50 protein-coding genes and 1 pseudogene (2 of these 51 cut by a window edge) are annotated in these 57,671 nt (G+C 59.2%); 27 read left to right on the forward strand and 24 right to left on the reverse strand.

Annotated elements, in window-relative coordinates:
* Window positions 1–458: the 3' end of an alpha/beta hydrolase gene (locus QA642_RS37615; RefSeq protein WP_283081414.1), read on the forward strand. 661 nt of this gene lie to the left of the window's left edge; only the last 458 of its 1,119 coding nucleotides appear in the window; the start codon falls outside the window, past its left edge; the stop codon is at window positions 456–458.
* A 55-nt stretch (window positions 459–513) separates the two neighbouring features.
* Entirely contained in the window at window positions 514–1,323 is an 810-nt protein-coding gene (locus QA642_RS37620; protein WP_283081415.1) for a transglycosylase SLT domain-containing protein, read from the forward strand.
* Window positions 1,324–1,443: 120 nt separating this feature from the next.
* On the opposite strand, the gene QA642_RS37625 is transcribed toward QA642_RS37620, so the two are convergent.
* Entirely contained in the window at window positions 1,444–2,259 is an 816-nt protein-coding gene (locus tag QA642_RS37625; protein ID WP_283081416.1) for a response regulator transcription factor, read from the reverse strand.
* A 293-nt stretch (window positions 2,260–2,552) separates the two neighbouring features.
* Here QA642_RS37625 and QA642_RS37630 point away from each other — a divergent pair, with 293 nt between their 5' ends.
* Window positions 2,553–3,713, forward strand: coding sequence for an acyltransferase (locus tag QA642_RS37630; protein ID WP_283081417.1), 1,161 nt, complete (start codon window positions 2,553–2,555; stop codon window positions 3,711–3,713).
* A gap of 88 nt (window positions 3,714–3,801) precedes the next feature.
* Window positions 3,802–4,650 carry an MBL fold metallo-hydrolase gene (locus tag QA642_RS37635; RefSeq protein WP_283081418.1) on the forward strand — a complete coding sequence of 283 codons (849 nt, stop codon included), beginning with the start codon at window positions 3,802–3,804 and terminating at the stop codon, window positions 4,648–4,650.
* Window positions 4,651–4,662: 12 nt separating this feature from the next.
* Here QA642_RS37635 and QA642_RS37640 read toward each other — a convergent pair.
* Window positions 4,663–5,546, reverse strand: a pseudogene (locus QA642_RS37640) (aldose 1-epimerase family protein).
* Between the two features lie 1,873 nt (window positions 5,547–7,419).
* Between QA642_RS37640 and QA642_RS37645 the strand changes: the two are divergent.
* Entirely contained in the window at window positions 7,420–7,803 is a 384-nt protein-coding gene (locus tag QA642_RS37645; protein ID WP_283081419.1) for a transglutaminase-like cysteine peptidase, read from the forward strand.
* Between the two features lie 535 nt (window positions 7,804–8,338).
* Window positions 8,339–8,533, forward strand: coding sequence for a hypothetical protein (locus QA642_RS37650; RefSeq protein ID WP_283081420.1), 195 nt, complete (start codon window positions 8,339–8,341; stop codon window positions 8,531–8,533).
* 267 nt (window positions 8,534–8,800) lie between these two features.
* Here QA642_RS37650 and QA642_RS37655 read toward each other — a convergent pair whose 3' ends face one another.
* Together QA642_RS37655 and QA642_RS37660 are read right to left on the reverse strand one after the other, a co-directional pair.
* Complete coding sequence (locus QA642_RS37655; RefSeq protein WP_283081421.1) at window positions 8,801–9,145, reverse strand: hypothetical protein; 345 nt, start codon at window positions 9,143–9,145, stop codon at window positions 8,801–8,803.
* A gap of 61 nt (window positions 9,146–9,206) precedes the next feature.
* Window positions 9,207–10,529: a UDP-glucose/GDP-mannose dehydrogenase family protein gene (locus QA642_RS37660; RefSeq protein WP_283081422.1), complete on the reverse strand. Its 1,323-nt coding sequence runs from the start codon at window positions 10,527–10,529 to the stop codon at window positions 9,207–9,209.
* 256 nt (window positions 10,530–10,785) lie between these two features.
* Here QA642_RS37660 and QA642_RS37665 point away from each other — a divergent pair, with 256 nt between their 5' ends.
* Window positions 10,786–11,451, forward strand: coding sequence for a hypothetical protein (locus QA642_RS37665; protein WP_283081423.1), 666 nt, complete (start codon window positions 10,786–10,788; stop codon window positions 11,449–11,451).
* Between the two features lie 16 nt (window positions 11,452–11,467).
* On the opposite strand, the gene QA642_RS37670 is transcribed toward QA642_RS37665, so the two are convergent.
* The gene (locus tag QA642_RS37670; protein WP_283081424.1) at window positions 11,468–11,911 is read right to left on the reverse strand and encodes a GDSL-type esterase/lipase family protein; all 444 of its coding nucleotides are present in this window, start codon (window positions 11,909–11,911) and stop codon (window positions 11,468–11,470) included.
* Between the two features lie 679 nt (window positions 11,912–12,590).
* Window positions 12,591–12,998 carry an Ig-like domain-containing protein gene (locus tag QA642_RS37675; RefSeq protein ID WP_283081425.1) on the reverse strand — a complete coding sequence of 136 codons (408 nt, stop codon included), beginning with the start codon at window positions 12,996–12,998 and terminating at the stop codon, window positions 12,591–12,593.
* Between the two features lie 208 nt (window positions 12,999–13,206).
* Here QA642_RS37675 and QA642_RS37680 point away from each other — a divergent pair, with 208 nt between their 5' ends.
* The gene (locus QA642_RS37680; RefSeq protein ID WP_283081426.1) at window positions 13,207–13,452 is read left to right on the forward strand and encodes a hypothetical protein; all 246 of its coding nucleotides are present in this window, start codon (window positions 13,207–13,209) and stop codon (window positions 13,450–13,452) included.
* 41 nt (window positions 13,453–13,493) lie between these two features.
* Here QA642_RS37680 and QA642_RS37685 read toward each other — a convergent pair whose 3' ends face one another.
* The gene (locus QA642_RS37685; protein WP_283081427.1) at window positions 13,494–13,754 is read right to left on the reverse strand and encodes a hypothetical protein; all 261 of its coding nucleotides are present in this window, start codon (window positions 13,752–13,754) and stop codon (window positions 13,494–13,496) included.
* A 166-nt stretch (window positions 13,755–13,920) separates the two neighbouring features.
* Here QA642_RS37685 and QA642_RS37690 point away from each other — a divergent pair, with 166 nt between their 5' ends.
* Together QA642_RS37690 and QA642_RS37695 are read left to right on the forward strand one after the other, a co-directional pair.
* Complete coding sequence (locus tag QA642_RS37690; protein WP_283081428.1) at window positions 13,921–15,075, forward strand: hypothetical protein; 1,155 nt, start codon at window positions 13,921–13,923, stop codon at window positions 15,073–15,075.
* A gap of 76 nt (window positions 15,076–15,151) precedes the next feature.
* Window positions 15,152–15,394, forward strand: a complete 243-nt coding sequence (locus QA642_RS37695) for a hypothetical protein (RefSeq protein ID WP_283081429.1) — start codon at window positions 15,152–15,154, stop codon at window positions 15,392–15,394.
* Between the two features lie 81 nt (window positions 15,395–15,475).
* Here QA642_RS37695 and QA642_RS37700 read toward each other — a convergent pair whose 3' ends face one another.
* Window positions 15,476–15,943 carry a hypothetical protein gene (locus QA642_RS37700; RefSeq protein WP_283081430.1) on the reverse strand — a complete coding sequence of 156 codons (468 nt, stop codon included), beginning with the start codon at window positions 15,941–15,943 and terminating at the stop codon, window positions 15,476–15,478.
* A gap of 187 nt (window positions 15,944–16,130) precedes the next feature.
* On the opposite strand from QA642_RS37700, the gene QA642_RS37705 reads away from it, so the two are divergent.
* The 8 genes from QA642_RS37705 to QA642_RS37740 all read left to right on the forward strand — a co-directional run bounded on the left by QA642_RS37705 (window position 16,131) and on the right by QA642_RS37740 (window position 25,423).
* On the forward strand, window positions 16,131–17,210 hold the full coding sequence (locus QA642_RS37705; RefSeq protein ID WP_283081431.1) for an acyltransferase: 1,080 nt from the start codon (window positions 16,131–16,133) through the stop codon (window positions 17,208–17,210).
* Between the two features lie 193 nt (window positions 17,211–17,403).
* Window positions 17,404–18,822: a DUF2264 domain-containing protein gene (locus QA642_RS37710; RefSeq protein ID WP_283081432.1), complete on the forward strand. Its 1,419-nt coding sequence runs from the start codon at window positions 17,404–17,406 to the stop codon at window positions 18,820–18,822.
* Between the two features lie 923 nt (window positions 18,823–19,745).
* Window positions 19,746–20,852: a dTDP-glucose 4,6-dehydratase gene (gene rfbB / locus QA642_RS37715; protein WP_283081433.1), complete on the forward strand. Its 1,107-nt coding sequence runs from the start codon at window positions 19,746–19,748 to the stop codon at window positions 20,850–20,852.
* A 24-nt stretch (window positions 20,853–20,876) separates the two neighbouring features.
* Window positions 20,877–21,434, forward strand: a complete 558-nt coding sequence (gene rfbC, locus QA642_RS37720) for a dTDP-4-dehydrorhamnose 3,5-epimerase (protein ID WP_283081434.1) — start codon at window positions 20,877–20,879, stop codon at window positions 21,432–21,434.
* Window positions 21,435–21,467: 33 nt separating this feature from the next.
* On the forward strand, window positions 21,468–22,310 hold the full coding sequence (locus QA642_RS37725; protein ID WP_283081435.1) for an NAD(P)-dependent oxidoreductase: 843 nt from the start codon (window positions 21,468–21,470) through the stop codon (window positions 22,308–22,310).
* A 36-nt stretch (window positions 22,311–22,346) separates the two neighbouring features.
* On the forward strand, window positions 22,347–23,246 hold the full coding sequence (gene rfbA, locus QA642_RS37730) for a glucose-1-phosphate thymidylyltransferase RfbA (protein WP_283081436.1): 900 nt from the start codon (window positions 22,347–22,349) through the stop codon (window positions 23,244–23,246).
* Window positions 23,243–24,304, forward strand: a complete 1,062-nt coding sequence (locus tag QA642_RS37735) for a glycosyltransferase family 4 protein (RefSeq protein WP_283081437.1) — start codon at window positions 23,243–23,245, stop codon at window positions 24,302–24,304. Before rfbA ends, QA642_RS37735 begins: the two co-directional genes overlap by 4 nt.
* Before the next feature lie 36 nt (window positions 24,305–24,340).
* Window positions 24,341–25,423, forward strand: a complete 1,083-nt coding sequence (locus QA642_RS37740; protein WP_283081438.1) for an acyltransferase — start codon at window positions 24,341–24,343, stop codon at window positions 25,421–25,423.
* 147 nt (window positions 25,424–25,570) lie between these two features.
* Here QA642_RS37740 and QA642_RS37745 read toward each other — a convergent pair whose 3' ends face one another.
* The 3 genes from QA642_RS37745 to QA642_RS37755 all read right to left on the reverse strand — a co-directional run bounded on the left by QA642_RS37745 (window position 25,571) and on the right by QA642_RS37755 (window position 29,125).
* Window positions 25,571–26,833 (reverse strand): oligosaccharide flippase family protein, encoded by a 1,263-nt coding sequence (locus QA642_RS37745; RefSeq protein ID WP_283081439.1) that lies wholly within the window; start codon window positions 26,831–26,833, stop codon window positions 25,571–25,573.
* A 272-nt stretch (window positions 26,834–27,105) separates the two neighbouring features.
* Window positions 27,106–28,740 carry an acyltransferase family protein gene (locus QA642_RS37750; protein ID WP_283087063.1) on the reverse strand — a complete coding sequence of 545 codons (1,635 nt, stop codon included), beginning with the start codon at window positions 28,738–28,740 and terminating at the stop codon, window positions 27,106–27,108.
* Window positions 28,741–28,771: 31 nt separating this feature from the next.
* Complete coding sequence (locus QA642_RS37755; protein WP_283081440.1) at window positions 28,772–29,125, reverse strand: acyltransferase; 354 nt, start codon at window positions 29,123–29,125, stop codon at window positions 28,772–28,774.
* Window positions 29,126–29,215: 90 nt separating this feature from the next.
* Here QA642_RS37755 and QA642_RS37760 point away from each other — a divergent pair, with 90 nt between their 5' ends.
* Window positions 29,216–30,496, forward strand: a complete 1,281-nt coding sequence (locus QA642_RS37760; protein WP_283081441.1) for an O-antigen ligase family protein — start codon at window positions 29,216–29,218, stop codon at window positions 30,494–30,496.
* Window positions 30,497–30,555: 59 nt separating this feature from the next.
* Window positions 30,556–31,551, forward strand: coding sequence for a hypothetical protein (locus QA642_RS37765; protein WP_283081442.1), 996 nt, complete (start codon window positions 30,556–30,558; stop codon window positions 31,549–31,551).
* On the opposite strand, the gene QA642_RS37770 is transcribed toward QA642_RS37765, so the two are convergent.
* From QA642_RS37770 to QA642_RS37815, 10 genes are all read right to left on the reverse strand, one after another.
* The gene (locus QA642_RS37770; RefSeq protein WP_283081443.1) at window positions 31,548–32,696 is read right to left on the reverse strand and encodes an acyltransferase; all 1,149 of its coding nucleotides are present in this window, start codon (window positions 32,694–32,696) and stop codon (window positions 31,548–31,550) included. The genes QA642_RS37765 and QA642_RS37770 overlap by 4 nt on opposite strands.
* A 346-nt stretch (window positions 32,697–33,042) precedes the next feature.
* A complete protein-coding gene (locus QA642_RS37775; RefSeq protein ID WP_283081444.1) occupies window positions 33,043–33,693 on the reverse strand; it encodes a hypothetical protein in 651 nt (216 codons plus the stop codon).
* 93 nt (window positions 33,694–33,786) lie between these two features.
* Window positions 33,787–35,223 carry an O-antigen ligase family protein gene (locus QA642_RS37780; RefSeq protein WP_283081445.1) on the reverse strand — a complete coding sequence of 479 codons (1,437 nt, stop codon included), beginning with the start codon at window positions 35,221–35,223 and terminating at the stop codon, window positions 33,787–33,789.
* 2 nt (window positions 35,224–35,225) lie between these two features.
* A complete protein-coding gene (locus QA642_RS37785) occupies window positions 35,226–36,242 on the reverse strand; it encodes an ABC transporter substrate-binding protein (RefSeq protein WP_283087064.1) in 1,017 nt (338 codons plus the stop codon).
* Window positions 36,243–36,339: 97 nt separating this feature from the next.
* Entirely contained in the window at window positions 36,340–36,852 is a 513-nt protein-coding gene (locus tag QA642_RS37790) for a hypothetical protein (RefSeq protein ID WP_283081446.1), read from the reverse strand.
* A gap of 20 nt (window positions 36,853–36,872) precedes the next feature.
* Window positions 36,873–37,556 (reverse strand): hypothetical protein, encoded by a 684-nt coding sequence (locus tag QA642_RS37795; protein WP_283081447.1) that lies wholly within the window; start codon window positions 37,554–37,556, stop codon window positions 36,873–36,875.
* 74 nt (window positions 37,557–37,630) lie between these two features.
* On the reverse strand, window positions 37,631–40,057 hold the full coding sequence (locus QA642_RS37800) for a polysaccharide biosynthesis tyrosine autokinase (RefSeq protein WP_283081448.1): 2,427 nt from the start codon (window positions 40,055–40,057) through the stop codon (window positions 37,631–37,633).
* 109 nt (window positions 40,058–40,166) lie between these two features.
* On the reverse strand, window positions 40,167–41,330 hold the full coding sequence (locus QA642_RS37805; RefSeq protein WP_283081449.1) for a WecB/TagA/CpsF family glycosyltransferase: 1,164 nt from the start codon (window positions 41,328–41,330) through the stop codon (window positions 40,167–40,169).
* A complete protein-coding gene (locus tag QA642_RS37810; protein WP_283081450.1) occupies window positions 41,317–42,501 on the reverse strand; it encodes a glycosyltransferase family 2 protein in 1,185 nt (394 codons plus the stop codon). The genes QA642_RS37805 and QA642_RS37810 overlap by 14 nt, the downstream gene beginning before the upstream one ends.
* Window positions 42,501–43,733 carry a glycosyltransferase family 4 protein gene (locus QA642_RS37815; protein WP_283081451.1) on the reverse strand — a complete coding sequence of 411 codons (1,233 nt, stop codon included), beginning with the start codon at window positions 43,731–43,733 and terminating at the stop codon, window positions 42,501–42,503. The genes QA642_RS37810 and QA642_RS37815 overlap by 1 nt, the downstream gene beginning before the upstream one ends.
* Window positions 43,734–43,870: 137 nt before the next feature.
* Here QA642_RS37815 and QA642_RS37820 point away from each other — a divergent pair, with 137 nt between their 5' ends.
* Complete coding sequence (locus QA642_RS37820) at window positions 43,871–44,761, forward strand: glycosyltransferase (RefSeq protein ID WP_283081452.1); 891 nt, start codon at window positions 43,871–43,873, stop codon at window positions 44,759–44,761.
* 221 nt (window positions 44,762–44,982) lie between these two features.
* Window positions 44,983–45,861 carry a hypothetical protein gene (locus tag QA642_RS37825; RefSeq protein WP_283081453.1) on the forward strand — a complete coding sequence of 293 codons (879 nt, stop codon included), beginning with the start codon at window positions 44,983–44,985 and terminating at the stop codon, window positions 45,859–45,861.
* Between the two features lie 143 nt (window positions 45,862–46,004).
* Here QA642_RS37825 and QA642_RS37830 read toward each other — a convergent pair whose 3' ends face one another.
* Together QA642_RS37830 and QA642_RS37835 are read right to left on the reverse strand one after the other, a co-directional pair.
* The gene (locus QA642_RS37830; protein WP_283081454.1) at window positions 46,005–47,339 is read right to left on the reverse strand and encodes a polysaccharide biosynthesis/export family protein; all 1,335 of its coding nucleotides are present in this window, start codon (window positions 47,337–47,339) and stop codon (window positions 46,005–46,007) included.
* A 40-nt stretch (window positions 47,340–47,379) separates the two neighbouring features.
* Complete coding sequence (locus QA642_RS37835; protein ID WP_283081455.1) at window positions 47,380–48,828, reverse strand: undecaprenyl-phosphate glucose phosphotransferase; 1,449 nt, start codon at window positions 48,826–48,828, stop codon at window positions 47,380–47,382.
* 271 nt (window positions 48,829–49,099) lie between these two features.
* On the opposite strand from QA642_RS37835, the gene QA642_RS37840 reads away from it, so the two are divergent.
* The 3 genes from QA642_RS37840 (at window position 49,100) to QA642_RS37850 (ending at window position 51,645) form a co-directional block, all read left to right on the forward strand.
* Entirely contained in the window at window positions 49,100–49,708 is a 609-nt protein-coding gene (locus QA642_RS37840) for a hypothetical protein (protein ID WP_283081456.1), read from the forward strand.
* Between the two features lie 68 nt (window positions 49,709–49,776).
* Complete coding sequence (locus tag QA642_RS37845) at window positions 49,777–50,079, forward strand: hypothetical protein (protein WP_283081457.1); 303 nt, start codon at window positions 49,777–49,779, stop codon at window positions 50,077–50,079.
* 264 nt (window positions 50,080–50,343) lie between these two features.
* On the forward strand, window positions 50,344–51,645 hold the full coding sequence (locus tag QA642_RS37850) for a hypothetical protein (protein WP_283081458.1): 1,302 nt from the start codon (window positions 50,344–50,346) through the stop codon (window positions 51,643–51,645).
* Window positions 51,646–51,647: 2 nt separating this feature from the next.
* Here QA642_RS37850 and QA642_RS37855 read toward each other — a convergent pair whose 3' ends face one another.
* Entirely contained in the window at window positions 51,648–52,232 is a 585-nt protein-coding gene (locus QA642_RS37855; protein WP_283081459.1) for a transglutaminase-like cysteine peptidase, read from the reverse strand.
* Between the two features lie 632 nt (window positions 52,233–52,864).
* On the opposite strand from QA642_RS37855, the gene QA642_RS37860 reads away from it, so the two are divergent.
* Both QA642_RS37860 and QA642_RS37865 read left to right on the forward strand, forming a co-directional pair.
* Complete coding sequence (locus tag QA642_RS37860) at window positions 52,865–57,004, forward strand: hypothetical protein (protein ID WP_283081460.1); 4,140 nt, start codon at window positions 52,865–52,867, stop codon at window positions 57,002–57,004.
* A gap of 354 nt (window positions 57,005–57,358) precedes the next feature.
* Window positions 57,359–57,671: the 5' end (the start) of a metallophosphoesterase family protein gene (locus QA642_RS37865; RefSeq protein ID WP_283081461.1), read on the forward strand. Its footprint extends 398 nt past the window's final position; only the first 313 of its 711 coding nucleotides appear in the window; it begins with the start codon at window positions 57,359–57,361; its stop codon lies off the right edge, out of view.

Below are 57,671 nucleotides of genomic sequence, written 5' to 3' on the forward strand. Positions count from 1 at the left end.
CCTTCTTCGGTCCCGATCTCGCGCGCCGCTTCCATGACGGGTTTCGCGCTGGTGGCGGCAACGCGAAGTTCATCGTGGCGCCGCCTTATGGGGACGACGGCCATTATCTCTATTCGGTCGTGGGCCGCCCGCAATGGACGCGGTATCTCGACGCCTTCCTGCGCGAGCACGGGCTCGGCCATGACATCCTGAGCCTGCCCGATCCGCTGCCGCCGCCGAGCCGGCTCAACGAGGCCGCGCTCGCCGAGTTCGCGCGCTATCTCGCCTCTACGATGCCGCACAAGGCTTTCGCGGTGTCGCCGAATGGCGGTTACGGCTGGCGGGCGGGACGCGCGACCGTCGACGACGCCCAGCGCGACTCCCTCGCCGCCTGCATGAAATGGTCGCCCACCTGCACGCTCTATGCGGTCGATGACCGCCTCGCTCCGGTCACCGATCAGAGCGCCCGCGCGCGATAAGGGACCTTCCCGCCCGAAGCCCGTTTGTTAACTTCGAAGCCCTATGACAGGCCCCATGATGAGGGATCGGGTGCGCTTCAATCTCGCCGCGACGTGGAGACACGCTGCCGTCGCCCTCCTTTTGTCGGTTCCGATCTGCGCGCATGCCAAGGACGGCACGCCGGACGAGCCGCGTACTGTGCCGGCGGCGTCGGAGAGCATGACGGAGCTTGGCGCCGGCGAAACGCCGTCGTCACGGGTCGAAATCCGCAAGATCATCGAGCGGGAAACCGCGAAGACCGGCCTGCCCGCCGATATCGCAGAGGCCGTCGTGTTCGTCGAAAGCGGATACAATTCGGCCGTCATCGGCAGCGTCGGCGAAATCGGCCTCATGCAGGTGCGGCCCGAGACCGCTGCGATGCTCGGGTTCCGCGGCAACACGACGGAGCTCGCAGAGCCTGATATCAACATCCATTACGGCGTGCTTTATCTCGCCCGCGCATGGCGCCTGGCGGGCGGCGATCTCTGCCGCGCCCTGATGAAATATCGGGCAGGTCATGGCGAGGAGACGATGACGGCGCGCTCGCAGGTCTATTGCAACCGCGCCCGCAACCGTCTCGTCGCGATGAACTCGGCGGCTCTGGAAGCCGGCGCTGTGGCTCTCGATCCGGCGCCGGTCGCGGTTGTGCCGGATCCGGCTCCGGCAGCAAAGGCAACAAAGATAGCGCAAGCGCCGAAGGTGCCGACGCGTCCCAAGGACGTCTATGCGCGTTACCGTCAGGGCACGGCCGCTGCCAGCCGCGCCTATTGGGCCGCACATGAAGCGAGGGTCGGCCTCATCAAGGCGCGGATCGAGGCAAAGTGGAGACGGGTCGCATCGCGCTGACCGCGACGCCTGCCGTGCCCTACAGCGCGATGAGATTAGGATGAATCGTCATCGCGCTTTAGGTTGTTGTTTGAGCATGATCTTTTCGGAAAACCGCTGCGCACTTTTCCGGATCATGCTTTAGAGCCGCTCGCTGAGCGCGAGCTTGTAGCCGACGCCGGTGACGGTGGCGATCACGGGCGTGCCGCTGCCAACCAGCTTGCGGCGCAGCCGCGCCACCAGCGCATCGACGGTGCGGATGTCGACCTCGGCCTGGCGGTTGCTGACGACCTCGATCAGATAGTCGCGGCTGAGCGGCCTGCCGTCGGCGCCGACCAGCGCGGCGAGCAGGTCGAATTCGGCGCGCGTCAGCGCCACCGGCTTGCCGTCGCTGCCGAGCAGTTCGCGCCGCGTCAGGTCGATGATCCAGTCGCCGAAGGCGATCGAGTTGTGGTTGCGCGCTGCCTTGCGATCGATCGAGCGCCGCCGCAACACGCTGCGCGCGCGCGCGAGCAGGTCGCGCAGATTGATCGGCTTGGTGACATAATGATCGCCGGCGATCTCGAGGCCGAGGATGCGATCGACGTCGGTGTCGCGACGGGTGACGAAGATGATGCCCGCGTTGCTGGTCGCCTGGATCTCCTTGGCGAGCTCGAAGCCGTCCCCGTCGGGCAGTTGCACGTCGAGGAAGACGAGATCGGTGCGCGCGCGCAGCGCCTGGCGGCACTCCGCGCAGGAGCCGGCCCCGACCACGTCGAAATTGTTCTCGCTGAAATAACCGACCAGCATCGTCCGCGTCACCGGATCGTCTTCGACGACGATCAGCCGCTCGCGGCCAGCCGGACGCAATTCCTGAAGTGCGGAATCAGTCACGATCTTGGATGTCCTGTGTGCTTGCGGCCCGGCCTGAAAATTCAAGTCGTCGCGCAGCGCGCCGTCCTGTGAACGTACATTCACAATTGGTTCGAGCCCCCGAATTGCCTGCTGGAATACTAGGCGTGTTGTCGCGCCCAAACAATATTGGTCATGGTCTTGAAGTATTAAGTATGAATTGGCCCACAATTCTCATTCCGCGCACAGTCCCGCTGGCCTGGTTGGCGCGCAGCGGGGTCAGTCAGCTCGAGCGCCGATCGGGTCGTTTCGGCTCCGGATGCAACCCCTGGTTAACGTAAAGACAGCCTTCGGCTTCGGAAAGGCCGGCCGCGCCTCTATTGTCTCCGCTTGCAGGTGCGAAATACGGAGCAGGCGTTATGCAGGGGCAGGCCCGGTTGGCTGCCGGTCGAATCGAACGAGGCGCAACGCCCCTCAATCGTTCTCATACACTCGACTTCCTGCGCGGCCTCGCCATCCTCGGCGTGATCGCGATCCACGTCTCGCAATCATTTCCGTCGAACATCCACGCAATCGACTACGCCTTCATGTGCGGCTGGACCGGCGTCAATGTGTTCTACTTCGTCAGCGCGATGACGATGTGCCTGATGTGGACACAGCGCGCCGGCGAAACGAGCCCGACACGCAAATTCTACATCCGCCGCGCCTTGCGCATCGCGCCGCTGTTCTGGCTCGCGATTCCGGCCTACCTTGCTCTCTACGGCACGGGGCCGCGCGACACCGCGCCCGACGGAATCGGGCCGCTCCAGGTGATCCTGACCGCGACGTTCCTGCACGGCTTCTGGCCCGATAGCGTCAACAGCGTCGTGCCGGGCGACTGGTCGATCGCGGCGGAGATGACGTTCTATCTCGTCTTCCCGCTTCTGATCACCGCGTTCGGATCGCGCCGCCGTCTCTATCTCGCGCTCGCGCTTCTGCTGCACCTCGTCAATGTCTGCCTGTTCAAGCCGTGGGCCCTCGAACTGTTCTCGGCCTATTACGGACCCGGCCACGACTCCTTCGTCTGGGGCACGCTGCACCTCAGCTTCCTGAACCAGTTGCCGGTATTCCTGACCGGCTGTGCGCTGTTCTTCTCGCTGCGCGACGGCTTCACCAGATCCGACGCCGCGATCTTCATCGTCTTCGTCGTGCTGTCCTTCTTCGCCAATGGCGCGACCGGCGCGCACGAATTCAACTACCTGATCATCAACCTCGTGCTCGGCGCGATGGTGGCCGGCTGCATCCGTTTCGCGGTGCACTGGTCACCGATAGAGGCGCTCGGTCGCAACTCCTATTCGATGTATCTGTCGCACTTCGCGGTGATCTACGCTCTACACCGGATTTGGCCGCTCGCGGACGGGCTGGCCTCGCTGCTGATGACTTACGTCGTCACCATCGCGCTCAGCTATCTCCTCGCGCGCGCGACCTGGCATCTGGTCGAGCGGCACACGCAGGACCTGGCGCAGCGTCTGACCTCATCGGCGTCCGCCCGCCCGGCCATCCGCCCTGTCGTCGCCGCCACTGCAACCGGTGTGCGCTGAACGTATTGCTTTCGCGATCTGATGCGGCTTGCCTCGCCGCAGCCTTCCTATCTACTGTGCGCTCCCGGCTTCACATCGGAGTAGGCGCATGGAGGTCATCCTGCTCGGCACCGGCGGCCCGCGCCCGGACCCGCGCCGCATGGCGACGACCACGCTGATCAGGCTCGGCGAGGAGAACATCCTGTTCGACGCCGGCCGCGGCGTGATGGTGCAGCTCAGCAAGGCCGGCGTGCCGCTCGGCGCCATCAACACGGTCTTTCTCACCCATCACCATTTCGACCATATCGGCGATCTCTACGACGTGATGCTCAATTCATGGATGCACGGGCGCAAAGACGAGCTGCGCATCTTCGGGCCGCCGGACACCGAACGGCTCGTCAACACGCTGGTCACGCAGGTCTACGACAAGGACATCGCCTCGCGCGATCAGGGCGAGCCGACCTTCGGCGGCTGGAAACCGGTCGTCGCAACGGACATCGTTCCAGGTCCCGTCCTCGACACCGGCCGCTGGAAGATCAGCGCCGAGCTCGTCTCGCATGGCGATGGCCTCGGCATGTCTCCGGCCTTTCTCGCGCGCTGGATGTGCCTCGGCTACCGCTTCGAGGCGGAGGGCAAGGTGATTGCGATTTCCGGCGACACCGTCCCCTGCCCCGGCCTCGAACGGCTGGCCGAAGGCGCCGACCTGCTCGTCCAGGTCTGCTTTCTCGCGACACCGGAGATCAACAACGAGCACTTCCGGCGGCTTGCGAAATACACGATCGCCTGCGGCGACACCGTCGGCAAGGTCGCGGCCAAGGCCGGCGTCAAGAAGCTCGCGCTGACCCATCACCGGCCGCGCACTGACGATGCCATGCTGAACGCGCTGCTCGCGGATGTGCAAAAGGACTATTCGGGTTCGGTCGTGCTCGGCGAGGACCTGACGCGGATCGAGGTCTGAGAGTCATCGATCTCAGGACGATCCGACCTCGATCCGGTACGACAGGCGCTGTTCCGCTCCAGGTGCGATATGCATCAGGCCGGGCTTGTCGGCGAACTCGCCGTCGAAGCCTTTGGGGCTGGCATAGCCGCGCCAGGGCTCGATGCAGAGGAACGGCGCGCCTGACGGTTTGGACCAGACGCCAAGCTCGCGAAAGCCGCGCCAGGACATCTTCAGCCACGGCCCGGCGCCTGCCCGGCGGCATAGCGGACCGAACTGCTCTCGATCCGGTCGAAGATGATGGCGTCGTCGACGAACAGGGCCTCGGACAAGGGCAGCACCGTGCCGTTGACCGGGCTCGGCTCCGTCGCCGGGCGCAGCAATCCACCATCGAGACGGCGGACGAAAGATGCCTCTGCCGTCGCGAAGGTCAGCGCATAGCTTTCCTTGGGCACGCCCGCCTGGAGCGGCCAGTTGAAGGCGGGATGTCCCCCGAGCGAAGCCGGCAACAGCTCCTTGCCGGTATTGACGATTGTGAGCGCCAGCTCGAGGGCGGCGGCGTCGATCGTGTAGATGGCCGTCAGGCGGAACGCGAAGGGATAAAGCGCGCGCGTCGCCGCGTTGTCTTCGAGCACCAGCGTGCAACTGGTCTCGTCACGCCCGGCCCAGGCAAAGCGGCTGTCGCGCGCAAAGCCGTGCTGGGTCATCCGGTAGGTCTTGCCTTGGTGCCGCAATTCGTCGCCCGCAAGACGCCCGACGATCGGGAACAGCAGCGGCGCATGGCGCGGCCATTCCGGCCTCGCTTGCCAGACGAATTCAGTGCCGCTGCGATCCTGCAGCGACCACAGCTCGGCGCCGTGGGCTTTGATGGTCGCGGTGAGAGAGCCGCTGTGGATCGTGTGCGTGTCGTTGGTCATGTGCAAGCTCCTGCGAGCAAGTCATCTGGCTCGAAACTGTGTCCGCCGCATTCGGGAGTTCGACCGAGCAGTGGAGACTTGCCGATACTGCAAATGGGAATTGGGAACATGAAGGTCGTCCATAATCCAGTTATGTCCACAGCAAGTACAGCTGGATCAAGATCCTTGCCGTTCGTTGCGTGGCCGCAGCTTGCTGACGGAGTGAACCGTCAACCGGTAAGAGCGTTAACCGCACTACATGCCTTACGAAAAACCCCAGCATTCAGCCATTGATTGTGCGACGCAACTCTTGATAAGCCCTGATGGCTGTCATGGGGCTGACACAATGCTTTTCTTACGACGATGGTTCGGGGGCCGAAGTGGCCAGCCGGATGATGAATATCAATGGCGACCGTGCGAACCTCCTATCTTCCCGAGACGAACGGTTGATGGCGGCAAGACGCTGCTTAAATGCCCAACCTGGCGCCGCCGCGGCCAAGACGGGAAATGGCAATACATTCAAAAGCCGCAGGCCTTCGAAGAATGGGAGACGGACCAGTGGTGAGAGAAGAGGGCTGGAAGCTCAACTGGTAAGCGCCCCGAAGTCCTACGTGCCGCCCACCGACTCAACAATCTCGATGTCCAAGGTTACGCTAATCGCCAAACTGCGCCCCTCGTCAGCGCTTTTCAGACAATTGGCAGCGTTCGGCAAAGAGAAATACGCCCTAAGTATATCCGCGCACTGCAGAAGCCAACAAGCGCGCTAAGGTTAAGGGATTCGACGCAGGACGGCTGCTCTACCGGAGTCCGCCGGCGCGGAGCTTGGTTAAGTCAGGTACGCCCCCTCCAAGCGCGACGTTAGAGTGCCGGCAATTTACCATGGGCGACTTGCCAAACTGTATCAGGTTGATTGCGCATCGCCAGTTGCGGTAGGCATTGGCCTTTTAATGGGCTGATTATGCTTTTTAGATGGTTTTGCGATCGGAAGTATCCGGATCATGAATTGGCCTGGCACGAATGCCGCTCGCCTATCGTGCCGCGGCGGACGGTTGATGGCGGTTGGACCTCTACATCCCTCTACCCTGGCAAGGTCTGGCGTCGACGAGGACTCGGCGGAAAGTGGGAATACCGAGAAGATCCGCAGAGCCTAGAAGACTGGACCAAAGAGCAGTGGTGAGCGGCATGACCAAAACGCGACGAGATCGCTTTGGCTCCCGTTTCTGTTCTGATGGCTTGCCCTCATCGTCTTGATCACATCCCATCAAAATCTAACAACAAACGGGACCTCTAACACGCCTGCAGGATTAATCGCCCGTATAGCGGAACTGTGGGTGTTTCTCTCGCTAGTCTTTTCTGAAGCAAAGCAGTTCCTGACCAAGCACGGGTTCTCATACCGGAACGCCACCGAATGGAGAAGCATCTCCGATAGACGTCGCTCCAACATTTGTCCCCGATGGACTAGCCCGTTTTCGATCACGATTCCACGTGACGGACTTAATTAATGCAAAGCTCGGCGATCGACGCTGCACAGAACTGCGCCGAGACACGCCCTCTCGGCTGCTCTAGAGTCGAACTGGCGCCAACAGCTACTGAGGCGAGCGTTCTGAGCGTGACATCGGATTTACACAAGATTGGCGCCGCCCGCGATTAGCGATCCGCATGGCATAATGGCGAAGTCTCAAAAAAGTGCGTGCGAAGCTTGCCTCAATCTCGCCTATGGCGATTTGGAACTCAGTTTCCAACTCCGCGACATCTATTTATTGTCTACGCTTCTATCCCGGCCAGGGCGTCATCGACCCTACGTGAAGGGCGTACGGCACACGGCCCCACGCAGCCAAAGGTCGACTCAACCCGGACCTAGATTTCATTGCTTGCTTCAACGCGAGCATAAAGAATGCAAAAGCTCCTCCTGTATGCATCGCTCTCAGTCATTCTTGTGCAGTTGTGCATCTTGCATGTGCATGCCGAGCCCACCCTGCCGCCAGTTCAATACACGGCCTTCTGCGCCAAGTATCCCTCCGATTGCAAACCTCGACGCGCTCGAAGCGGAGCGGGATTGGAATTTCGTGAAATCCAATTCGCAAACTCGGTCGTGAACGCTCAAATTGCACCAAGCGAGCAGTCGAAGGATGGCTGGGACCTATATCCATCCGAGGGCGACTGCGGCGATTATGCAGTTTCCAAGCGTCATCTGCTCTTGTCTTTGGGCGGCAGCTCCTCGCAAATGCTGCTCGCGGAGGTTCGCATCGAAACACCGGCGAACACCACCTCATTCTGATTGTTCTTTACGAAGGCGGCGTCCTCGCACTGGATAATCTGTACGAATACGTACTGCCCTTTGCAGACGCCGTTCGACAGTACCAGTTGCTCAGAATTGCTTCGCCAGAGACAATCCAAGTATTTGGCGCACATCACTGCCCTGAGAGATTGGACGGAGATTCGATCGCCTGCACTGGCAACGCGAGCGCGTTGTCGGCAGACACCTCCTTGGTGCCGCAGAACGCGCCATGACACGCGGCGCTGTACCGAGCAATTTCTGAAGATGCTTCAGCGGAACTCTGGTGCAGCGGCGGAGTCGCCCGACGGTGAGATTGTCGTCGGAAAGCGGATTCCATCCAGAAAGCGCAAACTTGGCACGACAACTGCACCGAGTAAACCTGCAGGAACGCGCCTCCGCAAGGCAGACGATGGACGACGTGTCAGGCGACTTGTTGCGCGTCTCGCTTTTGCCTCTCTGCCGCCGCGTGCTTTCCACGTTGCTGTCGAGTGGGCGCAATATTCCTGCGAGATACTTCATGCGTCGGAGGTGAGACATGTCGGATGCAGCTAATCGAACAGGTCTGAGCGCGGACCTGACCACCGAAGACTTTGGTGTCAACAAAACCCCGAGCGCCGACCGCGCCTTTGCAGCTGCCTATTTGACCACGGTCGGCGTTGCAATGATCGGCTGGCTATATGTCATCACCCGCGCCGGGCTTGCCGCTATGAGTTGGATGATCTTTGGCTAGAGCGCAGTCATAAACTGCCTGTTCCGTCGCCGCGCCGACGAACACAGCTCAAAGCGCGAAATTGATCTGCAACGCCTCTGCCGTCGTATTGAACGACGCAATATGTTGCCCTTTTGCAACCCTTGATCGAATTCCCTTTCACCTCGAGTTGATTGACGGTCCAACAACTCCGCATGGCCGCGAGCGGGACTAGGGCTGTTCTCCTCTCAACATGCAAGTTCACCTGTCCAATGAACGGGGCGAAGCTCTGTGCGTTGAGCTGCCCATTTATCGACCAGACTTCGGTCGATTCGACGAGAGCCGACCGCAAATGTTACAGTGCATGCCTTTGTAGCGCACAAGGATTTCAGCCATGCGTATCTTGTTGATCTCGGCCGCGGCGTGCATCGCCATTTCATCGAACTCCGCGCAAGCCGGCCCAAACTGCATGCTCATGACATCCGACCAGGCCATGCGGGATTGCTTTGATCGGACATTCTCCACGACGCCGAAACCAGAGCCGACGACAACAACGCAAAATACCAAGGCCGCGCCGAAGCTGGCATCGCCGCCCAAAACGCAAAACGTGTCAGACGCGCCGTCAAGATAGCGTGCGCCGCGCCGGCGCGACACTCTCTTGACGGGCCGGCGACGACCTCCCTCGAAGCCCGGGTTTAGGGACAAATCGAGAGGATCACGCCTCGTTCAGCCGAGCGGAGCGCCCAACGCTGTCGTAGGTGAAGCCGGCGGCTTCCATCTCTTCCGGGCGATAGATGTTGCGGAGGTCGACGATGATCGGCTGGGCCATGGCGCTCTTCAGCCGGTCGAGGTCGAGCGCGCGGAACTGGACCCATTCGGTGACGATGACGACCGCGTCGGCGCCTTGCGCGCACGAATAGGCGTCCTCGCAATAGGTGATGCTGGGCAGCTCACCCTTGGCCTGCTCCATGCCGACCGGGTCGAACGCCTTGACGTTCGCGCCCATGTCGATGAGGCCGGTGACCAGCGGGATCGACGGCGCATCGCGCATGTCGTCGGTGTCGGGCTTGAAGGTGAGGCCGAGCACCGCGATGGTCTTGCCGCGCAAGGAGCCGCCGAGCGCCTGGCTCACTTTGCGCGCCATCGCGCGCTTGCGGTTCTCGTTGACCGCCAGCACGGACTCGACGATGCGCAGCTGCACGTCATGGTCCTGCGCGATCTTGATCAGCGCCTTGGTGTCCTTCGGAAAGCACGAGCCGCCGAAGCCGGGACCGGCATGCAGGAACTTGGTGCCGATGCGGTTGTCCAGGCCAATGCCGCGCGCGACCTCCTGGACGTTGGCGCCGGCCTTTTCGGACAGGTCCGCGATCTCGTTGATGAAGGTGATCTTGGTCGCCAGGAACGCGTTCGCGGCGTATTTGATCATCTCCGCGGTGCGGCGCGCGGTGAACATCAGCGGCGCCTGGTTCAGCGACAGCGGCCGATAGATGTCGCCCATCACCTTACGGCCGCGCTCGTCGCCGGTGCCGACCACGATGCGGTCGGGGAACTTGAAGTCGCGGATCGCCGCGCCCTCGCGCAGGAATTCGGGATTGGAGGCGACGACGACGTCGGCGTTCGGATTGGCCTCGCGGATGATGCGCTCGACCTCGTCGCCGGTGCCGACCGGCACGGTCGACTTGGTCACCACCACGGTGAAGCCGGACAGCGCCTGCGCGATCTCTCTCGCGGCGGCGTAGACGTAGGACAGATCGGCATGGCCGTCGCCGCGGCGCGACGGGGTGCCGACCGCGATGAACACGGCGTCGGCCTCGGCGACCGGCTTCGACAGATCGGTGGTGAAGTCCAGCCGCTTGGCCTTGACGTTATTGGCGACCAGCTCGTCCAGCCCGGGCTCGTAGATCGGGATTTCGCCGCGATGAAGCGCCGCGATCTTCTTCTCGTCCTTGTCGACGCAAGTCACGTCGTGACCGAAATCCGCAACGCAGGCCCCGGACACCAGTCCCACATAACCCGTGCCGATCATCGCGATTCGCATGAAAAGCCTAGCTCCTTTGGGGATAGATGTTCCGCTCAACATCTTAGTACACTTCTTTATCTGCTGGCACGCTCAACATTGGAGCAGGTTCTGGAGTAATCCGAATAAACCTTAACCGCCCGCCATAGGATCATTTGTATCGCGACAGGCCCTGCCTTTTGAAGCAGCAGCGCGCGTCCAAGTTTCGACATAGAGAGTCGCAGAATAACGCATGGGGCTTGATACCGCGGCGTAGGAACTCAAAGGAGTTCGAACGGTGACCTCGATGACCCCATCCCTCGCGCGATCCCGATACTATTTTCATTCCGCAAAGTTTGTCGCGCGAAAGCATTTGCGGGGTTACGTCATAAACTCGGCGCCCACACTCGATCCTGATGGACTCTCCTGCTTTCAAACCGCCATTCAATCCAGTCGCGTATATCTTGAATACGGTTGCGGCGGAACCACCCTCGTGGCCGCGAGACATGTTTCGAAACTGATCAGCGTCGAGACAGATCGAGTCTTTGCCAAGGCCGTCGCGGCTTCCTTGCCGCGCTCTGAGGCCAACATTACGATCTTGACGCCGAACCTTGGCCCGACACGAGAATGGGGATACCCCATCTTTGATCGCCCAACTCCGTCGCATATCGCGAGATGGCAGCGTTTTCCGAAGGCTCCGTGGGCTGTCGTCGAGGAGACTCCTGACCTCGTCTTGATTGACAGCAGGATGCGGGTCGCGTGCGCTCTTGAAAGCCTGCTCCACGTAAGTGTCGATACTCGCATCCTCGTTGACGACTATTCCGGTCGAGATTATTCGCTCATTGAGCGCTTCGCCGACTTGATTGCCATGCACGGACGGATGGCTGAGTTCCGTCCGCGCCGCACCTTTGATCGGGAAGGCTGCCGGCTTGCTCTTCAGGAACGCTACTCCGACCTCAACTGAACAACGCGCCTGAATATCACGCGCCCTCACCGGCATGGGCGCGGAGCAGCTCGTTGAGAGCACGAATGTCATCGAGTATCCCGCCGCACACCGCCCTCGAGCATTCGATCGTGGACTGGATGTAGACATCGATTTTCTGCTCTGTAAGTCGATCGACGATCTTTCCATAGTTCTCGAAAGCGACTGCGACCGGCTGATTGAGCGCGAAGTCGTTGAATCCCACCATGACAAAGGCGCGCCGAGCTCCAACGGCGAGGATGGCGTCCATGCGCTGGAGACTGTCATCCGTGCGATCGCCGCGGATACCGCGGTTCGCAATGCTCTTACCGGGAAGCCTGTCGTGCCATTCCGCCGCCTCGGTGAGGCTGTCGCCAACCATGACAATGTCAGCACGTGTATGGAAGGTCTCAAAGAGCGTGTTGCGCCGCCGCGGAGCGGTTGGAGCAAACCAGCGCCGCAACAACGGTTCGCCGACGATGCCTCTTGCGGCTCGCTCTAATGAGCTAAGCAATGCCGGCGATGCGGCCCTTCTCGTTCAAGGACCAGGACGCTTGGCCTGAGATTGGAGGCGGAGAGAAAGACCGAGCTCACGGGCTTTGCGATGAACTTCACCGGTTGATCGGCCGAGTTCAATTGCGATCTGAGATGCGCGCCGCTTCTGGGCCAGCATCCTCAGCCGCGATATCTCTTCCTCGGTCCAACGGCGCATTTTCGCCACCGCATTGCTATGCAAATTGCACAACTCGGTCGAGACGGACCCGTTCCTTGCGTTTTCGCCTTTGCTGTTGGTCGAATTGTTACAACAATTCTCGACAGCAACGGCCGTGAACCGGCTTCTCGCTCCGAAGAGCAACTTTGCCACGGTGAGATGAAGTTTGTTCGAGTTCCGCAGCCCAAAAAATACGCAGACTGGCAACCTGACTTTTTCTTGCCTCTATCGCCTACACCACGCTGTCGCCGATCAGGCCGAGTCCAACGCTAGCCAGCGTCGAGTTCGGGCACTTCGCTAAGCTTGCTTTGCTCGGAATGGTCTTCATACCCAGCTATCAACGCCGGATCTGCCTCGTATTCGCGCACGTCATCGGAGCGACGGCACTCTCGCTGCTATCGCTAGGGTCGACAGGCAAGCTAGCCTCAGTTCAATAGCCTGTCAGATTGGCGACGAGCCCCTCGTTTGAGGCGCTGACCTGGATGTGAATGACCGATCGTCCCTCGTCGTGGCGGTTCTTTCCCACCACCACCAGCGCAAAACTGTCGCTCCCCTTGAAGTCCGAGTTCGCGAAATAGCGAAATCCGGGACCGACCAATGTGAGCTCGCCGCCCTTCGGCTGCTCCGCGACGGACACGCTGTAGATTTGCATGGTCGACCAGCGAAGGCCCTGAATGCAGTTGGCGCCGGGCTTGATCGTCATCGACCAATCGATACTGTCGCCGGCGAGCTTGTAGGGCTGATGATCTCGCAGGCAATTTGGCGTCGCGTTGGCTTGCCCAATCAGAAGAGCGCCAATCATCGGCATAACGAGAGCGGGAAATGTGAACGGTTTCATTGGCGCCATCCTTTTTGAGGACGATGCGCCAACTCGGGCTAACGTTCGGTAAGTCCCGGCCGCAAATGGCCCGCGTTGGTAAATGTGACGCTAAGAACCCGTTCGCAGGTTTGCGAGACGACGCTGGCAAGACCGAACGCCGAACGGCTATATAGTCGGTTCGGCTGGTTCGTTCTAACCACTTGTCCTCCCACAATGCGAGACGAACTTGAAGATCGCAATCAATCTCGTCATGCTGGCCTGTACGCTCGTTCCGACCGCGGCGGCCGCCGGTCCAAGCGCCGAGGTCGCCCGCAAGTGCATGCATTATTCCTACGTCGCTTATCCGTATCAGCGCCCCGGGTCGGTGCGGATGCGCGGGGATCGCCAAGCCTATTTCAGGAGCTGTATGGAGAAGGAAGGCAACATTCCCGCTCCAGAGACGCCTTCCTCATCGGCACAACGCCAATCCTAGTGTGTCTGCGATGGGCGCCCCCGCAATCACTTGGGCGGCGTTCACTTGGATGACGTTTCAGCGTCGACCTTGCCGTTGTTGGCGACACATTTGTTGAAATAATCATGCTGAGTACGTCCCGACCCTTTTGCACTGCCGGCGGCGGGGTTGCCGGGCTCGCGTGGCGGAAACTGCTTGGCCGTCAATGCACTGCATTTTCGCGCGAGCTCGGCCGTGAGTGCGGATGCGTGCCCTGGAAGGGCACCGGCCGCAAGACACGTCACGGCCAGCAGCATCAAGGGCGATTTCCAGTTTGCGACCATGTGATTTTCCCGCACGACAACTTTTCTCGCGACCGGACCACGTGATCCGCCGCATCCAGCCATTCTAGTCGAGATGCATGGCGCCGATACAGCCGAAAATGCCGTATTCGTCGCAGGCGGATTGGTTTAATGTGACTGTCATGCACTCAAGAATGCCACCCAGGCGATGACCTCGGGCGACCTGATTCCAAACGATCCCGAACGGCCGGACCAGGCTCCTACGGAGATCCAATTCGCGCTCGTCATCGCCCGCATGATCGAGACGGTGGACAACAACCCCGAGCATTTGCGTCAGGCTATCTACGACCTCGCCCGCTACAAACTGCTGGAGCAGTTCACGCACGCGGACGCCAAGGATATCAAGCGCGCGCAGCAGGCGCTCGAGACCGCAATCCGCGGCGTTGAACATTTTTCGCAGCAGCAGCCGCTGATTGCGCCGTCGCCGACCAGAGTACGGCCCGAGGACGCTCCGGTCCGACTGGATCAGCTGCCAGGCGCTGTTGCCGCTCAGGCCGCGGAGGCACAGCCGACGCCGTCGGAGCCAGCCTGGCGCGTCGAACCGAAGCACGTGGCAGGTCGCGGCCGAAGTGCGCAGTTTGCGCTGATGCGACGAACTGCCGCGATGCTTGTCATCCTCGGCGGCGTTTTGCTCGCTGTCCAGCAACGGGAGCGGCTGTGGCACTTCACGCAAAACATCGCCCGGGATATTGCTCCTCAGGAAAGAACAATAGTCTCCTCGCCCCCGGTCCAACCCGCGAGCGCACCTGCGCCGACGCCTCCCCCGGCGAAGCCCGACCCGTTGCGGCCGACGGACTACGGCATTTACGCGGTCACCGACAATCGTCTCGTGGAGCTGCCGCTCCTCCCCGGCAAGCCACCAGATATTCGCGTTGCGGTGTCGGCCGCGCTCAAGGCACCGAGTCCGACCGTGCTGCCGAATGGACACCCGAAATTCGTCGTGTTCCGCCGCGATTCCTCGACCAATGCAGCGGATCGGGCCGAGGTTCGCATCCTGGCCAGAGTCGCCCGGGAATTTTCCGCCGAGGCCGCCGGAAAGAGGCCGGATGACGGCGAGGCGACTTGGGTGATACGGAACGTGTCGTTCCTGTTCCGTTCATCGCCGCTCCCAAATGCGCCCGAGATGTACGAGTTGCATAGTGAGGATCCGGAGCTTGAATTGGCGCCGGGTCGCTACGCCCTGATCCTCAGGGGACAAGCCTACGATTTCACGGTCCCAGGAGAGATCACCGATGCCAGGCATTGTATCGAGCGCGTGGTCCTGACCACCGGGGTTCTCTATACCGATTGCAAGAAGCCCTGACGCCTTCCAATTTGCAACGCGACGCCTAGCTAGGTTGGAGCTGTCGGTTAACCGCGTCGGATCGATGGAGGCAACAATGCGTTCGTCCCTGCTCACGGCTCTCGTCATAGCAATGCTCGGCACCTCTACGGCGGCAGAGGCTCAGGGAACGCAGCAACAGGGGCAGAGGGGCCAGCCACAATCCGCGCGCCGGCCGGTTGCAACCCAGCCGAGCAACAATCCGTTCCAAAATCCCATTGGGCAAGGCGTGCCGCCGGCGGTCTCGGTGAATCCCAATATCAACAACAACAACAGCGGGCTGACCAATCCGCCGCGCTGAGCATTCGGCGGCGGCATCGCACGTCAGTGCAAGCGAAAATCTTCACCGCCGAACACACAGCATCGCAGTACAGCAGCAAGCCTACTCCGCGCTGACTTCGACCTCGATCGACGAATTGCCCGAAATCCGCATCGACGATCCCGTGATGCTCAGCTTGAAGGAGTCGCTTCCGCGAGCGCCCTGATTGGACAAGTAGCGGAACGAAGGTCCCTGGATGATGATCTGCCCTGATTTTGGCATCTCAGTGATGGCGATGTGATCGATCATGATCGTCGACCAGCGCAAGCCCTGGATGCACTGCCCGCCCGAAGCGATTTTGATCGACCAGCGAACCGTGTCGGACTGCAGCTTGAATGGCTCCGGATGCAGGAGACATGTTCCCCCGGCCAGGGCCGCCGTCGGAGACAGCGCCAAGACAAGAACAAAGGTGCGAAGCCCCGCTCTAATCAAGCTCCGCGACAAAGAATGACCTGGCGGTGCGCACTTGACCAACTTCAGCCAAAACCAAGCTGCGAACATTTTGGCGCGCCCGTGACGCTCGCGGAGCATGCGGCGGTTTCCAGATGCGTGCACCGCTGCGACAGCGTGACCTAGTATTGTACGCTCAAGCGTCAACATAACCATCGATATGCCTCGTTCTGGCCGTAAGCAAGTCAGCCAGTAACGTCCGGGCAAACCTCGACGAGATGGCCTCATCCCGTGACGCTCAGGTTTCTGACCAGTTTGAGTCCAAGCAGTGCATCGAATCGTTACGATCCAGTATTTGCGTGCCGTCGCCGCAACCGGCGTGGTGGTGCACCACTTCATAGGTCCCGCCTACTTCGATTCAGGCTTGAAGCAACCGCCCTCAATTGGTGAAGCGGGCGTCGATCTGTTCTTCGTGATCAGCGGGTTCATCATGTGGACCACGACGGGGCGCAGGCAGATCGGACCGCAGGAGTTCATGTGGCATCGCATCCTTCGTATCGTGCCGCTCTATTGGCTCTTCACTCTCGCCTATTTCCTAACCACGCTAGCCAGCAAGCACAGCCCTATCTCCACCCTCGACGTCATCAGGTCCCTATTCTTCGTTCCATGGTTCGACGGCCATTTGAGCCAGCGGATTTCTGCGTTCTATTTTCTTGGATGGACGCTGATGTACGAAATGTTCTTTTATTGTGTATTCGCCGTTACACTCGTCCTGCCGAGGGCATTGCAGCTCAAAGCGATCGTCGGATGCCTTTCTGCACTGATCGTCGTTGGCCTGCTTTTCGATTTTAAGGGAGGAATGTCTTTCGCCTATACGAGCCCGCTCCTCTTAGAATTTATGGCGGGATGCATCATCGGGAGGCTGTACGAGGCCAACTGCACTGCTCCGAAGCCATTGGCACTTGTTCTGATTGGCGGAGGCCTAGTTGTTTTGGTCCTGTCAGCAACGAACATGCCGGACAATTTACTTGAGAGAGCGCTGACCTGGGGTCTGTCATCAGCACTAATCGTTATGGGGATATTGAGCTTCGAGTTTGACGCGGAGAAACGTTTCAGCAATACGGCATTTCTGCTCGGAAACGCGTCCTACTCTATCTACCTCTCACACATCATCATTCTCCTTGTATTCAATTTGGCGATGAAGAGGACAGGGATGATACACGGCTTCGGCATTGATCAGACCTTCAGTTCGGCCGCCGCCTTTTACGGAATTTGCGGTAGCGCGTTGGCGCTTCTGGGCGGCGTGGCCGTCTACCAGCTCATAGAGCGGCCAGTGTCAAAGCTAATTGTGCTCGGCCTCGCGCAAAGAAGACCCGTTGAGGTGCCCGTTGTTCGAGAGAGGCTTTAACCCTTCGATCAACTGCCCTTGTTTTCTGGTTCCGCCGGGCTTTTCAGAAGTTCCCCACGTGGTATTATTACATCAGTACTATTCATTGATTTAGTGGCCGCGCGCCACATTCGCCAAATTCTGGGGCAGCACGTTGCGGATAAAGCTCGTTTTGGGGTGCCTAATACTTGTGCTGGCTTTGCCGATCGCCCTCATGAAGACAGGGCAGCCGATCGACGGCTGGCTGAAATATAGATCGATGCCCCCTTCTAGCCCTCGAGAGCGCGAAATACAGTTGGCGTTTGCCGACGGAAGTCTTTCGCCCCAGCAGCGATTTATTCAGCTGATAAAGTATTTTTCCGATGGCTTCTTTCGGCACGCGACCACGAATTTCGAGCGGGTAAACTATCCGGGCATCGGTGGCGGAGCAGGCTTTTCCGTCAACGGAATCGAGGGATTTGCCAGAACTGCGGTTTTGCTCGCGGCTTGGGTTCACGCTACTCGTTCGGAAGCTGAACCGAGCGAAGAGCGCCAAACAATAATTTCGGCTTTGAAGTCCGGCATATTGACTGGGACCGATCCTCAGTCCCGCTACTTTTGGGGGCAGATTGGTGACGACGATCAACGTGTCGTCGAGGGGGCCGATGTCGCCCGCGTTCTGTATCTCACGCGCGATGAGTTGTGGGAGAAGCTCTCTCCCCTGCAGCAAAATCAGATCGCGAAATGGCTGGAGACAGGGATTTTTGTGGAGACTTTGCACAACAATTGGCTTCTGTTTCCGGTTGCAATCAACCATGTCCTGAAGAGCCTTGGCCGCGGAACTCAGAGGGGTGACGCTGCAGCATTTGCAAAGTACCAGGATTTTAAGTCCAATTATCTTGAGAACGGTTGGTTCTTCGACAAACCGGAAGGCGTCGACTATTACAATGCGTGGGGCATCACCTATGAGCTCTTTTGGCTCAACCGGCTCTCACCAGACTTCGATTCCGATTTCATTAGAAGGGCGCTAACAGAATCCGCGGCGCTCACTTCGCATCTCATTGGGCCATCCGGCATTCCCATCATGGGCCGCAGCGTGTGCTATCGCACAGCGATACCCGTGCCCCTAATTGCAGTTTCGCTTATCGAGGACACTCCTCAGACCAGGGGAATGGCGCTTCGAGCGCTCGACCTGGTCTGGCAACATTTCATATCTCATGACGCTCTCCGTGACGGTGGTCTTACGCAGGGCTATTTCGACAACGATGCCCGGTTTGTTGACGTCTACACGGGGACAGGTAGCTGTCACTGGGGGCTGAGATCACTTACTCTCGCGCTTTTGCATAATGATCCAGACTCATTTTGGAAAAGCCAAGAACAGCCGATGCCCATTGAACTGGGATCCTTTCACATCGAGCTTCCGCGCCTGGGTTGGATCTTGAACGGCAATCACTCAACCGGCGAAATCACCATCGAGATTTTAAGCAACACCAAGGTTAAGCCACCGTGTGCCGACTACGGTTTCTCCCGGCGCTTGGCCGAGTTGGTTTCAAGACGTCCCCGGCGGCCGAATAACCACGCCGCTCAGTACGAAGCTCGGATCTATAGCACAGCTGAGCCTTATCCTCTGCGGGCCTGCAATTCCTGGCTTTGAGTTACTATTTGCAAGCTTCGCGCCCGCCCCCTTCACGACAACAAAAATTGGTCCAACGCCTGGACATACACCTCAGCCACCTGAGAATGCGTCACGAAGCAAGCCGCTGAAAATGACGTACCACAGGCCCAAACACTGGCGGTAGACGCGGATGAGGCCAGGCAAGGCAGGCCAAGCTGCGCAGTCTTGAACTTGATGAGCCATCACAAGTTTGGAGCACGAAAGAAAGAACTAAACACAAGCGGGAGAGCGCCTGCTCCGACAGGCCAATGAAGCCCGCAGCGGCCCTGGCCGAGTCGAAAGACTCTGGACGATCTCGCGACACAAAAGAATTTGCACATCTCCAGATCATCCATTTCCGCAGATTCAATAAGGCGATCGTTCGGCGTTCGCCGTCGGGATAGAACAGATCATCGCAATGCCTTCGCATTGTAGGAAGAAGATATCGATGCCGAGGCACGCTGAAAATAATCGGAATGGAACGGCACACTAGATCTAGCTTCATCAATTTTCTAACGAATGCGGAACGGTAGACAACAATGGTAAACCCGCCATGTATCGCAGGATATATGGCTCGATCGCCTTCTCGACCCTAGCTTTTCTCCGAAGCCGACCGAGGCCTCTTACAGATTGACCTTGCGAGGGAGCCGACGATGTCGTGGCCCTAGCGGCAACTTCCAGCCGACATACATCGAAGCTCGAAATCACGAAGATCGACAGAATTTTGTCATATTAGCTATGCCGGGAAAAATGACTTGCTCGGATTTTACGAGGACAATAAACTTCGCACATAATGAGCTAATCTATCTTCATCTTGGAATTTCAGTCCGAATTTTGAGCACGATGAAGAATTCTTGGGCACTCGCCACAGAGAGGCCCGCAACGACTTTTAGTCATTCACCGGCTATCTGCTGAAACCAAGAATGGAACTGTTCGTGGCTAAGGACTCGACGTTGGCTTCGCAATGCGCTCCGAAGAGGCTTCTCGTAACCGGCGGAGCGGGTTTCATCGGCTCGGCCGTGGTGCGTCGCCTCATCGAGACCACGTCGAGTGACGTCCTCGTCGTCGACAAGCTCACCTACGCGGGCAATCTGGATTCGCTTCGGCCTGTCTCCGCGAATCCGCGGTACCGCTTCGAGCAAGCCGACATCGCCGATGCTGCGGCCATGCGACGAATTGTGACGGCGTTCGCACCGGACGTTGTCATGCATCTTGCGGCCGAAAGTCACGTCGACCGCTCGATCGACGGGCCCGGCGAGTTCATTCAAACCAACGTCGTCGGCACCTTTGCACTGCTTCAGGCGGCCCTGGAGTACTGGCGGAAGCTGCCGTCGCAACGCAAGGACGGCTTTCGTTTCCATCACATCTCGACCGACGAGGTTTTTGGCTCGCTGGGTGCCACCGGCTACTTCAGCGAAGAGACGGCCTATCAGCCCAACTCCCCCTATTCCGCGTCCAAGGCCGCGTCCGATCACCTTGTTCGCGCCTGGCATCACACTTACGGCCTGCCAGTCGTGATCACGAACTGCTCCAACAATTACGGCCCCTACCACTTTCCCGAAAAGCTGATTCCGCTGACGATTATCAATGCACTGGAAGGCAAGCCGCTCCCGGTCTACGGCAAGGGTGAAAACATCCGCGACTGGCTTCATGTGGATGACCACGCGGAGGCACTCCTGCTTGTTGCTCACAAAGGCGCCACGGGACAGTGCTACAACATAGGCGGCCACAATGAGGCCACAAATATCGATGTTGTCAGGGCGATCTGCGCATTGGTCGATGAGCTCGCCCCCAATCCGTCGATCGGCCCGCGCGAACGGCTGATCACCTTTGTGGCGGACCGCCCGGGCCACGATGCACGCTATGCGATCGACGCTGCGAAGATAGCGCGAGAGCTGGGCTGGAAACCAAGGCACAGTTTTGAGAGCGGATTGCGCCAAACCGTGCAATGGTATCTCGACAATAAGACATGGTGGGAACGCGTGAGGACGGGCACCTATCGAGGCGAGCGGCTTGGCCTCGCAGTCTAGGGTCTTCAGCGTCCAGGATTTACCATGCTCAATGTCGTTCCTACCGCCATCGAGGCCGTCAAGGTCATCACGCCCAAATCGTTCGGCGATGTCCGCGGGCACTTCAGCGAGACGTACAACCAGCAGCGGTTTTTCGAGCACGGCATCACGCTGAATTTCATTCAGGACAATCAGGCCTTCTCGAAGGAGGCGGGCACCATCCGCGGCCTCCATTTCCAAACGCCCCCCGCCGCCCAGGACAAGTTGCTGCGCGTGTTGCACGGGAGCGTCGTTGACGTCGCAGTCGACTTGCGGCGCTCGTCGCCCACTTATGGAAAGTGGGTCTCGGAAGTGCTTTCGGCCGAAAACGGCAAACAGCTTCTGATCCCGGCCGGCTTTGCCCACGGCTATTGCACGCTGGAACCCGACACGGTCGTCCTCTACAAAGTAACCGCCTACTGGTCTCCGAAGGACGAGCGTGGCCTTGCCTGGGATGATCCGGATCTCGCGATCGATTGGCAGATGCCGCGAGACAAGTCTCTGCTCGCAGAGAAAGATACCCGCTGGCCACAGCTGAAGGCCCTGCCGACTTATTTCGATTGACTGGCGGCCTGAGTTAAGAGGGACAGATAAGGTATGAAGGTCGCAGTCACCGGCGGTGGTGGATATGTTGGATCGCACGTTGTGCCGGCCTTGCGAAAGGCGGGGCATCAGGTCGTCTCGATAGGACGACATCCATCTGGTGGCGACACTTCCGGACACCTCGCGGCTGACATCTTCGATGGCGACCCCGATCTGTACCGCCGACTCGGCAGCCCGGATGTTTGCATCCATCTCGCCTGGGAATTCGGCTTTGATCACGCCAACCCCGCCCACTTCGCGAATGTCGACAAGCATTACCGGTTCATGGAAACGATGCTGCGCGGCGGCCTGAAGCATCTTGTCACCGCCGGCACGGTGCACGAGATCGGCTTTCACGTCGGGGCGGTCAGCGAGGCGACGCCGGCGTCGCCGCGCCACCCCTATGGCATCGCCAAGAACTATTTGCGCCAACTTCAGGACTGGCTCTGCACGCAGCACGGCGCCGTGAGCCAGTGGTTGCGGTGCTACTACATCACCGGGGACGATCGTCGGAACAATTCCATCTTTGCCAAACTCCTGAAGGCAGCCGAAGAAGGCCAGAAGACGTTCCCGCTCAACAGCGGTGAGCTGCTCTGCGATTTCATCGATGTAGAGGAACTCGCGGGACAGATCGTCAAGGTGTCGTCACAGACGGAGGTCACAGGAGTGATCAACTGCTGCTCGGGCACACCGACATCCCTGCGAACGCGGGTCACGAAGTTCGTTTCCGACAACAACCTCGATATCGAGTTGCAATGGGGCAAGTTTCCGATGCGTCCGTACGATTCGCCGGCAGTCTGGGGCGACGTGACCAAGCTGACGGCGGCCCTCGCTGCGGCATCAGGACAGAAGAATTGAGATCTCGCGATCGACAAGTCCCGAAAGGATCATGAGATGACTGCGATTACCAAAGGCATCGTTCTTGCGGGTGGCAGCGGCACGCGCCTGCACCCGATGACGATCTCGGCGTCGAAGCAGCTACTGCCGATCTACGACAAACCGTTGATCTACTACCCGCTGTCGGTCCTGATGCTGGCCGGAATTCGCGATGTCCTGATCATCTCTACGCCGAGCGACCTGCCGAGATTCCGGCAGCTGCTGGGTGACGGCGAGAAATGGGGAATGTCGTTCAGCTATGCCGAACAGCCGAGCCCGGACGGGCTTGCGCAGGCCTATATCATCGGCGCCGACTTCGTCGCCGGTCAATCGTCCGCACTCGTCCTGGGCGACAATCTCTTCTACGGCCACGATCTGGTTCCGGTGCTGCGGCGGGCCAACCGCCAGGTCGATGGAGCGACGATTTTCGCCTATCACGTCAGCGATCCTCAGGCCTACGGCGTGGTGGAATTCGACCAGCGCAACGTGGCCGTATCGATCGAGGAGAAGCCACGCGAACCACGATCGAACTGGGCGGTGACCGGGCTCTATTTCTACGACCGGGAAGTCGTCGATATCGCCGCGAATCTGAAGCCTTCGAAGCGAGGTGAGCTTGAGATCACCGATGTCAACCGCGCCTACCTCGAACGGAAGCAACTGCGTGTCGAGAGAATGGGGCGTGGCTTTGCCTGGCTCGATACCGGTACGCCCGACAACATGCTCGAAGCGGCAGAGTTCGTCCGCGTGCTCGAAAAACGCCAAGGCTACAAGATCTGCTGTCCCGAGGAGATCGCCTATCGCTCCGGCTGGATCTCGGCCGATCAACTACAGCGCCTGGCGGAGCCGATCGCCAAGAGCGCCTATGGACAGTATTTGTTGCGCGTCTGCGCAATGCCTAAAGAGGATTATCTTTCTTGAGCGATGCTTCAGCCCCCAATCAGCTCCAGCTAAGGCCAGCGATGCACTGGAAGGTATTGACGCCGTTTAGCCCCTCGACGACGACGGGCTGGATACCCTCCTACATCTCCGATCCGAGCCTGACGTTCGAGGTGATCCCGTCCGACTATGATCATGATCGGTCTCGCCGCCTGTCCGGCTTGCGCGAGTGGATCGACTACGCGCGTCATGCCGTTCGGGCGTGGTTCAAGACGCCTTCGAAACCCGACGAGCAATTCGGCTATCTCACGAGCTTTCCTCAACTGCCGATCTGTCTCGCGCTGATCAAGCGCCTCACCTTTTCGAAGGTGCCGATCGTCGCATGGTGCTTCAATCTCGGATCGACCTACGATGGAGCCAAGGGCGTGCTCGCCCGTTTCGCTTCGCGCGCCATCGACATCTTCGTCGTTCATTCGACGGCCGAGATCGATATCTATTCGAAATGGCTGCGGCTGCCCCGGGACAAATTCATCTACGTTCCACTCTCGGTGGAAATGAAGGCATTGCCGCCGGTCGCCGGCGACACGGATCGTTTCGTGTTGGCGCTGGGAACGGCCAACCGCGACTACGACGGCCTGGTGAAGGCCCTCACTCCTCTCGGATACCGGACCATCATCGTCTCCGGCCCCAAGGCCATGGAAAACGTGCAACTGCCCGCCTTCATCGAACACAGGAGCGGCCTGCCGCTCGAGGAATGCCACAAGCTGAGTCGCGCCGCCGATCTCATCGTGATCCCACTCAAGGAGGTCGAGGCCGCCTCCGGCCAGGTCAGCTTCCTCGAGACCATGATGTTCGGACGGCCGGTGGTCGTGACGCGCGCACCGGGTACGGTCGACTATATCGAGGACGGCGAGACCGGGCTCCTGGTCGAGCCCGGCGACATCGAAGGCCTGCGCAGCGCGATTGCAAAACTATGGAACGATGAAGATCTTCGCCTGAGGCTCGGAAGCGCGGCCAGAACAAGCGTCGAGAATTCGTCCACGTTCCGGGCCGTCGCCCCGAAGATGTGCCAGGTACTTCATACGTTTGCAGCCCGATAGAAAGGCCACTTCTTGGCCAGCGCAACGAGCCCCACAATGCATCGAGATAACAATTTCAATTTCATCCGCGCCGTTGCTGCATTTGCGGTGCTGGTCTCGCATGCTTTTCCCATCGCGTGGGGTTCGCGCACCGTGCAGCCATTCGAGGCAGAGCTCCACATGCATGGAGGCTTGGGAACGCTTGCCGTCATTGTCTTCTTTACCGTCTCGGGCTATTTCATCACGCAAAGCGCAGTTCGCAGCAAGAGCACTTTCGATTTCTGGACGGCACGGTTTCTGCGGATTTATCCCGGCCTGTTTATTTCGCTGCTGCTGACAGTCTTGCTCGGTGTCGGCCTCTCCACACTGGATTTCGCGCAGTATTTTTCCACGCGAGGAACCTTCTCCTACGTTCCCTCCGGACTATCGCTCCTTTGGGTGCAATATGAGCTACCCGGCGTATTTGACGGCAACCCGTTCCCACAACTGGTGAATGGTTCGCTCTGGACACTCTTTTATGAAGTCCTCTGCTATGTGATGGTCTCGGTTCTGGCCGTGCTCGGCATTCTCCAGAGCAAGACTGCGCGTGCCGCTTTCTTTGCCACCTACCTGGTCCTGTATGTCGTAGCAAAGCTGATGCTGATGTCAGGTCTCTTTCCCGGTTGGGTCAGCAAAGGCGCCATCAATTTCCTGACCCACCTGTTGGATCTGAGCCCGGCTTTCGTCATCGGAATGCTGTTCTACGCTTACCGTGATCGGCTGCCGCTCAACTTCGCGATCTGCGCAACGCTCCTCGCGTGCACGGCATTGTCGGCCAACACGCCATTCTACCGCGAGATGATCCTGTTCTCCGTCGCCTTCTGCACGTTCTACATAGGTTTTCGGTCACTCAAGGTGCTCTATCCCTTCAATAACCTTGGCGACTATTCCTACGGAATCTACATTTACGCTTTCCCCATCGAGCAACTTGTAGCCTACTTCTTCAACGGCATTTCGCCGCTAGGCATCATTGCGATCGCTACGCCGCTCACGATCGGGATCAGCGCCGCATCGTGGCACACGATCGAGGCTCCCGCTCTGGCGCTTCGCTCCAGGATCGCGCCGCTCATGTCGATGAAACGGGCCAAGGTCTCGACCTAAAGCATGATCCGAAAAGGTGCGCAGCGGCTTTCCGACAAGATCATGCGCAAACAACAAGCTAAAGCGCGATGACGATTCATCCTGATCTCATCCTGCTTTAGAGCCTGACGGCGACGAGCTCAGGCAGGCGCGAAGCCGTCGCGACGCTTAAGTCTGGGTCGACTGTTTTTCCAGCTTGAGCTTGCGATCGAACTTCGTCGCCACGCCGAGGATGTAGCCGAGGAATCCGATGTTGGCCAAGGAGCCGGCCAAGCTGAAGAGCGCAACCGGCACGATCGGGTCGGTCTTGACGAAGAAGTTGATCGAGAGGGCGCCAAGCCTCACGATGATGCTCAGTATCTCATAAACCAGGTACGCGGGCTGGACGCGATAGACCGACGCTGCCGCAAAGGCGGGTCTCGTGATGATCGCGGTCAGAAACACGAAGGACAGGAACTGGCTGTAAGTCCCCGCTTCAGTCCATTTGGCGCCGAAGACCAAGCCGAAGATCTGCGGGCCAAGGAGGATCAGAATCCCGAAAGGCAACGCCGTGATCGCACACAGCGCACCGGTCGCCTTGAGGAGCAATGGACGCGTTTCCTGGCCGTGATTTGCGAGCTCGGCCAGCCGCGGAAAGAAGACGTCGTTGATCGTCTTTGCGAGCAGCCAGGCGGGAGCTCCCAATGCGGAATTGCACAAGGAGAAAAAGCCCGCGGCGACGTGGCCGTGGAAGACCGCCAGCAGCAGAAGCGGACTGCTTTGCGATACCGCGCTGACCAACGTCTGCGGCGCCCTGAACAGCGGGAAGTCGACATATCGGCGGGCCATGAGCCGCGTTCGTTGCACGGAGACCCACGCCGGCCAGCGTTGACGACCGACGTTCAACCAAAGCAGAAATACGATCGAGCTGAACGGGCTCGCGAGCAGCGACACGAGGATCAACGCGAAAGCCGTAGGCCAGAATACGCCGACCAGCACTTTCGAAAGGCTCACGACGATCGCCTGGGCGATGATGACCCTGGCAGATGTGGCGTATCGCTTCTTTCGGAGCATCCATTGCTGGGCCGCCTGTAGCAGGGCTTCAAAGACCACCTGAAGCGGCAGCACAAACAGGAGAAATTGCGTGGTCTCGACGTGACCGAGCCAACCCAGGTAAAGGCCGATGCCCAGCAACAACGCGGCGGCAACGGCAAACGACGACAGCAAGCTCACCCAGACCAGCGCCAGAGCATCGTCGTCATGGGCCGGCAGCACGATGGCGGCGGAGTAAGTCAGCGTCGCGACCGCGTTGACGAGCACGACGATCGCCATGAACGTCCCAAGCGCGCCGAAGGCCGCCGGGTCGAACAACCGACTGAGGATCGGCGACGCCGCGACGGTGATCACCTGAGCCGCGGCCGTGCCCGTCAGCACCACGGCGATGCTACGCACCAGTGGACGGCCCCAGTAACTGCGGATCAAGCTGGTTAACGACATGCAGGGCTTGTTCTAGCGAGAGAGCCTATCGTCACGGATAGACGGCCCAAGGTTAGAGCCTACGAAGCGACGATATTTCAACGCCGCCCCCTCCGTTTCTGGCCCGGTCGAGATGCAGATTGTCGCAAATGGAGCGGTTCGGCGCAGCCCAATGCGATGAAGACGGCGCTCACTAGCACATCGGATTGGAGGCCGAAAGGCGGATATCGCCACCCTCGAGGCGGGTGTCAATGCGCCTCCGAGGTCCTTGCCTCGACACCCGATATCAGCGGAAAGATGGACTTGACCGCCGCCAGGCTACCCTTCTCCGAGAAGTGGCCATAGTCGATATAAAGCAGTCCCGCGCTCGTCTTGAAGGAGCAAAGGGTCTTCTCACACAGGAGATCGAAGGGGGAGATATAGTGGGCTCCCTCCGATTGTAGCCTTATTTTTTGTTCCAGGGCTTCGTCGTAGTTGGCGGCGTACCAGTTCGACCTCTCCTTCAGCCTGACGGCCAGCGCGCGTGTATCGATCCCGAATTCTGGAGACTGGCCAAAAACGAAGACGTCGGCACCGGCGGCCTCGATCTGTCGAACGGTGTCGCGGAGATCGAAACCGCCGCGGGTCGTCAGAAGGCCCCACCGCGCGCTCAGGATGACCTTCTTGATGCCGAGCTGCTTGATGATCTCCAGACCGTGGGCGTTGAAGGCTTGGCAATTCGGCAGCTTGTAGGAGAAATACTTAAGGACGGGGGGACAGCCGGCCGCAGTATACTGATAGATGTTCGCATTCACCTGCGTGCCGTACGCGATGATGCCAGGCACGTAGTGCGCGGCGAACGAGTCACCCCAAAGCAGCACGTTCTCGCTATATCCGTGCGTCAGCGCGCACTTCTTTGCGTCCCACTTCTCGAATGTCTGCGATCCGTCCAGAAAACAGACTCCATTTCGCCACAACCCAGGACCGGCCGCGGCAGCCACCTGCATGTCGGGAAATCTTGCAGGAAATCCTGCCGACAGCGTGCCGACGGATCCGAGCATCACCAGGAACGCGACCGCGGCGCCCCAGGACGCAAAAACGACCTTTCGCGTCATCACGGCCCCGCCTCGCCTGAATGGCGTTTCGATGAACCTCCAGGAGAGAATGGCCAAGACGAAGCTGGCTACGATGATGAACAGGACCTGGAGCGCCTGGGGGTTCTGCAACAGATAGTACCGCATCATGACCGTGATCGGCCAATGAACGAGATAAAGTGAATAAGAGATCAGGCCAACCAGCACCAATGGCCGGACACTCAGGAGCCGTCCAACCCGTGTTGCGTTATCGGTTCCGGCGAATATGACGAGAAAGCTTCCGATGCATGGAAGCAATGCGGACACGCCCGGAAAGGGTGTCGCGTCACTGTAGGAGAAGACGCAGAAGCCGATCAGCGCGAGGCCTGCGGCTGCCAATAGTTCAGCCAGCCACGGAGCAGGCCTCGGAGGCGGCGTGAGCACCAGCATCGCCCCGAGCAGAATCTCCCAGGCGCGGGTCGGCAAGAGGTAGAAGTTCGCGGTTGGCGCGGTGTAGGTCGCCGAGATGCTCAGCAGCAACGAGAGCAGAAGGATCGGCCAGAACAGATAACGCCACGTCCGCTCAAAGAAGTACCTGCTCGCCACCATCGAGAGCGGCATCAGGATGTAAAACTGCTCTTCGACGGACAGCGACCAGGTATGCAGGAGCGGCCGAAACAGCGACGACGCATCGAAGTAGCTCGAGCTCCGCCAAAAATAGACATTCGAGACTGAAAGGACCGAAGCGATCAGGCTATTGGATAAATCAACCAGTTCTTGCGGCAGCAGGAGAAAAAGTGCTGCCGCAAAAGTGAGGCAGAGCGTGGCCACCAAGGCGGGAAATATTCTTCGAAATCTGCGCTCAGCCGGCGATTGAAAAATGACCAAATTCTATTTCCGCGCGAATCCCCTTGGTGATGACGTAGCCGGAGATGACGAAGAAAACGTCGACTCCGACGAAGCCTCCCGAGAAATAGGGGACCCCTGCGTGAAAGAAAAGAACAGGAAGAACTGCGACAGCTCTCAAGCCATCGATGTCAGCACGGTACTGCATAAGATTCCGGGAAGAAATTCGCAGTTCTCTTGTGTGGACAAAAGTTGTCATTTCCGTGGAATGGTTTTCGGAACCATCACAAATGATGACCGTTTCCGCATGCGCGGAAGCCGAAATGACGGGCATGGAGGCGCTAAGATTAATGCAGAGAGGCATGGCCATCGGTCCTCGAGCGCTGGCACCGACAGCGCCGATCGGATAAAGTGAAAGCCAATTTCGACCTGCTATTTACCCCGGATCGGCGACGAATAGATGAACCTCGCAAGAGCAGCGCTCTTTTGGCTCTTAGCCACTCGTACCAGCGCCGAAATCGTCATAGGACTTTTCGGCAGAACGAGTGGCGGCGATGAGGGTGGCTATTCGCTCGGCGCGCTGTTCAATATTGCGGCGCTTCTGATCGCAACGGTGGCGTTGCTCTATTGGTCCCGTTCGCGGTCAAAGCTGCCCATCCTGATTTGGGCGCCCTACCTTGTCGTTGCTGCCGGTTCGCTCGCCTATACCACAGAGCTGGGGGACAGCGTAAAACTATTGATGAGCACGTTGACGTTCCCGGCAATCTTTTTGTCGGCATTCATCCTGCTGCGAACAATAGAGGACGTGGCCAATCTATTCCTTTGCATCATCTACTCGTCGATCATTTCGACTATAGTGGCCTTCTACCAAATTGCGACCGGAGGCCTCGGAGGACTCTCTGGCGATCGGCTGCAATCGACGTTCGCCCATCCGAACGTCTTTGCGTTCTATTTGATCGCCGTCATATGCGCGATTTTGTACTATAATTTGATCGCTCATCGCTACATCACGGCGACATGGCGAGTGTTCCTGTTTTCCTACATGTTCGTCTTGCTTGCCTTTCTGCTTATAACTCAAACTCGGGCGGCATGGCTCGGAATGGCCGCCTTCATCGTCATCTACGCAGTCGGCGTTGACCGCAAGCTGCTTGTGGCTCTGCCTTTCGCTCCGCTTGTCTTGATGCTCCCGGTTGTTTCCCAGCGTTTCGAAGGCATCGGGGCCGAGCCTACAATCACCTTCGAGGACGTCCAAAGCGGCTATGTGGTCGCCAATTCCTACGGTTGGCGTCAGCTTCTCTGGGGACGTGCGTTGGAGGACTCCGCAGACGCCCGCGTGCTCGGCAAGGGCCTTGGCACGCTCGGCAAAAATGCTCTTCACTTCTTCCCGCTCTCAGAGCACGCAACTGAGGCTCACAGTGCTTATGTCCAGACGATCTACGAACTTGGGATCGTTGGATTGCTCGGCTACTTGATACTCTACCTCGGGGTCATTGGTGCGGTTTTCATCTACAGACGCCGTGCCCCCCGTCTGGCGTACATCGTCATCGGCTTCGGGGTCGTCAATCTGCTTATCAGCTACTCAGATAATCTGCCCTATTATCTGTCATACAACTGGTACGTTTGGGCCATATTCGGCGCGGATTTCGCGCTGCGATTTGGTGTCCTCCAACCAGCACCGAGACGGCTCCAGACATTTGCCGAAATGCCATCTTCCTCTGCAACAGCGGCTCAGCCAAGGTAGGCGCTGGTGTCAGCAGTATTTAGCCAATCTCTTCGTCACCTAATCTCAACGGAAAGACCATGAATTCCCAGTCAGCAGACCCGTCAAGCGCCGGCATCAGGCCTGTCATCGGATTTCTGACCTTGGCGATCGGTGCCCGGGATTACATCGACCAAGCCTACTACCTCGGCCTGTCGCTCAAGGCCAACATGCCGCGATATCCGATAGCCGTCGTCACGGATGATGAAACTGGAAGGCTGGCCAGCATCTACGATCACGTCGTTCCCGCACGACGGTCGCTTGGGCGGGGCGTTCGCCAGAAGATGTACATTGACCAGTACACGCCCTTCGAAGAGACATTGTTCATCGATGCCGATTGCATTGCGGCTCGGTCCTTCGAACGTGAGCTGGACGAAGTTCGCAGGTTCGACTTCACCCCGGTTGTTCAAAGACATCTTCGGCCAGGCGATCGCGATGAATACTTCCTGGATTTGCCGGACCTAATGAAGCGCATGGATCTGCGTGCCCTGCCGAAGTTCAACGGCGGCGTCTACTTTTTCCGAAGGTCTGCTGTCAGTAACCGCGTGTTCGAAGCTGCCCGCCGCATTCAAAGCGAGCCTGCCGAATTTGGGCTGAAGGCATTCGACGCAACCGGACCTGGCGACGAACCTGCCTATGCGCTCGCCATGGCGCGCTACGACATCTCCGGATATGAGGATCAAGGTCGCCTAATGCGGACGCCTGTGGGCCTTCGCGGCATGCTGTCGATTGATCCTGTACAAGGAGAATGCAACTTTGTGAGGGCGGAGGGGCGCGTTACGCCCGCAATTTGCCATTTCGCCGGCGACTACCGCTTCATGCCCGAATATTATTGCGCACGGGTAGCACTGGAGCGGCGCTGCCCGGTCGAAGCTGTTCCATTCTATTTGCAGGGCCTCATTCGGGTGGAGCTAGCACGACAACGGCTAGCTCGCCGGGTTCGGTGGCTTCGCGGCTCGGCGGAGAGGCGCCTCGCATTGATCTTCACAATGATGGGGCTTCGTACCTTATCGAAGGAGCCCGTAATCCGTCGCTAGGTTTGGGAGAAGCCTTTGCGGCCCCAGACGCGCACAAAGACTAGGCCACCGAAGAGATCAAAGATTGATCTGAACGCCCTCTGCGCGATCGGCTCTATGGCAACAGCGATGAAAGCGGCAGCCAGCACCATCGCAACAAGAGTAAGTCCGAGCGCGGGGTAACGATCAAGACCCATGCGAACAAGATATCCCATCAAGGCTCCACCTACTGCGTTGTGCAACAGATATAGAGGGTATGTTGTCAGGCCCAAGGTCCGAGCAACGGCTAACGCTTTCTTCTGATCGCGAAAGACGTAGTTGAATTTCGCTGACATATACAGCAGGGCAACACTGGCAAGCCAAATGTATGCTCCGGTAAAAGCACCATTCTGAGCTACACACCCGATAGTCACGAAAGAAAGCGAAATCCATCGCCACGTAGTTGATCGATCGAAGATCAAGAGCCATATCACGACGCCTACCGCGAAGAAGCACCCGTGACAAATCAACAACAACTCCATCACTCGTTCATGGGGTAAGGGCAACAGTGGCTCTCCGGTCAGGAACGACCAGCTTCTTCGCGCGAGCCAGAATACCGTGCTTACGCCTCCCACGAAGATGATCGAGCCCTCGAGCCATCTAAATCTCTTGAGAAGAAGTAGTAGGTAGACCAACGCGTAAAACGCGATTTCTATGGGCAGCGTCCAATATACCCAGTCGAGCCATGGACCGAATGGCGAGATCAGCAAGGATTTCACGAGCTTTACGAGAAGAACCGAGACTGGCTCGGCATTCACGGCGAGCAACGCAGCGAACGACAGCGGGGCGATCAGCCATACAGCCGGGACAAGCCTCACAAAGCGTCCTCGGAGAAAATCGTAAGCCGTAGAACCATGCGCTGAATAGGCGATGATAAATCCAGAAATTACAAAGAAGATCTGTACGCCTACCGAACCAAATTCGAAAAACCGTAGCTCTTGAAACTGCACCGAGGATTTGGCTGCAGTTCGTGCTGTAGCTCCTGGGCCCCCGGCCCAGACAAAGAAGCAAAGATGAAAACACATCACAGTTAGTGATGCAGAGAATCTAAGTAGGTCGACGCCTAAAATCTGCTTTGCCGGCAATTTATGAGAGGCATCGAGGGACGAAGGGGCGGTTTGCGGCATCTTTCACTACTAAGCTGAAATCACACAAAGTATAGGGTAGCGTCGGGCGCAGGCGACCACTCCCGACCGCCTAGAACTCAGTGGGATGGCTTTGCTCTGCCCCTCGCCCTGATCTAAGCGTCGTCATCTAAGCACTTTTCTCAAAGGATAGGGACCGTTACATCGCGCTTGAGTTAACGCCGCAAAGAACGCGCACTCCGTTCGATGGGCTGCGCCGCTCCACGAAGAAGCGCATCGGCCGGCCCTTGGTCGCAAAAACGCCAAGGGCTCAGCTCAAGTCGCCTGCAAGGCTTCGATTTGTTCGCGAGCCAAGTATGACGAATACTATTAGCAGCAACGCAAGGATCTAAGGCGTCGAACTGCTGACGCTCCTCGCGCCCAGGCCCGTGGTACCACTATTGAAAAAGTTATTGGACGGGTTGGTGACGCTGTTTGCGAGGAAAGTCTGCAAGGTGCTCGACCCGCCGAAGCGATTGGTCAACGGATCCACCTGGCCACCGCTGGCACCACCGGAGAAGCCGCCCGCGCCGCCGCCAACGCTGCCGATCAGCTGGTTCCCGGTAATGGCTGCATATTGCTGCTTCGCATCGGCCGAGTTCGTGCCGACGATCTGCGTTTGGATGTCGCTGGCGAAGTTGGGATCCGGGCGGATGCACTGGTTTGCCGCGAGCCCGAGGCCCGTCCCGATCGCCTTCTGCAAGTCGGAACTCGGAAGTGGATCCGTCTTCAAGAGGCCGATGACCAAAGGCAGCGTGGCGGGGTCGCTGATGAGGAGATCCCGAACATCAGCCGTCACCTCTCCGGGCGGGCGCTGCGAACCAGCGCTTCCCAAAAGTGACGAAGGATTGGCCGTGAAATCGGCAATCTTCTGAGGGGACGCGGCTCCCGGACTGCAAGCCGCGGAGGCTTGCTGAGCCCCTCCGACCACCGCCAGCAGGAACACTGCTGACATCACCCCCCTAAAGCCAACGCGAAAATCCCCAAGAAATGCTGCCATTGTCATTAGACACCAAACTGTCAAACGGCGCTTGCCGCAATTATTAATAACCTATTGACATTGATAGCACATTTCGATCGTTCCGTCCAGAGATCATGGAACAGACAACCGATCGCTCCCGCCGGACGACTGGGCCAATCCGGTTCCAAGTAACACCATGATACTTATGGAAAATCCAGGAATTTGCAGGGAGAAGTCCAAGAGCGAATGGAGGAGCCCGAGCATTCCTGCCCAAAAGGCCATCACGGGAAACACGCGGTCGCGCCGGCGACGGGCCATGGCACGTGCCAGAGAGGCCATCACAGCGACCCAAACGGCGGCGATCAGTCCGGCGAAGGGCAGGCCCATTTCGGCTGCGAGCTCTAGCGGGGTGCTGTGGGCGCGATCCCATACCCCTCCGATAGGCACTTCGCGGCTGCGATATTCTGGGAAAACCCACCTGAATGTGCCGAGCCCGGTCCCGAGAAGAGGGTATTCCCGGATGATCTCAAGCGTCGATCTGTAGGCCTCCGCCCGGCCGCCGCCGGAAAGCCCTCCCGTATCGAATCGCGTGTTGACGGATCCGCCCAAGACCGAACTCAGCAGGACAGCAGCGCCGACAATCGTCACAACGGCCATCGCGGCGGCCCGCCAGCTGCGGACCCAGACGCGGTAGTACGACAGCACGCCTCCGGCGATGACCAGAAGCGTGGTGCTGGTGCCGAGCCGCGAGCCTGTCATGAAGCTGGCCGAGAGCGTCAAGAAGAAAGCGACGGAGCAGATCAACGTTCGACGCGATGGACGTTCGAACAAGGCCCGAATGATGTGGCGTCGCGAGACCTCGCGGAGCCTCAGGCTCCGGGCGCAAAGCAGCAACCACGCCAAAGCGCTTGCCCCCAGATACACAGCAGCCGTGTTGGCGTTGATGAAAGTCGTCGTCAGGACGTCGCGATAGGCCACCTTCTCGAGCCAGAGCACATGATCAGGCACAGCAAGAAAGCTGACAATTCCATACACCCCATAGAAGAGGCCGGACCAGGCGAAGATCTCGAGGAGCAAGGCCGCAGACCACCTGCTCCGGCCGAGGCAAATCCCGCAGAACAGCGCAAGCGTATTGGCGATCTGGGCTCCGGCCGCGCTGCTCGGCAGATCGCGTACCGCACTGATACGAGCGGTTGGCTCGGTGCCGAGCAGCGCCGAACTATCGCGCCAAATCGGATGGGCAAGCGCAGCAAGAGATGGCGACAGCGGGATGAGCTGCAACGTGACTACCAGCAGCCAGCTGCAGATCACGAGGCCGAACACCGCAAGCACGGCGAGGCCACAGACATTGCGCCACACGCAATACAAGGCTATTGCCGCCAGCAGGGTAACCCAAACCGCCAGCACGTTGTTCTGTACCGAGCCAAATATCAGCGGCACCGCAGCGAGCACGAGCCCGAGAGCGTAGGTTGCCAATCTTTCGCTGAGGGGTATCTCGATTGCGGCAGCCGTCTGCTCTTCAGCTGCAGCCTCCTGCCGCCCAGCAAATATTTGCGACTGTCCAGACATCGCTAATCGGCCTGAACCGACCGCGACTGCCTACGATAAACGTCCGGCACGAGCGAGAAGTTGATGGCCGCGCGCAGATCGACCGGGTCTGAGATCACGCGCTGTTGCAGCAGCAGCCTCTGAAACTCCTGCCATCGCCCCAGATCGAGCTCAGCCATCCTCGCCCCAAAGGGCCTGATCAGATCGCGCTGCTGCTCGAGCATAGTCATCGAGCGTTCTGGCGTCGCTGCGCGCCCAATCGCCGCAGCAACGAGCGCAGCCGTTCGACGTGGATCAAGATCGGCTCGCGCCCAGGATGCAAGAAGCGCGGAGACGAAGGTTTCGGCCGAACTGGACGACCTTGCCAGCATCTGCGTCGAGGCGATGTAGACCGTCCCCGGAATGTGGATCTTGAAGGCCCCTGGATCGAGTACACGATAGGGAAGCTTGAGCCGGCGCAACTCCGCGCCCTCAACTTCCAGGTAGCCGGCCAGAACATCGATGGCACCAGCCATGAGCTGTTCCACCGTGCCGGTGGCTTCGGTCGCCTTAACCAGGCTGCGCTGCACGGCGTTTCGGCTGATGAGCGCTTCGACGACAAACCCGACCTCGCTCGACGCCCTGTAAGCCAGAGTCTTGCCAACCAAATCCGAGGGGGTCTGCAAGGACGTCGTGTCGAGCGCGAACAGGCGGATTGAGCTTGCAACATAGGAACCGGCGATCGCGACAACCGGCATACCTGCGGCGCGCGCTCGCAGAAATGCCATCGCGGAGACATGCCCGATGATGCGATCGCTGGCAGCTACGGCCTTCACCACGTCGTCGTCATCAACGCCGACCTCGAGGCGTGAAGACAACCCGGCCTTCTGAAAAAGGCCATCGTTGATACCAAGCACGAGGCCAGCGGCAGCCTCGGTCAGCGGACCATTCCACTTGATGATCAGCGCTTGCGAGGCCGATTTAGCTTCCTTGACTGCGATGGGCGACCATTCTCTGACCAAGAGAGAGGCCGCAATCAAGGACATGAGCCCGACGAGCACGCCCAACAACATCGCACGCGGAAAGAATCTCCTCGAGATGGATCGTGATGGCCTGCCGTGGGCACGCCACCCGTCCCGTCTTGGTCTTCCATGGCGCCTAGTTGGCATATTCGCGAAATGAATACTGAAAATCGGAGTAGGAGAAGATTCCGAGGATGTGTTGCTGACGACGATAACCGCCAACCGACATCGTCGTGCAGCTATCAGTCTTGTAGTAGCAGGCTCGAATCCGGATCTGCTTGCCGCAGTGATTGTCGAGAATGAGGATGTGATTGAAGACGTTCTTGTTGAGCGCCTGACTTTCCGCCGTCGACGACACGGTGAGACATGGCTTACCGGTCGGATCGAGGCTGCGGGGGCGCGAGACCGTGAAACTCTTGGGCTGCGTCAGCGGAGAACTCGTCGCGAACTTGCCGGAGCCACCGACCGTTTCCTCGGACAAAGGTTGGTTGGCGAGACTTGCCTGTCCGAATGCAGGCCCGCCTCCGACGCAGATCGTGCCCAGCACAAATGCCACTAAGATCTCGCGCAAGCAATTCGCGCGACCGGCGAAGGTGAGGACCGTTCCGATGGCTCGAGCCATCGTCTTTTCAAGCATGACTGCGCGCATCTTCCGCATCACGTTCCAAATTATTGCTGCCATCCCAATGGGTCGCGCAACTTCACTCCGGGCACCGCAAGATCCGCACCTTCAGCACGGGCCATGCGCGCAAATTGATATCGCATGGTCGGATCCGTCCACTCCAGCTCCGACAGCAATTTATCGCGAATAGGCCAGCCCGCCCCCAAAACGTTACGCACGGCGGTGGCGAGCAGGCCCGAGTTCACCAATGTGGCAAATTCGGTGCGGACGGCACGCTTTTGATCTTCCGCCAACAACTCATAAACCGCAAGGGAATAGACATTTCGACGGACGGCTATCCATCCCTCAGCCGGGGCCAGCCGGTACGACATCGCAAGGCTGGCAAGCTCCGGTCCGGCCGGAACTCCCTGGTTGATCCGTATCCAGTACCGGATGAACCAGAGGAAGCCTTCGGTCGGAGCACATGTGATCGCCTTGTCGAGTGCTTCGCGCGCTCCGATGAGCTGTTGATCTGCCCGCTTCGGGTCAGCCGCGGCCACCGCCTCCTCGTATAGACGGGTACGAATGATCACGTCGCTGCGGAGCTCAATTGGATTGCACGGGACCCGCTGTTCGGCGGCTTTCAGCTCGGGCAGCAACGCTTCGAGCCGATCGAACCGATCCGAAGCCAAAATTCGCGTGGCGACTCCATTCAGGCGCGTCTCGTTATCGGGGTGGAGGAGGAAAAACACACCCCATCCCCCTGCCAGGAGACAGGCACAGGTCGCAAGCAGCCTAACGGTGAGCAGCAGGCGCAACGATCCTTCTAATCGACATAGCCATATCGATGGTAATAACGATTTCGATAGTAATCCCCGCGATAGGCGTCGTAGCGGCCAAGGGCTGCGATATCCACCTTGTTCAGCACTATTCCCATCAGCTTTTTCTGCACGCCCGGCGCTTCTTCCAGGCATCGTTTGACGACGTCGATCTTGGTCTCGGCCCATTCCACCACCAGGGTATAATGGTCCACGATACGCGACGTGCCACGCACGTCGATAACAGGCGCGAGCGGCGACAAGTCGACGATGATGAGATCGTAGTGGTTTCGGAGCGCCTTGAACAATCTCTCCATCGGAGCCGAGGCCAGCAGATCGGCCGAATTTGACGATCGCGATGCGATCACGCAAGGAAGGAAGTGAAGTGTGGACTGACTGTCCGTCCAGATGAGGTCTTTCAGCTCCGCTTGACCGAGAACGAGTTCGATCAACCCTGCCTGCGCATCCGGCGAGAAGCGCCGGGTCAACGATGGGTTGCGGATATCGCAGTCCACCAGAAGCGTGCGCGTGCCACTCATCGAGCTCGCCTGCGCTATGGCGCCGGCAATCGTCGATTTACCTTCATTGGGCAATGACGATGTGATGCCAATGATCTTGCAGGACGCCTCATCCCTGCTCAAATCGATTGCCATCTTGATCGCTCTCATAGCTTCCGCAAAACGAGAGAATGGTGCGCGGGTCACAACACCGGACATGGTCTCGGTGACGTTCATCTGTCGGCCCTGAAGCTGAGCACCCGCAGGATACTCCGAAGGGACGACCTGTTGCTCGGGTTCGCTCCTGCCCCTCAGTTGGCGCCAACCAGAGGCCAGTTTGGCCACCGTTCTCGCTTTGCTCCAGCCCGTCTGGGGCAGCTCTTCCGGCTGAACGCGCGGCACGACCGCCAGACAACTCATGCCCAGCATCGCTTCAACTTGCGGCGCCGTACGGAACACGCGATCCATCATGTCCCTGATGAACGCACCTGCTCCAGCAAACAAGCCGCCGACGAGCAGGCTGCCGAGGAGCACGAGCAAGGTCTTCGGTGACGACGGACTCAGCGAAATTGCGGCCGGCGTGATCACGCGAGCTTCGGTAATCGGAAAGGACTGCTGCTGTACCGATACCATGTACATCTGCAGGAAATTGTCGGAGAGAGCACGCGCGCTCTGCGCGTTGCTTTCCAGATCGCGCAGCACGATCTGCGCCTGGCTGGTGTCGTTGGATTGGCTGATCGCGTCGTTGAGGCTCTTCTGGCTGGCCTCCTCGCGCGATTTCGCGATTTCCAGATCACTCTTGAAGCTTTCGGCCGTTCGCCTCAGCTCGTCCTTGATCGACCGCCGGATCTCGCGCATCTGATTGCGCAGATTGATCACCGCAAGATGGTTCGCACCGTAGCGATTCGACCAGTCCGATTCCTTCGCCGCATAGTCGAGATAGGTCTGACGCAGCTTGACGATGACCGGATTCTGCATCGTGTCAGCCACGGTCGCGAGGTCGTTGAGAATGACGTTGCGGTCTTCGTCATCAGACTTCAGAATCGCCGTGATGCGCTCGAGACGGGCTTGCGCTTCCGCGCGTTGCGCCCGCGCGGTGGTCAGCGCACTATTGATCTCCGCCAGCTGCTGCTCGCTAAGCAGCCGACCGCCCGCGTCGACGATGTTGTTCTTGGCCTTGTAGTCGGCAACCGCGCGCTCGGCAGCCGAGGCCTGCGCCCGCAGTTCCTTCATGCGATCCTGGAGCCACACCGCGGCACGGCGAGACGCGTTGTACTTGGCCTCGAGAGAGTCGACGATATAGGCCTCGGCCACCGCGTTCGATATCTGCGCGGCGCGGTCCGCGGATGTCGAACGATATGATATCTCGATGACGTAGCTCAGTCCCACGCGTTTAACGGCGAGGTTCTTCTGAAAGCGACTCAGCGCCTTGCGCAGTTGCTGATACTCGGAAGGCGGCGTGGGGCTCGAGAAAAGAGAGAATACGGCGCCCAGGACATTGCCGACGAGGCCGCCGCTATCGCCGGTAAATTCAGGTTCATCGACCAAGCGCAAGTCCTTGATGACCGAAAGGGCGATCGTATCCGACTTGATGATCTCGACCTGGCTGTCGATCATCGCCGATTCAATCGGCGCGTCGGCTGCAGCCGATTGTTGCTGCTGCATCAGGTTGATCTTGCGACTGTCGATGATCAGGCTCGCAGTGCTCGTATACATGCGCTGCGCGGTGATCACGTAGAGCAGCCCAAGAGACACGCACGCCAGGAAAACGAAGATCATCAAGGGAAGCTGCCGCGAGACCAGCCCCTTCAACGCCAGGATGGCATCGCTGATCGACAGAAGCTCGGGCTCCGGAGCCTCAACGTTGACTGAAGGCAATCGGCTATGAAGCATGCGCGGAGTACTTTGTTGTTTGAGGAAAGCGATGCTGCGCTGCACTAAAATAGCATAAGCATCACGACGAATGTGAGGCGTTTGGCAAAGGCAAGCACTTCATGAATCGCATCTGGCAGCTATTTCTCAAATATAATCAGTCTCTTGGCGAAGGTCAATCGCCGGCCGGGCCCATCAAATAGTCAGCGCAGTTGAGATGGACGAGCAACCGGGCCCTACGCCGCTGAGGCGAGCGAATCCGGACCGGAAGCCTCTTTTCGAGACGCCCTCCCCTTGCGACGATCAACAGGCCTAGCAAAGCAGGATCGACATAGCTGACCTCTCTCAGGCATACGACGAGTTCACCTGAAAAGTCCTGATACTGATCGAGCGCTTTGCGCAGACCTTCGAGATCGAGAGCGCTCGCGCTTCCTTTCAGCTCGATCACGGCACGACCATCTCGGGCCCTGACGGTCACATCCAACGCCCTTGCACCCGAGCCGGCAAGCTTGAGCAAAGGACCGAGCAGCAAGAGCGGAAAAGCCTTTGTCGCCAAAAGCTTCGTCAAATCGACGAAATCCTTGGCGTACCGGGACGCCAAGTAGGGCTCCTCCCAAATCCGCCATAGCCATTCCAGGCCCGTCTTCTGCAGAAACTCCGGCGAGCGTCGTATCGTTCCCGCGACAAAGTTAATGACGGACCCGAGATGCGCGATGACGGGCACGTTGAGATGGGGCGAATTCAGGCTGATCCAGCTATGGCCACGCTTGGCATTGAGCGCCAGAATGAGCAGGTCGGCACCGGATCGATTGATGTCATCGAGAATGTCCGTTCGGCTCATGCTTTCAATCGAGCCATAGCCTGGCGAAAAACTGCCCGCGCTCTGCAAGGAGGGCGACAATTGCGGCAACCGCTCGCAGGCACGCGCTGCGGCCCCTTCAGGTCCCCCGAAGAAGTAGACCCTCATAGGTCCGGCCGCACCCGACATCATTCTGTCAAAAACCGTCGATCCCGGAACTCTTTCCGGAACGGGAATTCCGAGGATCCGCGATAGGATGACCAGCGGCATCCCGTCGACGGTCGAGAGCTGACTCCTGCCGAGAATATCGCGAAATTCCGGGCTCTTCAGACACGACGTGAGGAAGTTCAGGTTTGGCGTCGACCAAACACAGCGATCCCTCCTCGCCACAGCCTGCTTCAGCTCGGCAACCGTCTCCTGGAAGGAAAGCGCATCGACCGGAATGCCGAACAGGCAATAGACCCGGCGGCCGAAGTCAACGCGCACCGGATTGAGGTCGCGCTCCGACACATCTGCAATTTTGAGGCTATCTTGAGTCACGATCAGTTCTTACCCAGACGCGCTGACGATTCAAAATGAACTTCAAGTATAGCGGTATCTTCGCCAAGACGTAGATTGGCACTTTCAGCAAATCCTCGAGTGAGCAGAAATCCCGCCCGAAGCGAGACCACAAGACCATGACAGCAAGCACGAAAGCGGCTGACGAGACAAAGCTGACGGCGAACGGTGCAGCAGTGCCGGTCCAGAAGAACACCAGGGTTCCCTGGAACAGCGATGCCAAGGTCAACACTATCAAGAGCGACAGCGGTGGCACGATCAGGTCCAACACCAAGCCAAGAAGGTTCAAATCGCGACGCTTGATCGCTTCGCCGAACAGCCGCGGCGCATGCGTTATAATCGAATGAAGGTACCCGTGTTCCCAGCGGGTCCGTTGCGATTTTTCCGCGCGTACATCTTCCGGAAATTGGCTCGTCACAACGGCTTCCGGACAGAACAAGGGCGCGCGCCCCAGCAGCGCTAGCTTGAGTCCCAAGGTGAGATCTTCGACCAATTCGTCGGTTGCCAGGCGGACTGATCCAAGCAGATGTGTCGGGAACGACATACCGGACCCTGTCAGCTGTGTCGGCAAGCCGAGCTGCAACCAGCCGAGTGGCCTCACATAATTCTTCGTAAACCAAGCAAGATTCCGGATTGGGGAAAGATCTCCGCTCCGCGTGGGCGTCATCAGATAGGCCGCCTGCACTGGCCTCCCCGTTGACGCTGCAAGTGCCGCGATGCGCGAAAGCGCTCCGTCCGCGACCTGACAATCCGCATCAACAATGATCACCACCTCGGGAGCTCCGGTTCGCGTCAGAAACTGCAGACCATGATCCAGAGCAAATCCCTTGCCACGATGCAGCGGGTCATTGCGAGAGGTGACCTCCGCGCCCGCCGCCGCCGCGATCTCGGCGGTTCGATCAGAGCAGTTATCTGCGACAACCACCAAGCGATCCAGCTCTGTCAGCTCTCGACGGATCGACTGCAAGGTTGACGTAATTCCTTGTTCCTCGTCGTGCGCGGGGACGATGACGGCGAAACCCGGGCGATCGGCTTCTCGCGGAGACAATCGCCTTGTTCCCGCGGCAACGAAGATCTGGATGGCGAAAACGAGGATCGGAACGGCGACAGCAACCGCTATCGCAACGCTCACGCAGACGATGAGGACGGACATCATGCCTCCAGAGCGTGAGCGAACAGAGCGCTTAGCTTCCCCGCTTCTGTCTGCACGTTGTGCTGCTCGGCAACGGCGCGCGCGCCTCGCTCGCCCATGGCTTGAAGAACCGATAGGGGCGCATTCAGACAACGGTCCATGGCATCGGCCAATTCGTCCTCGCTGCCGGCAGGAAACAGCCAGCCATTTTCTTCGTGGACGACAAGTTCAGGATTGCCGGCGATGTACGTCGTCAAGACGGGGCGACCGAGCGCCATCGCCTCCATCAGGACAACCGCAAGCCCTTCCGCAAAGCTTGGCAGGACGAACGCGCGGGCATCAAGTATCTCGCGACGCACGACCTCACCATCCGCCCAGCCAGTGATACGAACTTTGCCTTGCAACTGGTGATCCCTGATCAACTGCTCGATGATCGGGCGATTCTCTCCGTCCCCAACGAGCACGAGCTCAAAACTGGCCCCTCTGCCCGCCAATCGTGCAGCTGCTGACACCAGCAGCGCCTGCCCCTTCTGCTCGCAGAGCCGTCCCACGCACACCAACCTGTTCGCGCCGTTGGCCAGCACAGAGCTGATCAAGAAACGGTCATCAACCCCGCAGTGAACCACTTTGATCTTATCCCACCCACTCGGATGAATAAGACGCATCAGCTGGCCGCGCCCGAACGAGCTGATTGCAACAACGAATTTCGCCCGCTCGACCTTCGTCTTCAGGTTGATCCCAATAATCCGATCGAACTCCTCGGGGCCATGCACGGTGAAGCTGTAAGAGATTCCTGTGAGACAATTGATAAGCAATGCGACGTCAGTGGGATTGGTGCCGAAATGAGTATGAAGATGCGAGAGCTGGAGTCTTGCGAGTTCCCGCGCCAACCAGCACGCCTCGGCCAAATATATGGCATGAAGAAAGAAGGGGCGATCGCTTTGCCGCATCAAGGCCACGGCCATCGTCAAAGATCGCCAAAATCGGCCGGGCGCAGCAAACATCGTCGTTATGACTGCCCATGCAATGGACAACGCACCCTTGTTCAAAACGTAAGCAGTCCGCTCCAGTTCCGCCCGATCGTCAACGTCCGGCAGTTCCGCATCCCAACCTCGCAAGGCAAATCGATGGACCTCCCAGCCCAACCGCTCAAGCGCGAGAATTTCGCGCCGGATGAAACTGTGACTGACTTTGGGATATTGGCTTGTCAGATAGGCCACACGCTTCCGGAGCGGCGACTTCAGTTCAGGCACGCTTCAAATCCCTTCGTCGACGGAGGCTTCCCGCACTGCGATAAAATACCAAATCATTGCGGGATCAAGGCGGATTCCTTAGAAATTGGTTATCGCCGCGGCTTGCGCGCGCGAGCAACTCGTTGCGGTGCCTGAAGATGGTTAAAGTCAGCATATATATCCCGACTCACAATCGCAGATTGCTTCTCGAGCGTGCGCTGAGATCTGTCATACAACAGACACACAGCGATCTTGACATCATCGTGGTCAACGACGCCTCCACAGACGACACGCGTGTGTATCTCGATGGTCTTCGCGCCAGCGAGCCTCGCCTCACAGTCATCCACGTGGATAAGGCAAAAGGAGCGCCCGCCGCACGAAACCGCGCCATAAAGGTCGCGACCGGACAATTTATCACCGGATTGGACGATGACGACGAATTCACGCCGACCAGGATCGAGACTCTTCTGAACTACTGGAGCAATCTCGGCGACAATGCGAACCGCATTTCAGGATTGTTCACGCAAAGCGTGATGACCGACGGCAAATCGTCTTCTCCAACCACCGACCGCAAGGACGAGGTCAGCTACGAAGATCTTTTCCACCACAATTTCATTGGCAACCAGATTTTTTGCCCCACCCAGCACCTCGCGGAAGTCGGCGGGTTTGACGAAAACATGCCCGCTTTGCAGGACCTCGAGCTTTTCATGCGCCTGGTGAGAAGATACGGACCCGCACGTCTCGTTCCTGATTGCAGCTACGTCTGTTACGTCGACGACGGCCGCGACCGCATCTCCAAGAATGCCAAGAAGCGATACGAGGCCTTCGAGAGAATAATGCACAAGAACGACGAGGCCCCCGCCCACCTTAAACCGTATCTCTTCATGCAGCTCTTCTCTCCCTTCTACGGCACCGTACCGAGCTTCGGCGATTGGAGAAGCATGATTCAATGGGGCGCCACGCCTGCGCTTCTCGCGAAGATGTTACGCGCAACAATCCGCAACGCCTTGGTCATGGCACGCGGGTATGCGCGAAAGAGCGTTGCATAAGGCCAACAACGTCGAGGCAAGCGATGCGACGCGAAGTATCTGGATTTGGTTTGAGTGCGGTCCTGCTCGTTTGCGGCTTTTCGGCCGCGCTCCTCGACAGTGAGGTACGAGCCGGGTCAGGTCGCGATCCGAGACTGCAGCCTTTCTCGAATGCGAGTTTTTGGAATACGCCTCTCGGAAAAGGAGCCTCCTTCCAGGATCCCCAAGAGACCGAGACCGCCATGATCAGGAATGAGAGTGTCGGCGGTCACGCTGCCTCTTACGCCTGGATCGGCGTAGACCTTCTCAAGATAGATAGGCAGAAGGCCGACGATCCGGTGATGCGATGGGAATACAAGGGACGCTCGACCACCGGTCCCTGGTTGTTTTCATCGCCGGTGAATGGAGGATCATTCGAGCTTAAAACGCCTCATGATATCCAATTCCTGGGAGGGACCGACAGGTATGCCGCGATCATTACCGAGGACGGGCGCTACGCGTACGAAGTCTGGAAGGGTTCGTATGATCCCGCGGCCAACGTCTATCGCGCTCACTATGTTGTGCTGACGGATTTGTACGGCTTGGGGAAGGCCAGCCGCGATGGCGCCTCCGAAGGCATTCGCGCCTTCGGTGGATCGCTCCTAGGCGGCCTCATCCGTTGCCATGAACTCGAGCAAGGCGTCATCCCGCACGCATTGGCTATGGTCATCAGCCCGACCCAATTGCGGCGAGGCGCGACCATGGCCGAGCAGAAGGTGTGGCCGGCAACGTCAACCGATCTTGGTGGCCGCAACACCTATTCCGGCAACGTCCCCATGGGCGCTCTTTTCGCGATTCCCCAATCGGTCGATCTTACGAAGCTCGATCTATCGCCCGAGGGGATGGCCCTCGCGCGGGCCTACGCGACCTTTGGCGGCTATGTCGTCGATGCAGCAGCTCGAACCAACATAATCGCCGTCACCGAAACCGGCTGCAACAAGGCACAGACCGACAATCTGCAGCGCGACAAGCGCAAGATCCTGGCCCAGCTGAGAATGGTCACGAACAGCGGCCCGGATAGTGTTGGCGGCCCCGGCGAGAGGGTCGCGCCGAGACCTTCCGAACTGCAGCCGCTTCATTAGCGCTGCATCGAGAGGCCGACCGAAGGAAAGAATCAGATGAGCTCAACAGAAAGCGCCGCCGACAAATGTCGGCGGCGCTTTCTTTTGCCGAGAGATATTCGATTCCCGGCTTATGGAGTTCAGACCGGAGCGGCCCGAAGGGATCAGAGTCCCCTCGAGTTGATCCTGAGCACCTGCACGTTGTTAGCCGACACGATCGTGTCGTTCGCGGTCGCCACGATCAGGCGCACGAACTGCAGGAACTTCGCAGTGTCGTAGGTTGCGGCATTTGCGGCGAACAGGACGTCCTTGTCACGCATGTCGAACTTGGTCGCCAGGAAGAAGCCGGCAGGATCTCGGAAATCGACATTGTAGACAACCGGGACCAGCGGACCGACATACTTCGAGCAGTCTACACCCAATCGCTCGGCGAGCTCCCGCGGTTCACGGCGGTAGACGAAGACACCCGCTGGCTCGGCCTGCGCATCGAGCAAGCCACCAGCCTTGGCCATGGCTTGCGCCATGGTGATCTTCCACATGTCAAACGGGAATTGCCCCTGCTGTCCCGCCGCGCCGAACGCCAGGAAAATCTGGGGTTCGCGGTAGACGTAAATGGTATCGCCCGGGTGGACCCACACGTTGTTGTCGGGCTGATACACGAGAGCGCCGAACGGCACCGTTGCGCGCTTGCCATTGCGCTCCAGCGTGACCCAGGTCTCCCATCCCTGTCCCTTCGGGCCGCCGGCACGGCTGATCACATCCAGCACGCGCTCGCCGGCAGCGTTCGCTTGCAGGCGGGCCGGCGTGTTCACCTCGCCCAGCACGCTGATGAGCGACGTGTTTTGCGTGATCAAGGCGACCACGACCTGCGGCTCGATGGCTCGATTGCCGATCGCCTTGACGATGTCCTGCTGAATCTCGCTGGGCGTACGACCGGCCGCCTTGACGGCGCCAGCATAGGGCACAGTGATGTTGCCGGCCGTATCGACGTTCTGATTTGGAATCTGGACGAAGTTGCCGGGCCTGACGCCCGCTTCAGCGGGGATGAAGAGACCGCCGGCAGCCGCTTCGAAGATCGTCACCGAAACCACGTCGCCGATGCCGAACTTGATGCTTCGCGGGGGCGACTTGTCGGGGAAGGTGCCGGCCAGTGCGCCGGGACCATATTCCTTCAGAATGTCGACGACGGTCGGCGTGAGCTTGACGAGCCCGTACTCCGGCCCCGCCTTCGTCATCTCGCTCTTGATGACGTGGTCCTCCGGACCAGAGCTGGGCATGATCGCGCAACCTGCCGAACACAACAGAACGACCGAAAGCAATGCCGATAAAGTAATGCTGGATTTCACACCCAACCCCAATGGTAATCCGGGCCGAGAATTGGGCTGAATCCTCAACTGAGTCAACGTAATCCCTATCGAATTGCTAGAATTGGCTTGAGGATGTTGCGCCGCAGCTACATCGGCAACGCAGCGCGGGTGATCGTCATCACGGTCAGACAAAAGTTGCCCAAGCGCAGCCCGTTTTTTGCCTGTTCTGTGATCAGTAGGCGTTTCCCTTGCGGGTGATCTCGAGGCAAGTGAGCATCAAAATCTTCAGGTCGAGTGCGAGACTCCAGTTGTTGATGTACCAGAGATCGCAATCCACCCGGCCTTTCATTTGCTCGACCCTTGCGGTCTCGCCGCGATATCCGCGAACTTGCGCCCAGCCGGTTATTCCAGGCTTCACGTGATGCCTGAATGCGTACTCCGCCAGCAGGTCACCGTAATGGTTGTCGTGCGCCAACGCATGCGGCCGAGGTCCGACCAGCGACATTTCGCCAGTGAGGACGTTCAAGAGCTGGGGGACCTCGTCGATGCTCGAACGCCGCAGAACACGCCCGACGCGGGTCACGCGAGGATCGAAGCGCTTGGCCTGAACCACCGCGGCGCCGTCTTCCATCACGGTCATGGTGCGAAACTTGAAGATCGAAAACTGCTTGGCGTTGAAGCCGTTGCGGCGCTGGCGGAAGAAAATAGGGCCGGCAGAATCGAGCTTGATGGCGATGGCGCTCAAAATCATGAGCGGCGCCAGAATGATCAGGCCGAGCGATGCGCCGACAATGTCGACCACTCGTTTCGAAAACTGTTCTGCGCGCGACAGCGGCCCGCGCTGGATTTCGATCGATAAGGACCGACGCAAGCGATAGGACGGATTCTCAGCCAGCGCACGAATTCGCCTGTCAGGCACCAACTGCACCGGGAGAGGCGAAACCCTCAGACGGTCCCGCACCAATTCGAGCTTGCGCGTGTCGGTCCACGGCAGCGCCAACACGATTTCGTCGACCGCCGACTCGCGGCCAATTGCCAGTGCGCGATCGAGCAACGACGATTCTTCTTCGGTCATCGCAAATCCGCCGTTGCGATCCGACGAAAAGACAACGCGCGCTATCTCGGTCAGACCGAAGCGTTCAAGCAATTCTTCGACCCCAAGGGCGGCAAGTTCTTCCCGGGTCCCGATGACGATGGCACGCCGGCCCTGCACTTGGCCGTCAGCGACAGCAGCTGCGACGAATCGTTTCGAAAAGCGGCGACAGGCCAAGAGCAGCGCGAGGGCAAGCAAGCCGAAGCAAATGATCGAACCGCGTGAGAACACTGCCCCGGTCTTCATGAGAAACGCCAGCAGGGTCAGCAGCAAGCTCACCATGGACCACTGCGCAAAAATGCGCCCGGCGTCTCGCCTTCGCTTCGAGAACGCGATTCGCAAATCGTAGAAGCCGCCGGATTGACCAATCAGCACATAGAGCAGCGCAGCAGTCAGACCAGCGCCGAGTAGCTGGTCTGCGTTCCTGAAATCGCCGATTGTGACAAGCTGATAGAGGCCGCCGCCGACAACGGCAGCGGACGCAATCAGGAACGCATCGGCCAGCGCCAGCAGATATTGCAGAGCGGAGTAAGGGATCTTTACGCGCCCTCCTCCGGAATTCGTCCCTGGCAATGTCTGGTATTGCATTGCGGAGGTCTCCAAGGCCGCGCGCTCCGCTGGCCCACGCCCGCGTAAGTCCCGCTCAATCGGACTGTGGGGGATCAAAATCGCCTCCTGCAAGAAGGTCGTAACGTGAGATTAACCACAGGTTAGAAACAACATTTTTTGCTGCAATGCAATAAGATTGCGCAGCCTAATGCATCAAGTTTGTATGATACGGGTTGTGCCAAATTAATCATCAGCTCGTCAAGACCAAGGGCCCGCGTAATGGGCAATTGTCTGGTTCGAAGCCTTCAAGTTGGAAGCCTTCAAGATGTTCCGCGAATTGTTTCTTGTGATCGCGATCGCGCTGCCGTGCTCTGCATCCGCTGATCCAACGCGCTTGCCTCAGAGTTGCGTGCCCGGCGCGGATCCGGGGCAGCGTCAGCGCTGCGACGATGCAGTATCGCAGCAACTGAATTCGTCGAGCCAATCGACGCCTCTCGATGGAGGTTGGCGTTTGGTCAAGACGCGCAATCCAAATGGCGGCGCGGATATCGTCGCAATCATGCGTACGGCCGACACAGCAAGATCCGACTTGAATCTGGCGGGATTGAGCCTGCGTTGCGCCGAATTCGGGACGGAAGTGATGCTGACTCTTCTGGAACAACAGCCTCGCGCAAGCCATCCCAAGGTCACCCTGGCCGCCGGATCTGATCGCGTTCAACTCGAGGCATCGGTCAACCAAAGCGCAGAGTCGATCGTACTACCGCAGAGCGCCTCCGCACTCGCTGCTGGCCCTTGGCAGACGTTCCCGGAGCTCAACGTAGAGATCGCAACGACGCCGACGCCAACGCGCGGGACCATTCCCCTCGCAGGGCTCGGCAATGCCATGCGGGCGCTGCGCTCAAGCTGCGCGCTGCGCTAGAAGCCCTCTCGCCAAGCTTCACGGATTCTTAGGGAACCAGGTGAAAAGGTGGTCGCCGGGAGACAAAAATGGTTCCGGTCGCCATCTTTTCATTTCTGGTCGGTGCGGTGCTCGCATGGCGCTTTCGCGTCTGGATACTCGTGCCAGTTAGTCTGCTCGCAGCCATGGCGGCCACACTGCTCGCGCTGTCGCATGGCGAGGCTTTCGCATCGACGTTGTCGCAGGCCTTTTTGGCCGGCGCGCTCACACAATTCGGCTATGGCTTCGGCTTGGTCGGCCGTCACGTCCTTGCAGTGTTGAGAACGCCGTCCGCCTCCAGATCGCGCACCGCGGCCGTCGCTCTGTTGTACAGGCAGCGGCCAAGCCGCTGAGCCAGAGCATCTGTCGGCCGGTGCACTGCCTCCGCGCTTCTAAAGCGCGATGAGACCAGGATGAATCGTCATCGCGCTTTAGCTTGTTGTTTGCGCATGATCTTTTCGGAAGACCGCTGCGCACTTTTCCGGATCGTGCTTTAGAGTCGCAACGGAAATCCACTTGGTCCGGGATATGATCCGCGCATTTGGCACACCTCGCCCGATGTGCGATAAGCACGCGCCTCATAGCGTCTGCCCGACTCTCGCACGAAGAATTTTCGCTTGCAGATTTCCGTTCGCCTTTTGATCATCGTGCTGGCTGCATGCCCCGCGCTGGCAACCATTCATATCCCTCTGGTGGAGCAGCTCGTTTCTATCGCAGCTGCAATGATCCTCATATGCGCAGCCACGAGAGAACAGGCGGATATATCCGGTGCAGCTCGGTTCATAAGTCCGCTGGCGCTCTCGCTCGCCTTTCCCGCTTTATGGATGATCTTCCAGATAACGCCCCTTCCCTTTCCTGCGCTCGTCAATCCGATTTGGAGGATGACAGCCGTAGCCCTTGGCGAGCCCGTCGCCGGAAGAGTCAGCATTTCACCCGACGACACACTACGAAGCCTTATCGTCTACCTGGCCATGCTCTCGCTTTTGATTTCTACCGTGCTTGTCGCGCGAGACCGGCACAGGGCTGAAACGCTGTTCTATGCATTGAGCACTGTGACGACCTTCATGTCGGCGATGGTGCTGATCTCGCGCCTTGCAGGCGTCCCCGGCCTGATCTCGTCGACCGACGGCGCAGCTTCCGCCTTCGCTGCAGCGGTTGCACTGTCAGTGCTCATGAACGCAGCAACGATCATTATGATGATCGGAAGGAATTGGGGCAGCGGCGTAGCGGAAGGCGTGCCAACGTCATTGCTGATCCAGTTCGCGCTCGTTCTCGTTGGACTCGGCGTCTCACTCGCAGCCTTGGCAAATCTTGCTTCCATCGGCCTGTCGGCCGCAGTGGCCCTGGGGTTTGTCTCACTCATCCTCGTGGCCGCGAGCCGCCATCTCGAGGTCGGATGGTGGCTCGCGCTCGTTCTATTCGCGATCGTCGCGGCGATCGGAGCCGCAATAGCGATAACGCGACTTCAGGAGGTAGCGCCGTGGACGATTGTTGACCTGGCGCAGGTAGCGAACGCAGCGCAACGTTCAATGGCGCAGCGCATGATGGCGGACGCGCCACAACTCGGCAATGGCGTGGGAACGTTTCAGTCGATCGAGCCCGTCTATCGCGATTTCGAAGCAACACCCGTTCGCGAACTGCCGTCCACCGCGATCACAATGGCAATCGAATGGGGCAAACCGGCATCGGCTTTCATCGTCCTGATGGTCGCCTATGTCTTTATCGTCATGTTCCGAGGGGCCGTTCGTCGCGGACGCGACTCGCGTTATGCTTCCACGGCTGCTGCCGGCGTCATTGTCCTGCTTTGCGAGGCGTTCCTCGACAACGGCCTCCTGAATACCGCCGTTCAGATACTCGCCACCATCACGATCGGGATCGGAATAGCGCAGAGCATGGGCCGCACAAGCGCCGGCAACTAAGGCTATACCCGGCGCGAAGCGATCGTGGCCCACAATCTGTTGTGATCTGGCGTCTGAATTCGAACCCAGCGATAGGGTGCGCGCGACCAGGGCTTGATACTCGGGCTCAAATTGTCGAGCACGAGATCACCGTTCTTCGTGCGAACGACGAGAACGAGGTGATGCTCCCCGGAATTGGTGACCACCTCGCTCAAGAGCAGGGCGCGAGCCGGCCAACCCTGAGCCAGGAGCTGATGGCGCTTCGTGACCGCATAGTCGTTGCAATCGCCACGATCCGGACCGATCAGCCAAGTCTCGCCGGCCAGACCAAGCTCGTTGCGCTCGGGAATGATGTCCCTGTTGACCGCTCGGTTGACTTCGTTGAGCTGGTCCCATCGCTCGGCCGTCAGCTTCACCGGACCGCCGCGGAACATTGGGCGCTTGCGGCATTCATCGACATATCGAGCACAGAATTGCGTGTACGCGAACGGAGCCAACGCATTGGCTTCGAATTTGATGTGCTGGATGGCCGACTGCAATCCCATCGGCATCCCCAACAGACCAGCTTGAACCGGCTGAAACCCGAGGGCGATCGCGGCGACCCCCAAGACCGCCCAGGCTGAAATCTTACGCATGCTTGACTCCCCACAACACTCTTGAGGAGCACGCTAGATGGAACGATTTGAGATTCTGCGCCGTTCGACCGATCAAATAGAATCAAACGGTCTCATTCTTCGATACGGGTCATTTACCAATCCCCGCTGCAAGCTCGAGACGAACCGAAATCGAGAAAATGCTCGCGGTCGTCGCCCATCGAAGGTTAGGCACCAACTCGGCGGGCTTTGGAATGCGGTAACCCTGACGAATTCTGTTGCCGCCCTTCCGAGCCGAACCATGATCCGTCAACAAGGCACCTCTGCAGCCCGGAGCGCGCGATAGGAACCTCGTCTTCCCGGGAGAGGCGCCCATTGGCAAGTGTGCGTTAACGGTTCCCCATGCGAGCAAAAACTGTAGACGCGGTTCTTTTCGATGCGCGCAGCAGTTCGTCGAACGGGCGGCATTCACACCAGCGCGAAGCGACCGAGGAAGTCAAGACCACGGCAGCCTGGGAAAATACGGGGCTGATGGTTCCCGATTAATGGCTGGTTGTTTCTACCGATCAGAACCCATCGATAGACTTCGGGCGATAGAGACGTCTCGGCCCTACACATCCATCAGTTCCGACACATGGTGGGTTCCAATGGCCTCGACTACTCCAACGGTTACATCGACAACGACCAAGCTCGCGGACGGGTCAACGCAGACCCTGACCTACACGAACGGCGTTCTCACCAGCAGCCTGATCAAATATCCGGCCGGCTCGGCCGACGTGTCCGACACGAAGCTCTATACGACGGTCAATGGACAGGCCGTCCTCACCAGCGACACCGTAGTGCATGCCGACAAGAGCAAGGATGTTTACCTCTCCAACATCACCGGCAAGACCTACATCGCCGAGCACGACGTCTACAACGCCGCGGGCGTCCTCACCAACGTGGTCCGCACGCACGCCGACGGAACCCGCGACTTCACCTACACTCTGGGCGCCGACGGCACCAAGACGTCACTGCAATACAACGCAAACGGCAGCCTGCTGACGTCCAGCAGCGTTGTAGGGACGGACGGCTCCTCGGACACGCTCGTGTACACCAACGGTGTGGTCACCGGCGAAACGGTCATCCATGCCGACAAGAGCAAGGATGTCTACTACTCCCACATCGCCGGCAAGACCTACGTCGCTCAGCACGATGTTTTCAACGCGGCAGGCGTTCTCACCAGCTCGGTGCGCACCCATGCCGACGGCACTCTCGATTACACCTTCAGCCTCGGCGCCGACGGCACCAAGACGGCTCTCCAGTACAACGCCACCGGCAATGCCGTGACGTCGCAAACGGTCACCAATCCAGACGGCTCCTCCGATACGCTCGCGTACACCAACGGCATTCTCACCAGTGAGACCGTCGTACACGCCGACAAGAGCAAGGACGTCTATCTGTCCAACATCACCGGCAAGACTTACGTCGCCGAGCACGATGTCTACAATGCCGCCGGCGCGCTCATCAGCGCGGCGCGCACCCACGCCGACGGCACTCTCGACTACACGTACGTTTTGGGCGCAGACGGCACCAAGACCACGCTGCAATACAATGCCAGCGGCAGCCTGGCGTCCCGTGCGATAGTATATGCGGACAATTCGTCCGACACCTCCGTCTATTCCAATGGGGTGCTCATCAGCGAGACGGTCGTCCACGCCGACAAGAGCAAGGACATCTATCTCTCGAACATCACTGGCAAGACCTATGTCGCCGAGCACGACGTCTACAATGCCGTCGGCGTCCTTACCAGCACGGTGCGCACCCATGCCGACGGCACCCGCGACTTCACCTACGCTCTGGGTGCGGACGGCACCAAGACATCCCTGCAATACAACGCCAACGGCAGCCTGCTGACGTCCAGCAGCGTTGTAAAGGCGGACGGCTCCTCGGACACCATCGCCTACACCAACGGTGTCGTCACCGGCGAAACGGTCGTCCATGCCGACAAGAGCAAGGACGTCTACTACTCGCAGATCGCCGGCAGGACCTACGTCGCTCAGCATGACGTCTTCAACGCGGCCGGCATTCTCACCAGCTCGGTGCGCACCCACGCCGACGGCACGCTCGACTACACCTTCAACCTGGGCGCTGACGGAACCAAGACAGCACTGCAGTACGATGCCACCGGCAGCGCGCTGACGTCTCGCACGATCACGAATACCGATGGCTCGTCGGATACTTTCGCCTACACAAAAGGCGTCCTGACCAGCGAGACGGTGTTGCATGCCGACAAGACCAAGGACGTCTATCTCTCCAACATCGCCGGCAAGACCTACGTCGCCGAGCACGACGTCTACAACGCCGCCGGCGTGCTCACCGGCGCGGTGCGGACCCATGCCGACGGCACCCGCGATTTCACTTACACTCTGGGCGCAGACGGTACCAAGACGTCCCTGCAATACAACGCCAGTGGCAGCCTGCTGACGTCCAGCATCGTCGTGAAGGCGGACGGCTCCTCGGACACCCTCGCCTACACCAATGGTGTCGTCACCGGCGAAACGGTCGTCCATGCCGACAAGAGCAAGGACGTCTACTATTCGCAGATCACCGGGAGGACCTACGTCGCTCAACACGACGTCTTCGATGCGGCCGGCGTTCTCACCAGTTCGGTGCGCACCCATGCCGACGGCACGCTCGACTACACCTACACTCTGGGCGCGGACGGCACCAAGACGGCCCTTCAGTACAACGCCAGCGGCAGCACCTTAACGTCCCGCTCGATCGTGAAGGCGGATGGCTCCTCGGATACGCTCGCCTACACCAACGGCGTTCTCACCAGCGAGACCGTGGTGCACGCCGACAAGAGCAAGGACATCTATTACTCCAACATCACCGGCAAGACCTACGTCGCCGAGCACGACGTCTACAACGCCGCCGGCGTCCTCACCGACACCATCCGCACCCATGCCGACGGCACCCGTGACTTCAGCTACACGCTGGGCGCAGACGGCACCAAGACATCCCTTCAATACAACGCCGATGGCAGCCTGCTGACGTCCAGCAGCGTTGTGAAGGCAGACGGCTCCTCGGACACGCTCGCCTACACCAACGGCGTCCTCACCAGCGAGACCGTCGTACACACCGACAAGAGCAAGGACGTCTACCTGTCCAACATCACCGGCAAGACCTACGTCGCCGAGCACGATGTCTACAATGCCGCGGGCGGGCTCATCAGCACGGCGCGCACCCACGCAGACGGCACCCTCGACTATACTTACGTTTTGGGCGCAGACGGCACCAAGACGACCGACTATTTCGACACGACAGGCGTCCTCAAATCAGAGGTGACCATCGATACGAACGGCACCACGGACACGCGAACCTATGCGAATGTCTCGGGCCATGCCGTCCTGAGCAGCGACGTCTTGAAGTACCCAACAGGCTCGACCGACATCTCCAACACCAAGCTCTATACGGTGGTGAACGGCCAGGCCACCCTTACCACGGAGACCGTGCTTCACGCGGACAACAGCAAGGACGTCTTCCTGACGAATGCCACGGCGACGCCCTACGTCTCCGAGCATGACGTGTATGACGCTACCGGCTTCCTCAAGTCAAAGGACCAGGTCGCTCTCGACGGCACGCATACCCGAACCGTCTATTCGAGTGGTGCCGACGAGAGTTTCACCAGCAGCGGGTCAGAGACGCTGGTCTTCAAGTTCGACTTCGGTCACGACACGATCGCCTCCTTTGACTTCGGTAGCGATCATGTCGAAATCGACTCGACCGCCTTTACCAGCGTGTCTGACATGCTGCAGAACCACACGACGGACACCGCCGCCGGCGCCGTCATCGACGACGGGCACGGCAACACGCTGACATTCTCCGGGCTCAGCAAGGCCGACCTGATATCTCATCAGCAGGATTTCGAGCTTTCCGGGCACCACTTCTTCTCCGCGGACAGCCTCTGGAATACCCCCATCAGCGAACTGAACGTCCACTACTCCGATCCGAACGCGATCCAGAACCAGCAATTCAAAAACACCAGTCTCGCCAACACCTGGGTCCAATCGGAAAACATCTTCTTCACCACACCGGCCGATGCGCCAAGCATGAAGTGGACGTTCGACGTTCTGAACCAGGCAACGGTGGGTGGAGGCTTCTCGTCGCACGGAACGCTGCAGATTACGACACCGACCGATTTGACGCCGACGCATGCCAGCGACGGCTGGGTCGTCTTTGCCGATCCTGACGGCGTCCACTATTGGGAGGCATGGAAAGCCAGCTACGATTCGGCAAGCCAGACCTGGCATGCGAGCTACCTCGTTGAGGGTGACCTGAACGGCACCGGATGGGGAACCGCAGTGGGCGTCGGCGCGGGCGTCCGGGCATCAGGTGCGTCTCTTCTCGGAGGCCTCATCACGAGCGACGAGTTGAACAGCCTTTCGATCAACCATGCCATGGCCATCGAGCTGGATCCGACTCAACTCAAGGCAGGGACCAACCAACTCGATCAATTTGTCTTTCCTGCCGTGGCGGCCGATGGCGGCAGCGTCAGCACGTACAAGGGTACAATCCCGGTCGGAGCCCACTTCGCCCTGCCAGGCGACTTGGACATCGAGCACGCTGGTCTGACGCCGGAGGGCTTGGCGGTCGCGAGAGCCTATCAGCAGTACGGAGGCTACGTCGTGGACGCCGCCGGACACACCGCCTCCATCGCCATGGTCGAGGAAGCCACCACTCAGCAGCTGGCCGATTTGCGCCACGACGCCGCTTGGATCCGCGATCATCTGGTGATGGTGTAGAGCCGCTAAACGCGAATGAAGACCGACTGAACATCAAGCTCATGGCCGGCGGTGCATGCTTGTCGCCGCCGGCCAGATACGCGGATCACGGCGTCGGACAAACCGGTAAACCACCCCGGCAAATGCCCGCAAGACAGCACCAGATTGCCCCCGTCGGCTCGAGAGTGAGACGTCCGGCGCAATTCCCGCCCCTTTCCAATACCTTCTATTGCAGCGGCCTATACCATTTGCGCATAATTGCTTACTGAATCTGTTTAGGATGGGAGTTACGGTCGCGTTATCCGAATCGTACTACCTGCAGGCATTACAGGTCCCCAAGTCGCTATGATCAAATGGCCCCGTTCGAAGGCGCAAATGCCGAAGCCGAGGTTGCCGAATGGCATCCGGATCTATGCGATCAGCGACGTCCACGGATGCGCAAACCTTCTCCAGCAGATGTTTACCGTCATCGACAAGGATCTTACGACGATCGGCTCGATGCGGCCGATCCATGTCTTTCTCGGCGACTACATCGATCGTGGCCCGGATTCGTACCGCACCATCGAACTGTTGATCGAGCGAGGTCGCAAGCATGAGTCGGTGTTTCTCAAGGGCAATCATGAGGAGTTCCTGCTGGATGTCCTGAAGGATCCCGCCCAATTCGATCAATGGAAGCAGTTCGGCGGCC

The organism is Bradyrhizobium sp. CB2312 (assembly GCF_029714425.1).
Taxonomy (GTDB): domain Bacteria; phylum Pseudomonadota; class Alphaproteobacteria; order Rhizobiales; family Xanthobacteraceae; genus Bradyrhizobium.

Coding starts and splice junctions, on each gene's coding strand:
- QA642_RS37620 (WP_283081415.1), top strand. CDS start 514: ATGATGAGGGATCGGGTGCGCTTCAATCTCGCCGCGACGTGGAGACAC.
- QA642_RS37630 (WP_283081417.1), top strand. CDS start 2,553: ATGCAGGGGCAGGCCCGGTTGGCTGCCGGTCGAATCGAACGAGGCGCA.
- QA642_RS37635 (WP_283081418.1), top strand. CDS start 3,802: ATGGAGGTCATCCTGCTCGGCACCGGCGGCCCGCGCCCGGACCCGCGC.
- QA642_RS37645 (WP_283081419.1), top strand. CDS start 7,420: ATGCAAAAGCTCCTCCTGTATGCATCGCTCTCAGTCATTCTTGTGCAG.
- QA642_RS37650 (WP_283081420.1), top strand. CDS start 8,339: ATGTCGGATGCAGCTAATCGAACAGGTCTGAGCGCGGACCTGACCACC.
- QA642_RS37660 (WP_283081422.1), bottom strand. CDS start 10,529: ATGCGAATCGCGATGATCGGCACGGGTTATGTGGGACTGGTGTCCGGG.
- QA642_RS37675 (WP_283081425.1), bottom strand. CDS start 12,998: ATGAAACCGTTCACATTTCCCGCTCTCGTTATGCCGATGATTGGCGCT.
- QA642_RS37685 (WP_283081427.1), bottom strand. CDS start 13,754: ATGGTCGCAAACTGGAAATCGCCCTTGATGCTGCTGGCCGTGACGTGT.
- QA642_RS37690 (WP_283081428.1), top strand. CDS start 13,921: ATGACCTCGGGCGACCTGATTCCAAACGATCCCGAACGGCCGGACCAG.
- QA642_RS37695 (WP_283081429.1), top strand. CDS start 15,152: ATGCGTTCGTCCCTGCTCACGGCTCTCGTCATAGCAATGCTCGGCACC.
- QA642_RS37700 (WP_283081430.1), bottom strand. CDS start 15,943: ATGCTCCGCGAGCGTCACGGGCGCGCCAAAATGTTCGCAGCTTGGTTT.
- QA642_RS37710 (WP_283081432.1), top strand. CDS start 17,404: ATGAAGACAGGGCAGCCGATCGACGGCTGGCTGAAATATAGATCGATG.
- rfbB (WP_283081433.1), top strand. CDS start 19,746: ATGGAACTGTTCGTGGCTAAGGACTCGACGTTGGCTTCGCAATGCGCT.
- rfbC (WP_283081434.1), top strand. CDS start 20,877: ATGCTCAATGTCGTTCCTACCGCCATCGAGGCCGTCAAGGTCATCACG.
- QA642_RS37725 (WP_283081435.1), top strand. CDS start 21,468: ATGAAGGTCGCAGTCACCGGCGGTGGTGGATATGTTGGATCGCACGTT.
- rfbA (WP_283081436.1), top strand. CDS start 22,347: ATGACTGCGATTACCAAAGGCATCGTTCTTGCGGGTGGCAGCGGCACG.
- QA642_RS37740 (WP_283081438.1), top strand. CDS start 24,341: ATGCATCGAGATAACAATTTCAATTTCATCCGCGCCGTTGCTGCATTT.
- QA642_RS37755 (WP_283081440.1), bottom strand. CDS start 29,125: ATGGCCATGCCTCTCTGCATTAATCTTAGCGCCTCCATGCCCGTCATT.
- QA642_RS37760 (WP_283081441.1), top strand. CDS start 29,216: ATGAACCTCGCAAGAGCAGCGCTCTTTTGGCTCTTAGCCACTCGTACC.
- QA642_RS37765 (WP_283081442.1), top strand. CDS start 30,556: ATGAATTCCCAGTCAGCAGACCCGTCAAGCGCCGGCATCAGGCCTGTC.
- QA642_RS37770 (WP_283081443.1), bottom strand. CDS start 32,696: ATGCCGCAAACCGCCCCTTCGTCCCTCGATGCCTCTCATAAATTGCCG.
- QA642_RS37775 (WP_283081444.1), bottom strand. CDS start 33,693: ATGGCAGCATTTCTTGGGGATTTTCGCGTTGGCTTTAGGGGGGTGATG.
- QA642_RS37780 (WP_283081445.1), bottom strand. CDS start 35,223: ATGTCTGGACAGTCGCAAATATTTGCTGGGCGGCAGGAGGCTGCAGCT.
- QA642_RS37790 (WP_283081446.1), bottom strand. CDS start 36,852: ATGCGCGCAGTCATGCTTGAAAAGACGATGGCTCGAGCCATCGGAACG.
- QA642_RS37810 (WP_283081450.1), bottom strand. CDS start 42,501: ATGTCCGTCCTCATCGTCTGCGTGAGCGTTGCGATAGCGGTTGCTGTC.
- QA642_RS37820 (WP_283081452.1), top strand. CDS start 43,871: ATGGTTAAAGTCAGCATATATATCCCGACTCACAATCGCAGATTGCTT.
- QA642_RS37825 (WP_283081453.1), top strand. CDS start 44,983: ATGATCAGGAATGAGAGTGTCGGCGGTCACGCTGCCTCTTACGCCTGG.
- QA642_RS37835 (WP_283081455.1), bottom strand. CDS start 48,828: ATGCAATACCAGACATTGCCAGGGACGAATTCCGGAGGAGGGCGCGTA.
- QA642_RS37845 (WP_283081457.1), top strand. CDS start 49,777: ATGGTTCCGGTCGCCATCTTTTCATTTCTGGTCGGTGCGGTGCTCGCA.
- QA642_RS37860 (WP_283081460.1), top strand. CDS start 52,865: ATGGCCTCGACTACTCCAACGGTTACATCGACAACGACCAAGCTCGCG.